The following is a 57,440-nucleotide window of genomic DNA, read 5'->3' as shown; positions in this document are numbered from 1 at the left end:
ATGTATTTGTTGTTGATGATGCGCAGATTCTTGAAGACTGGCATAAGGCCTCTGCTCGTGCCCGGGTTGAATCCCGGCTGACTGAACTACACGGAACCATGGCCGAAGGCTCAGATTTCAAGGTGGGCTCGAGTTGGTTCGCGATGTATGCGCACCCACTGCCGCCCGAGCTTGAACCCTCGATGGCAGATCGTTCGGGACTTTTCAACGCGACAATCAGCGAAAACGATGATCGTTTTGTCATTACCGAAAAATCAAACACCAAGGTTTCTCCCTTTGGGAACCTGCCGGTAGCCCTCACCCCAGACCAGCCAATCAATACAACCTCGCTACGTGAATCATTGGCCGAACTTGCCCGCACAGTTGGTGGCACTTTGCCTTCCCTACCGAAACATCCGGGCTTAGATATCCTGCGTAAGGCAGCACCGCGTTTTAGCACGCTTTCAGGTCCCCCGGTTCCACAGGAAATCAACGGGCTCAAGAACTTCGTTCCGGCAATCGTTGAGGCATTAAACGACCTTGACCATTCATATCTTGCGGTTCAGGGCCCCCCGGGCACCGGTAAAACCTTTGTCGCTTCCCATGTAATAGCCGCACTTGTTAAACAGGGTTGGAAGATTGGTGTTGTTGCCCAGTCCCACGCGGTTGTAGATAACGTGTTGGAAAAGGCAATCACCGGAGCCGGAGTGTATCCGGAGCAGGTAGCCAAAAAACAAAAGGTAGGAGATAAGACCCAGGTTCCGTGGGCTGGAACCACCGATGATGCTATCGAAAGATTGCTCAATGGTGAGGAGGGTGCACTGATTGGCGGTACCGCGTGGACCATGACCGGCAAACGGGTTCCCGAAGGTTCCCTGGATCTATTGGTCATCGATGAGGCAGGACAGTATTCGCTGGCAAACACTTTGGCCGTCTCGCGTGCAGCAAAGCGCTTGTTGTTGCTAGGCGATCCGCAACAGCTCCCGCAGGTCACCCAGGGCTCCCACCCACAGCCCGTTGATGAGTCAGCTCTTGGCTGGCTCAGCGCCGGACACCCCACGCTGCCCAAGGACCTTGGTTATTTCCTAGCCGATTCGTGGCGTATGCACCCCGAGCTGTGCCAAAAGGTCTCGGCGCTTAGCTATGAGTCGAAACTTCAATCTGCGGCAGCTGCTGCAACTCGATCACTCTCCGAGGTACCCGCGGGTGTTGAAACAGTTTTGGTTGAGCATCACGGAAACACTACCCAATCCCTTGAAGAGGCCGCCGAGATCATCAATCAGGTACGTGCTCATGTGGGCTTGATGTGGATTGCTGGTGAAGGCATTGCACAGCGCGAGTTGCGTGCCGAGGACATCTTGGTGGTCGCCGCATACAACGCCCAGGTAAATCTATTGCGCCAAGAACTCGACGCCGCGGGTCTTGAAGACGTGAGGGCCGGAACCGTTGATAAGTTCCAGGGCCAGGAAGCACCGGTGGTCTTGGTGTCAATGGCGTGTTCATCTGCAGATGATGCCGCTCGCGGTATCGAATTCTTACTCAACCGCAACCGCATTAATGTTGCGGTATCTCGTGGTCAGTGGCGTGCTGTGATCGTTCGTTCCCCACGGCTAACGCATTTCCTTCCCACAAATCCCGCAGCCTTTTCAGAACTTGGTGCGTTCCTCGCCCTCGGCTCATGATAGAAGTAAGGCTATGACTTCACGCATGTTAGCTGGCCAGAGTGTAAATCCGTTGGGTTTTGGAGCGATGAACATCGTTCATGGTTATTCAAGCTTTCCCACACCTCAGGTAGCAGGCCGGCTCTTGAACGAAGTCTTAGATTCTGGTGTCGACCACATCGACACAGCAACACTCTATGGGGCCGGGCGTAGCGAGGAACTCATCGGTGAGTATCTAAAAACCCGTCGAGACGAGTACTTCTTGGCATCCAAGGGCGGCTTATCGTTAGTTGAGGGACGAGGCAAGATCGATGGCCGCCCCGAAACGATCCATGCCCAGATCGACGCATCCTTACAACGTTTACAGACCGATCGCATCGACCTGTACTACCTACATCGACTTGACCCCGAGATTCCGGTGGAAGAATCGGTTGGCGCACTGGCCCAGGCCGTGAGCGCAGGAAAGATTGGCGGGATTGGGCTTTCGGAAATCTCCGCCAAGACCCTGAACAGGGCTCATGCCATACACCCCATTGCTGCTGTGCAAAATGAATACTCGCTAGCTACCCGCAACCCAGAAATCGCCTTGATCGATACTTGTGCGCAGCTAGGTACCGCGTTTGTCGCCTTCAGCCCGCTCTACCGTGGGTATCTCACAGGAAACTTACGCGACATTGCAGGGCTCCCAAAAACCGACATGCGTCATTTCATGCCCCGCTTCAGTAGCGAAAACTATCCCGGTAACCTCAAACTCGTTGACCAGCTCACGACTCTGGCTACAGCGTGGGGAACCACAGCCGCAGCATTGTCGTTGGCCTGGGCACTGGCTCAAGGCGAACACATTCATATCATTCCAGGAACCAAGAACTCTGCCCATCACCAAGAAAACATGGGAGCCCAAACAGTATCTTTGGACGCCGCTCAGCTCGCCAAGGTTGGTGCGCTGATCAACCAGAACACGATCCTTGGCGACAGGTACAACTCACACCAACAAAAAACGGTTGAAAGCGAAGAGTTCTAGAACTTCTTATTTGGGTCGGGCCGGGTCAATGACCTTCTTGACGTCAAAGAAGGTCTTGAGCACCGGACGATCCCCACGCTTTTCCTTGGCGAATTGTAGGCCATCGAGGTTGATGCGCGCCTGACGCAGGTAGCCATCGCCCTTTTGCATCCATGCCGTTGTGGTTCCATCAACACCGTAGAAGAAGTCGAATCCGTCCTTCTTAAGCATCTCGTACTTGGTGCCCGAGTATTTCTCTACCCGGGCAATGTCGGCACCGAAGGGGTAAATGAACTGATCGGTGTCACCAATGATGGGACGGACCTCATCGTCCCAAAGTTTCATGTCATTCTTCACGCGTGCCACCGGGCTCTTGCCCATATCAATGTGGCCCCAGGCGTGTGAGGCAAAAACCCATCCGGTGTTCTTCATGGCATCGGCTACCTCGGTTGCCGTGGCAATGTCCTTTGCCATGTTCTTGTTATCCGGGTATTGACTCTTCGAGGTGCGGTATCCAAGCACACCGTTATAACCAGTCAACGCGATGATCCCCTTGGCTCCTCGGTAGGAGAAGTCCGGGTGCTTTTCAACAAAGTCATCGATCAACGGCACCATGTCATAGGAACCCAGCATTGTCTTGCCCTTGGCATCTATGTACTGATTGGTGACCTTCCCATTCTCATCAAGCAGAAGCTTGGAGGGGAACCCATCACCATCCATGTACTCGTAGTAGCTCACGTCGTCTTCGGAGAGGACGATGGGAGTCTTGCCCTTGGGAAGATGGATCTTCTGGTAAACCATCTTGCCGTTCCTATCCAACCCGGCAATATCTGCCGGATTCACCAGAACAAAGTCACGGGCGTAGAGCTCTGCAATGATCTTGTTGAACTCATCCATGGTCACCATGTAATCCAAATACCCCTGTTGGCGGTCATCCCCATCAAAGGCACGCTTGGGATCTACCACCAAGGAGTGAAAGAACAGGTGGGAAATCTTTGAATTATCTTCCCAAACAACCGTCTTGGCTTGATCTGCTTTAATGTCTTCGCGTGCGGTTTCAACCTTCTCACCGCTTGCACCTTCCAGCACCTTCAGCGCACCAACGTAGTCATAGCTACCTGCCAACGCATTTGCCTGGGCCAGCACCTGGGTCTCATCGGGGGCAGTCGATTCCTCGGGTGCGGCAGAAGGATCGGCAGCTGAAGCGTCGGTGCTTGTTTGCAGTGAAATCGGTAGACTTCGCTCCGGTGCTGGTGAACCGGTTGCCGAGCAACCAGAAAAGACCAGGGAGCAAGCAGCAATCACTGCCGCTGCAAGATATTTACGTTTCGGCATCGGTGTTCCCCTTGTCCACGGCACGGCAGGACCACCGCGTGTTGGTCACTGGTTCGGTGCAAACGACCCTACAGTGTCGCGCTACATCAATTAAACGGCTCGCCGATGGACTAGGATTGTTTAGTTCAACCCCCGCAAAAGGACCGTGATGCGAACTACCCACCAGGCGAGCCCGTTGTGGAGTCAGACGCAACAATTTAGGTCATCCGCGGCCTGGAAGTTGCTCTCCGCAGCCCCGTGGGCTGTTGCCTTCCTGCGCGCCGAATTTACCAGCGCCAAGCCTCGCATCGGACTAGAAATTTTCCATGCCTCGCTAGAATCTTTCCTTAAGGTGGTGCGCACCGAGGATCCCTCATTCAACGATTCCACGAGCGCCGCACAATACGCCGATGTTTGGGTGAAAAACCAGTTTCTGGCCCGCCCGCTTGTCGATGGACATTTTGTGTACGAACCCACGGCACAGACCGCGCGTGTACTGAAATTTCTTGCCGACTTCTCCGGAGATCGCACCAACCTCAACTCTTCGCGGCTAAACACCCTGCTGGTGTCCCTTGAATCCTTGGCACATGAAACAGACCCGGATCCCGAGGCACGTATCCGCGCCCTGGAAGCAGAGATTGCTCAACGTGCAGAAAAGATCCAGGCATTACGTGATGGCACCTCCCCTGCCGTTTTGCCCAAGGAAGGCGCGCTTGCCGCAACCCGATCGGTGTTGGATATGGCTTCCGGGCTGCCCGCTGATTTCAAGCGCATGCGCGATGGAGTCCAGGAAATGCTCCATGCCCTTCGCGGGGAGATCATGGAATCCTCGTCGGTCAAGGGCGTTGCCGTAGGTGCGGTGCTCGAGGGCGATAAGCAATTACGCAGCACCCCACAGGGTGAAACGTTCCGTGGCTTCACCGAGTTCTTGAACTCCCCCGAGGCGCAGATTCGTTTCCGTGAGGCAGTCAATGAGGTCCTCGAACGCGACTTTGTTGATGCCTTGGACGCCCAAGAACGCCACACGCTTGCCAATCTCTTGCGCGAACTACGCCGCCAAGCCTCGGAAGTGCATCAGTCCTACGGCAGGCTTTCGGAGTCACTGCACGCCTATGTGCAATCCGAAGAGTTTAAGGAAGCCGCTGTATTGCGTGAGGCGGTGCGTGCCGCCGAGCGTGTGGTTGCTTCCTCACGAGCACTGCATTCGCGCAGCTTAGTGGCCCCACTGAAGCTTTATAGCCCACGTTTCACTTCGATTGCCGGGCTGGGTATTTATGATCCCGATGAGCATGTAGCACCACCTAAGCTTGCCGCTCCTCCAGAACTTTCGGTTGCCGATATTCGGCGCACTCCCAGCACGCCGGGACCCGATATCCCGGTGCTGGACAGCGCAATTACCGCGGCCCGTGCCGCAGTTGGCTCCGATGCATCACTGAGTGCTATCTACAACACCCTCGATGATCGTCACAAGCACCTCAATACAATCCGCTACCTGATTGAGGCGGCCCGGCTCTCCGGGGACGATCCGGATGAAACACGCTTTGAAGAAATCACGTTCACCCAGGTTGACGGCAGCACGCGTACCGCCCTGGTGCCAGCCATCAGCTTCACTAAGGACCATGCATGAGTACTCAGCTTCCCGACGGCGCTATTGCCGAACGCCGCCTCTTCGAGGGCGACACCGGATCGTTTGACCTGCAGCTACGCCAATTACTTGTCAGGCTATTGCGCGGCCCCTACCTCGACGGCGTTGCCGAGCCACGCCTCTGGCAGCTGGTGCTTGATAGGCGTGCCGAAATTGCTGCCTACGTTGCGGAGATCTTCCTGAAACTCGAGATTGATCAGACCCGGAAGATTGCTTTGCTGTCCCCGGTTTCTATTGAGGCCCCCCATACAACCGCCATTGCCCCGCGCCGGGCACTGAAGCGTGAAGAAACGTTGCTGGCATTGCGCCTACGTTTGCTGCTCGAACGTCATCAGGGTACCGGTACCGATGCGGTGATTACCCGTGAGGCGAGCCGCGAAATCCTTGTGGAACACCGTGCCCCGGGGGATACCGACGATAAGAAACTTGAAGAAACCACCGATGCTGCACTCGCCCGGTTGCTGAGCCTCAAGCTCATTCTGCCCACCGAGTTAGAGAACGAGTACAAAGTTTCCGGTGCCTTGGCTCTGGCATTGCCCTTTGCCACCATCGAAGAAATCCCCGAATACATTGCCGCAATCGAGCGCGTGGGCACCGATGACACCGAAGAACTTGAGTTGGAGACCGAAGACGTATGAGCATCGAAATGACCCTGCCGCTCTCCGATGCACTGAATGCCGGCCAGCACCGGCTCACCCAAATCCAGGTCATCAACTGGGGTACCTTCCACGGACGCCACACCCTGTATGTTGACCGCGCCGGAACCCTGCTCACCGGTCACCCCGGGGTGGGTAAGTCAACGCTCTTTGACGGTATTGGGCACATCTTTTATGCTGCCCCACGGCTTAACGAATCCGCGCACGAGGCCTCAACCCGCAAGGACCGGCGTACCACCTACTCGTATATGCGTGGGCGTCGTTTTAAGACAGAGGCTGGCACGCTCTACCAGCGTCCCGGGGCCACCTGGAGTGCCATCGCGCTGGTCTACGAAGACGGGTTGGGTTCCTCCGTATGCATTGGAGCAATCTTTGACCTGCCTGCCAACGGCCTTGAGGGGCAGGTTGGCAAGCACTATGTCATGGGCAACCGGGTACTTGATACGGCTGCCCTCGAAGACCACGGGGCCAGGCGCTTCACGCCTTCCTCGTTGCAAAAATCATTGCCCGGCTTTGAGGCATTTGATGTGCATAAGGCGTTTGCGGAGAAATTCCGTCGCCGTCTGGGCATAGATAATGACAAGGCATTCTCGCTATTGCGCACCCTGCAAAACGGTAAGGGCCTTGACCGCGGCGTCAACCAGTTCTTCCGCTACGAGGTCCTAGAAATTCCGGCCACCATGAAGGCCGCGTCCGGAGCCATCGAAGACTTCTCCCACCTGCGCGGGATTCACCGCCAGCTCGAGGAGGCCCGTGCCCAGCGTGACGCGCTTGCCAATGTTCCCGAGCAAAAAATGCGCCATGAGGAACTGAGCAAGGAACTGTCCAAACTCAATACGCTGGTGGGTACCCAGCTACCCGCCTTTGGTGCACAGCTTGCCACCCGTGCGCTGCGTAGCGAAACCGAACAGCTTTCCGCTGCAGTTGAGAAAAACGCGGCTCTCATTGAGGAATCCACTGCCCGCAAGCAGGTGTTGGATACCAAGATTGCCTCGCTGAATGAACAGCTTGAGGCCGGTGGTGGTGCCGGTCTTGCCGCCCTTGAACGCGAGGCCGAGGCCGCTCGCAAATCCCTTGCCGATCGTGAAGCGGTGCTACGCACGCTGCGCTCGGATTTTGAATCCGCCGGGCTTTCCTTTAGTTTCACGGCTTCAGGGCTCCAAGCAATGCGCCGACAGGCCGCCGTCAGTGCGGAGAACCTCTCCTCGATTGCCAAGGATGCGCGCACCATGGAGTACGAGGCCATGGCGAATGTCATGAACCTCAAGGATCGGATCTCCAAGCTCAAGCTTCAGATCGATTCCTATGCCAAGCGTGGCTCAAATATTGATGACCGTTCTATTGCGGCGCGGCGTGCCATTGCCGCGACCACGAAGCTGGACATTGAGGATTTGCCGTTTGCCGGTGAACTGATCGATCTGTCCCCCGCTCACGGTCCGTGGCGTCCGGCTGCCGAAAAGGCGCTGCGTTCCCTGGCCACCACCATTTTGGTGCGCGGTGAAGACCTGAAATCGGTAACCCACGCGATCGATACGCTTTCCGGTTTGGGAAGAATTCGCTGGAACGATATTTCAAAGACTCCACGCGAGGTAACCCCGGGTCCAGGGGATCTGGTGGGCAAGCTAGATTTCAAGCATTCGGATGCCGGTATCTGGCTGAGGGCCAAAATTTCCGCCGATTACCCGTTGGTGTGTGTTGAATCGGATGCCGGGCTGCACATTCACGACAAGGCAATCTCGCTGGCAGGAACCATCAAGACCGGTGCCGGAAGCTTTGAACGCGATACCCGCTCGGTTGCCGCCTCCGATTATCTATTGGGCTTCACCAATGCTGAAAAGATCTCCGAGCTAGAGGCAAAGCTCGAGTCTTTGGAAGCCGAGCTGACGCGCATCGAAGATGTGGCAAATGATCGTTCGGCTGCCAAGGACCAACTCTCGGCAAAGCTTGCCCTGCTGGGCACCTTGGCATCGGATGAGCGTACCTTTGCCTCCCTTGATGCTTCAGGTGCCCTTGCCACGCTGCAGGACCTTGAGGCACGTATGGCCGAGGCCCTTGCAACCTCCGGAGACCTGTCACCGGTGCGCCGTGCTTTGGAATCCGCCCGGGTTGAGCTCGAAGAATGCGTCGGAACCCTTGCGGTTGCCCGCGCCGAAGCAAAAACGCTTGCAGTTAGCCTTGAGAAAGCGACTACAGCACTGCGTGCTGCAAAGGTCCGTGATTCGGCAACCGAGGAATGGGCAAGTGAGCTCTTGGCCGCCAGCGAGCAGTTGGCCCCGCTGATCACCAGGCTCGAAGAGGGCCACCGCGTGGAAACCGCCGAACTTGAGGCGGCACTGAATGCCCTGGCCTTGACGCTTTCGGAATCCGGTGCCGAACTCAAACGCGAAACCTACACCCTTGAGGCGGCGCTGAAGGATACCTTCAAGGCTTTTGCCCGTGAGTTTGGTAATTCGGCCGCCGTCAGCTTTGGCACAGGTGTTGAGGCCGCGGAACATTATGTTGCGCTGCACCAGGGAATCATCGAGGAGGGGCTGCCGCAGCACGAAGAAGAATTCCGCGAGTATTTCTCCAACCGTTCCTACGAACGTTTCTCAGATCTCTTGCAGCTATTGGAAGAGGAACGCCGACAGATTGCCGAACGCATTTCTCCGCTGAACCAGATTCTTGCCGATGTACCTTTCGAGCATGGGTCCAAGCTTGCCCTCGAGGTCAAAACGACGGTTCCCGATGAGGCGCGTGCCTTCCGTCAGGCCCTCAAGGAGGCCTTGGCCGGGGCATATTCTTCACGCGGTGCCGGGGCGCTGAGCGAGAGCTACAAGGCACTCGAATACCTTGTGGATTCCCTCGATGATCCCTCGCGTGCCGCGTGGCGTGACACCGTGCTTGATGTGCGCCAGCACGTGACAATCAGCTGTAACGAGCACAAACCAAATGGTGAGTTGGAAACCGGTCTGGAACCCGGAACTCTCTCCGGTGGTGAGGGACAGCGTTTCACCTCGTTTATTATGGGTGCCGCGCTTGCCTACCAGTTGGGCTTTGCCTCGGCCGGTTTCACCGCCTATGGCACCGTGATGATCGATGAAGCGTTCATTCAGGCCAACTCCGAGTACGCTGCCGCAGGCATTAACGCGCTGCAGGAATTCGGGTTCCAGCTGCTGCTTGCCGCGCCGGAGGACAAGATCGATCTTGCCCGCCATTTGGGTTCGGTTACCGATATCATCAAGCACCCGGGCTCGAATGTCTCAGGTTTTGTTGAGTCGGGCCGCTCGCCTGCCGTGGCAACAACAATTATTTTGCGCTAACACCTCACAGATCGAGTCTCGGGTACGTTTACCTAGTGTGGAGATAAAAACAAACCCGCCCTTCGATCTAGTAGTGCGGGATCACGGCCCGGCAGTATTGCGCATGTGCTCGGCGCTGCTGGGTCCCGGACATGATGCCCAGGATGCTTGGAGCGAAACGTTCCTTGCCGCCCTACGGGCATATCCGCAGCTTGCCGTGGGGGCAAATCTGCAGGCTTGGCTCATCACTATTGCCAAGCGCAAGGCAATTGATGCGTTGCGCACCAAGCATCCGATTCCTGTGGAGTCCTTGCCCGAACAAGAAGCATCCGTCGATGGATTCGACGATCTTGAGCTGCTCGAATCCTTACACTCGTTGACCGAGCTACAGCGCAAGGTCATTGGGTATCACTACTTACTTGGTTTCCCGTATGCGGATATTCCCGCATTCTTGGGTGGAACTGCTACCTCATTGCGGCGTGCCGCGGCAGATGGAATCAAGACCCTACGCAAAGAACTCACCAATTCTAAGGACCTGTCATGAGTGAACTTGCCATGCATGAAATGAATCTTCTCGCACAGAAACTGGCAGAACGCGCCGCGGCAGAGGGATTGATCGATGTTTCTTACAGACTGCTCGATTCGCCGCTGGGTCAGCTGATGCTCGCAAGCACGGAACGTGGCATGGTGCGTGTTGCCTTTGCCGCGGAAGGCTTTGACGCGGTTCTTGGCGTGTTGGCTGACAAGGTGGGGGTGCGTATCTTGCATCGAGCAGCCCCGCTGGATGATGCCGCAACACAGCTCGATGAGTATTTTGCGCACTGGCGCACCCACTTTGACTTGGGCTTGGACCATCAGCTTTCCAGTGGCTATCGGCTTGAAGTGCAGCTTGCGCTACCGAAAATCGAGTATGGGCACACCATGAGCTACAAGGAAATGGCTGCACTGACCGGACGCCCGGCAGCGGTGCGTGCGGTGGGAACCGCGTGCGCCACAAACCCGCTGCCGATCATTGTTCCGTGCCACCGGGTGTTGCGCAGCGATGGATCCCTTGGTGGATATTTGGGTGGGTTAGAAGCCAAGCGGGTTCTACTGGATCTTGAAAAGGCTTCCAGCTAAATAAGGTTGCGAGCCCAGCACAGTCGATGACCTGCACATTGTCCAGGCTCGTTTGAGGTACCGTCCTGATTGAGCTTTTAAGCCCGAACTAAATACGACCGCGCCGATCGATTGGCGTGTCTCGATATGCGCGCCAGTCTGCCAAGAGTTCATCACGCGAACCATCCGGGTATTTCTTGTGCCAGCCACGTGTAAACCGGTTGTACTCGAACTGGCTATCGATACTCTTGCTGCCCTGGTTTCGGGTTGCATGGAAATGATCAAGTGCATCTTGCATCGTCGTTGTACCGTCAGACTGCACGAAAAAATCTCGCACTTCAGCATCAAAATGGAAGCTTGGCCCAAGCTTCTCAAGCATCCATGCTCGTACGACTTGGCTAGAACGCTGGCCCACGGGAATGACCGTTGTGTGCGAGAGCGGGGCCGAGAGTTGCCGTCCTTGTGCGCGACGTGTGGGCATTGGTTCTTCAAACCGTCTCCCCGCCAGAGCTGCTCCGATTCGCGCTGTAAGAAGCTCCTTGTTCCCGGTAGCACGCACGGCGATCTCACGTGCGAAGGTTTCTAGTTCGGCTTTCAGCCAATACCAGCGCAGAAACTCGTATTCCGAAATTGCAGTCGTTAGATGAGGCCGCGAGGCCGGCGTAGAAGTCACCGAACAACCTTAGCGTTCGAAAGCGCTTTTCAACTCACCACCATCCCTGATACCACGGGTAGAAATGCTCCGACCGTCCACCCAGCGGCACACGCTTATTCAAGGTCCCGCACCGCGGGCGCGATTCTCCCCCCCACGGCCATCAGCAATCAACGAGCGGGCGAAATAACCGAGCATTTTACCCACATTCATTAAACCAGCGCGGGGCAGATACCCTCTTCAAGGAAGTATCTGCCCCGCGCCGAACCATGTGTAGCTAGTACTTATTCGCTGGCTAGTCCCTGTACCGGGGCCAGCTTGGCGGCACGCCGCGCCGGAACCACCGAGGCGGCAAGCGCCGCAACCACCGATACGGCGATCACGCCGGCAAGCTGTAGCCACGGGATCGAGATGCTCATGGCACCGAAGGCACCCATAACCGATTGCGCACCCAATAGTCCGTAGACCGAGCCGAGTACTACGCCCAGCAGCGCGGCGACCCCGCCGATCAGAACTGCTTCGGTTGCAAGCATCTTCTTGAGCTGCCCGCGAGTCAGCCCAAGGGCACGCAGTAGCGAGTTCTCGCGCGTGCGTTCGAGTACCGAAAGGCTCAGCGTATTTGCGACACCAATTAGCGCGATCAATACCGCGACCGCCAGCAGACCCGAAACGATCATCAGCAGCATATCGATCACGGTGTTAAACATTTGTTTCTCCATGACACCGCCACCCACCGCGTATTCCTCAACATTTAGTGCCGAGGCAATATCCGACTGCAAGGTGCGTAGATCCGCGCTACTCAGTGAATCATCGACCTTCAACCACAGGATGGATCCTGCATTAATACCCATTTCCTTGGACACATTGGCTGGGGTGATTCCCAACTTTTGTTCGGCAGTATCCCAACCAACGACAGGCTGCAGGGAGTTGCTCTCGGAGATGAGCATTTTCAGCTCTGCCTTGGTCCCGGTCTCAGCACCATCTTCGTTGTATCCGGCACGAACGCTCATGGTCTTGCCGTCGTTGCCGCCACTGACCAAGACCTCGCCAACACCGGGAACCTGATTGGTGCTGTTGAGCACCGTCTTGAGGTTTTGCGGATCGGTAGCAAAGACTTCTTGCCCGCTCGCGGAGGAACCTACCCGGGTCAGCTCGGCGAGCGACTCAACACCCTTGAGCTGCTTGACCTTCTGCAGCTGGTCCGCGTTGTATTCCTTGGACATGCCGTAGTCAATGACCTCGACGTCCACCAGGTATTCGCTACCCAAGGCCTCGTTCAAGGAGGCCTTGGCCGTTTGTGCACCGACCATCATCATTGATACAAGCGTGACACCAATAAGCAAAGCGGTGGCAGTTGCGGTCGTACGTCCGGGGTTGCGCACCGCGTTGAGGCTTGCCAGCTTGCCCGGAACTGTGCCACCAGAGGTCAACGAACCAATCGCCGAAACTGTCTTGGGTAGGAAGAGCGATCCCAGCATCAGCACACCGGGGAAGGAAAGCATACCGCCGCCAAAGGCAATCAGGATATCTCCCTTGATTGCACCGTACGCGAGTGCCGCGGCACCGCTGAGTACCAGCAGCAAACCGAAGACGATGCGGATCTTGCCCGCCTTGTTGCTGACCGTTGCGTCATCGGCCGGACGCAGTGCCGCCAATGGCGCCACCGACATGGCCTTGCGAGCCGGAACCCACGCGGCGATCAGCGTAATAAGCGTTCCGGCAAGGATTGGAACAATAATCGCTTGTGGGCTCACGGCGAGCACGGCGAACGACATTTCCGGGACAGTCGCGGCAAGAATGGCGATCAGCCCGGCCATGATACCGGTGGCCAGCAGCACACCTGCGGCGGAGGCGATGAGTCCTACCAACAACGCCTCTATAAGTACCGAGGAGCGAATCTGTTTGCGCAGGGCACCGAGGGTACGCATGAGGGCTAGCTCGCGGGTACGTTGTGCGATCAGTACGGCGAAGGTGTTCATGACCACCAGCCCGGTGACTACCAGGGCGATCAGTGCGAAGACCAGCAGCACGATGGTGAGCTGATCTTCACCGCCAGAGAACGTCGCAATGTCCTGGGTAATCTGTTCGTCGGCGGTGTTGACGTTGAGATGCTTCAGGCCCGTGGCTTCAAGCGCTGTGGCAAGTGATCCCTTGAGCGTTTGCAGGTTGGTCCCTGCATCGGCGGCCACAATGATGTAGTCAAAGGAGGTTTCGTCGCCGCCGGAGAATGTCTGGAAGAGTGCAGGAACCACACTTAGGTTCATGACCGAACCGGTCATTGGGTCGTTGGAGGAGGCAGTGATTCCGGAGACTTTAACTTCGCGGCTAATCTCTTTGTCTTCGCTGGTGGTGCTTTGAAGATTCAGCACATCTCCGATGGAGATGTTGTATTCCTTGGCGTACGTGGCGTCAACGGTTACCTGTTCTCCGTTGCTCGGTAGCGCTCCTGTTTCAAGCACCGTGGTGTTTAACCTGGCATCCGCCGGGTTCACCTGCATCACCGCGTAGTAGGTTTTGCTACCGGTGTTAACGCTTACGCCCAGTGTTTCGCCACCGTGGCTTGCCGAAACACCTGCGGTTCCTTCGACCGTCTTGAGCGCCTTGGCGCCAAGTGCGTAGGTCGATGACTTCTCATCGTCCCCGGCTTCTGCGGCTGCCGAGTAATCACCGGAAATCACGAGGTCTGCGGTGGAGTAGTTGGAACCGATACTGTTTTTCAGTGTTTCGGTGGCCGAGGCGTTGACCATGAGCGTCGCGGCGAGGAATGCTGTACCGATCATGACAGCTAGGGTCACGGCGATGAAGCGCCGCGAATACGTTCTGAGGTTGGCTAAAGCTAGCTGTAACAAGGGTTATGCACCCAACCCGGAAAGTGCCTGGGTGACGGATTCAACGGTTGGCTCTTCAATCTGGCCCACCAGTTGGCCGTCCTTCATCAGCAGCACCGTGTCTGCGTAGGAGGCTGCAACGGCGTCGTGGGTGACCATGATGATGGTCTGGCCCATTTCACGGGTTGAGGAACGCAGCAGCGAGAGCACTTCGGCCCCGGTACGCGAATCCAGGTTGCCGGTCGGTTCGTCACCGAAAACGACCTCGGGGCGAGTAAGCAGTGCGCGAGCCACGGCGACGCGCTGCTGCTGGCCACCGGAAAGCTCGTGGGGTTTGTGGTTAAGTCGGTCCTTCAGCCCTAGGGTGGCAACGATCGTTTCCAGCCAAGCCTTATCGTGCTTCTTACCGGCCAGGGCCAACGGCAGCAGGATATTTGCTTCGGCGGTGAGCGTGGGTACCAGGTTGAAAGACTGAAAGACGAAGCCGACCTTCTCCCGGCGCATCTTAGTCAGTGCATCATCATTCAGCTGTGAGATATCGGCTCCACCAATGACGATCTGGCCGCCATTTGCTTCGTCGAGTCCTGCCAAGCAATGCATGAGCGTGGATTTGCCCGAGCCCGAGGGACCCATAATTGCTGTGAATTTTCCGCGTGCAAAGGAAACGTCTACCCCGCGTAGGGCTTCAACTCGGGTAGTTCCTTCGCCATAAATCTTGGTCAGGCCGGTGGCGTAAACAGCGATATCGGTGCTGGTATGTGGTGCAGTAATGGTCATACCTCCACGTTATTCGGTGGCTGTATGCTTTCGGATCATCCGTAGGGCCCTACTTGGTGCATGCTCGGCTCATACCCGGGTATGAGACAGCAACTTCTCAGAATAGGCAGATAGTCTCATATACCTATGTTCTATTTCCCCGTGTCAACCGTTGCGATCCTTGTCAGCTTCGGTTTGTTTGCCGCTTTACTGATTCTGGGTTGGCTGATTTATCTGCTAAAGAACGGAAACCAGCGTGCCCTTCGTAGGGCCTTAGGCCTTTTCATTCCTCTTTGGTTCTTAGGTCTATGCATTGCTGTCCTTCCGGCTTCACCACAGCCTGACCCGTCCATCCCGGGTGGAACGTTTAATTGGATTCCATTCCTTGCTCATCGCGAACGAGATTTAGGCATTGAACTTGTTGCAAACTTTGGTCTTTTCGCTCCGCTGGGACTCATGCTTGCGTTTTATTGGCGCACGTATTCGGTAGGAAAGACCATGTTATTGTCCCTGGGTATCTCGTGTTCGATCGAGATAACTCAGTTACTGCTCAATAACAACCGTGCCGCCGACATTACCGACATCATTACCAATACGGCAGGTGCCACTATCGCGGCGGTGGCAGGATGGTTCGTTGTCCGGAAGGTTTCGCGAAGCCATACCCGAGATTTAGCTTTGCTCGGCTGATTCCTGGCGCACATTCGGTTATTTCCGAGCCCCCTTTGCATACCAGCCCCACTCAAGAAGGGGCTGGCATGCAAAGGGGTGGGAATATTCAACGTTACTCACGTTGTAAGTCTTAGTCGTGGCGTTGATGCTCCGGCGTTTGATGGCTGGAAGCCTCGATTTGGAATGTCGAATGTTCGATACTCACCTCAAAGTGCTCGGCAACGCAGGATTGTAATTCGCCCAGCATCGTGGCCGCAGCCCCATTATGGAAGGCCTCATCATCCACCACTATGTGTGCAGAAAGAATCGGTAGGTTCGTGGCAATCTGGCTTGCGTGAAGATCATGCACGGCAAGCACCAATGGGTGGGCTTCCAAATGTTCTCGCACGTTTTCCAGGTCCAATCCCTTAGGCGTGGATTCCAACAAAATATGGGTGGCTTCTCCCAACAACTTCAGGGCACGTGGGATGATCATTGCAGAAATGAGCATTGCCGCAATCGAGTCCGCTTGCATCCACCCCGTGGTTGTTATGACAATTGCGGAGACTATTACAGCTACAGATCCCAAGGCATCGTTGAGTACCTCAAGGAAAGCTGCGCGCATATTGAGGTTGTCGTCTTTGCCCGAGGCCAGAATCGCCAGCGAGGCGATATTTCCCAAAAGTCCGATGATGCCAAAGATCAGCAGTCCCCCGGCGGCAACTTCAGCTGGTTGAAATAGCCTGCGCGTACCGTCAATAAACGCATAGACACCCACTGCCAATAGCAACGAGGACTGCAATGTTGCAGAGAGCACCTCCGCCCGACGGAAGCCCCAGGTGCGTTTCGCCGTGGGCTTGCGCATGATCAAGGTTGCAGCCGTCAGGGCAAGTAGGAGACCCGTTGAATCGGTGAGCATATGCGCGGCATCAATGAGCAATGCCAGCGAATTTGTAAGAATCGCGCCAACGACTTCGGCAATCAGGATGGTGAAGGTAATCCCGAATGCCCAGGCAAGTTTTTTCCTGTTAGTAACTTGGGAACCGTGGTCATGATCGTGGCCCATTAAAGCGTGGCTCCTAATGTTGATTCGTTGCCATGGATCTCTGCGAAGTCGTGGGTATCCAACTCATGGCTCGAGCTAAGCCCGATGTAATGATTTGCGTCATCCAATAAGGCAAAAAGTAGTTGAGCGTTTGCCAGTGAGTACATGCTTGCCCTGCCCGCGGGCCGTGAAACCACTAGACCACAGTCGCGAAGGCACGAAAGATGCGCACTGACCGTGCTCTGAGCCAACCCAAGGTGATCGGTAAGCTCCTTGACCTTATGTTCGCCGCTGCGTAGATGCTCAAGGATCATCAATCGAGTGGGGTCTGCCAAGCCGTGGAATAGCGCCGCTGCTGGTGCATGGACTTCGGGTGTTTCTCCCGACCGTTGTCCCTCATATTCTATCATCGCCATTTAACGATGATAGCGCCAATGGGCGATAACCGCTACACCTTTGGACACATGGCAGGATTAGACCATGGAATCAGGAATCATCATTGGTGACGATAATCTGGCGCGCCCCGCATGGGCTGCTACCGATCTCATGATGCGGCAGTACTACGACACCGAGTGGGGCATGCCCGTGCATGATGAGCATGGCGTCTTTGAACGCTTAAGTCTTGAAGCATTTCAATCGGGATTGTCGTGGGCAACCATTTTGCGCAAGCGAGAAAACTTTCGTGCGGCATTCTCCGATTTTGATCCCGAGATCATTGCCGACTTCGATGAAGCCAAAGTAGAGGAACTATTAGGCAACGCAGGAATCATTCGCAATCGAGCCAAGATTCTGGCAACTGTCAAGAACGCCAAAGCGACCCTCGAGTTACGCGAAGACGGCGGTTTAGCCAATTTCGTCTGGTCTTTCAAGCCCGAGCAAACCCCCAGGCCACATTCCTTTGCACAGATTCCCACAACAAGCCAAGAGTCAATCGCGATGTCCAAGGCATTGAAAAAGCGTGGGTTCGCTTTTGTTGGTCCCACCACGATGTTTGCACTCATGGAGGCCTTAGGGATTGTTGATACGCACTTGCTGGGCTCGCACCGGCGTGGCACGTCGGGCATCTGGCCGGCATGAGCACACGTTTTCTCGAAGCGAATGGACTCATCGATCCGCGGCACATGATGCGCACCCTTGGCATCCACTCGATACCCACCCTAGACAGTCATGAGCCAGAAGCATTTCGGCACACTCGATTGATCACTGTGGCCTCTGAAATATATGCCGTAACACTGGAATTTGACCCCCAGGGAGTCAATTTAGCTTGCCCCTCAGCAGATACCAAAGCACTGGATCGGCTTGCTAGCGCCGTGCGCGCGTGGCTAGATTTGGATACCGATCTCAGTGGCATACAAGCGTGTTTCTCCACCGATCCAATACTTGGTCCACTCGTAACTGAACGCCCATGGTTACGACTGGTGGGATACCTCAATGGTTTCGAGGCAGCAGCCACCACGATCTTGGGCCAGCAGGTAACGCTTGCAGCCGGGCGAACCTTCGGGGCACGATTCGTTACTGCTTACGGGGCTACCGGACCAGACGGGTTCCGCGTATTTCCTACCCCCGAATCTGTAGTTAAGCCGGGAGTCGAGGTGCTTCGCGAAACCATCGGCCTGACGAAGACTCGCGCGGCCACGCTCTATCTCATGGCTCAAAGTTTCTCTAAGAAAAGCTTTTCTGGAACCGCGGAGATTCCATTGGATCGCTCAGAGTTACTAGAATTACGTGGAGTCGGACCTTGGACCGCCGACTATTTGCAGATGCGCGGCCGGGGTGACCCGGACGCGTTTGTACCCGGAGATCTCGTAGCCCGCCGGGCACTGAACAGAATGAGTGAACGAGAAGCATCCAATCTCGCAAAAGCCTGGACACCCTTTCGCTCCTATGCGATGGTTCAGTTGTGGGCATCAGATGACCGTCTCGAAAGCTTGAAAAAATCAAGGGTGGGATCACGAAGCGTTACCAGACTCCGTGATTCCACCCCTTGAATCACCGGCGAAACTGGAATTCACCGGTGACTCTTATGCCGACAGCAACGCCGACTGCTGTGATTGGGTGAGCAAATCCCTAAACAGCGCCTTATTAAGCACGAATCCCTTCGCAGCCTCTTCGAGCAGGGCATCAGCCCGACCCGAGGTCACTGCATAGTCATTGAGCTTCCCGCGGTACTCATCCTTATATGGCTTGTACTTATCAATGCCCTCGAAACGCCACATACTCAATGCATCTTGCGATACCGCATAGTGTCGCTCCACGAGGCGCCCAATGATCTGACCTCCTGAAAGATCACCTAAGTAGCGCAGGTAGTGGTGTGCTACGAGCCGCGCCGGGTCTTTGGCTGCTTCATGAATCTGCCTCACATACTCGAGAGTTCCATTAAGTGCCCTAGGAATCTCCGTAAATCCGTGGAGAGGCAACAACAGTGCAAGGTCATCCTGAATTCGCTTCGATCGTTCCAATCGAAGATCAAAAATTGGTGCCAGCTCCGGGTCCGTGACCAAGGCACGTACTTCGGCCTCAAGCGCACTATAAATATAGGTGTACTGCGAAAGAAGCAGAACGTAATCCCGCGACGTTCGCGAACCATTCATCAGGGTTGTGATGAACTCACTATTTTCTGCCTCACTATGGTCTGTCTGTGTTACTTCTTTGAGCTGCGTAGAAAAAAGCTTCTCTTCTGCTGACATCATTTCCCCTGAGCTTGAGCGATTTATCTAAAGTTACCCTAACCTTACCAATATAAATAACGACAGGTACTAAGTGCCTAATAAATCTCGATCACCCGCACCACTGCTCATCCAGCACCCGGAGCCTTCGAAAGTCTCATTAAAATACTTAAAGAGCTGGTCAAACGCACCTCTATCCAGACTTTAGCGGGTGAAAGTGGTCAAAAGGGCGTCCGCATGTGAGGGCACATTCGGCTTAACTCAGAAAGCTTCCAAGGTAAATCAGGACACTCCCCTCCCCAGAACCTCCACTCAAGGCTCAATAATTTGCACATGCTTGCCTTCGTTAAGTTAGACTCCTGAAGTTAGGCTACCTTTACCTTACTGTTTGTCGCGGGCGCTCTACTGCTCGCAAGGCGTTTTGGAATACCTGGCCATCTTGATCTAAAGCTCTCTCGAAGGAAGAAATTGCGCGCCACCATGTTTCGACACCGGACTCACCGAGCACTAGCGGTGGCCACGCTGCTGGCAACAATGTTGGTGGGCTGCTCATCTTCGTTAGAAGCCGAAGCCACAGGCCAAGGCAAAGCCCTGAGTAGTGCAACACTTATTGATAATCCTAAGAACTATGAGGGCCCCTCAACAGCGTTGTTAGCTTCCGCAGTGCTAGACCCCGTGGCAAATAATCCCGAAGTAAAGCTGCCGGTCACCGTGACGGACGCTCAGGGCACCAACGTGACAATCACTGATGTTTCCCGCATCCTACCCATCGACCTATATGGGACTTCATCGCGCATCGTTTTCGATTTGGGTCTGGGCAAAAATGTTGTGGGGCGCGATGTTTCCTCAGATTTTGAAGAGATCAAGGACCTCCCGCTCGTTACGCACAACGGTCACGAATTAAATGCCGAATCCATCCTCGAGTTGGCTCCCTCGGTGATAATCACCGACTCCTCACTCGGGCCATGGGACGTGGTCTTGCAGATGCGCGAGGCCGGCATCCCGGTATTCGTGGTGGACTCGCACCGCAGCCTCGAGAACTCGGATGAGATGATCACTCAGATCGCTGATGCACTCGGCGTTCCCGAACAGGGAGCGAAACTTGCCGAACGAACCACCAACCAGGTCACGGCCATCACCGAGCAAATCTCGGAGATTACTCCCCAAGGTAACGATCGCCTTCGCATGATTTTCCTTTACGCTCGCGGGCAATCAGGGGTTTACTACCTTTTTGGTGAGGGCTCCGGAGCAGACTCACTCATCACCTCAATCGGTGGCATAGATGTAGCTAGTGACATCGGTTGGAAAGGCATGCGCCCGATGACAGACGAGGCACTAGTAGAGGCAGCTCCCGATCTGGTCATCATGATGTCCAGCGGCCTCGAATCTGCCGGCGGTGTAGAAGGAATCAAAACGAGCGTTCCGGCTCTAGCTCATACTCCGGCAGGTGCCAAGAATCGCATCGTGGACATGGCAGACTCCGATGTTCTAAGCTTTGGTCCCAACTCCGCGGGTATCCTCGAAGCGCTATCCGTGGCCGTGTATGCACCAGCTGAAACAACCACCGACGGAGCTCAGTAGTAGTGGCTACCGAGGAACTCAAACCCCTGCCACTTGTGCGCTGGGAAACCCCCGAATTGACCGGCACACTCCCGGTTCATCTCTGCTCAGAGTCCGATGGTCCACGTAACACACGCCGAAAACTGACCGCAGGGATTTTACTTACGGCGTTGGCGATTTCATTGCTGGGCATGATGCTGGCCTCTGCCGGCATAGGGCAAATGCAACTAACTCCCTCCGAAGTCTTTGCCAGCGTAATGCACCGGCTGGGTCTCGAGTGGGGAACGTTACCGGCCCAACAGCACGCCGAATCGGCTTTGTGGGCCATCAGATTTCCACGGGTAGTCATGGCTATCACCATTGGTGCCGCGCTTGCCTGCTCCGGTGTACTCATGCAGGGAGTCTTTGGAAATCCACTAGCAGAACCCGGCGTCGTAGGTGTCTCTTCTGGAGCCGCGGCATTCGCCTGCATCGTCATTGTGTTCGGGCTGAACTTTTTTGGCACTTGGACCGTGGCCTTTGGAGCATTCGTCGGTGGGCTCGTGGCCACTGCATTGGTCTATGCAACCGCACGTTCCGGTGGCCGAACCGAAGTTGTCACGTTGGTTCTCACCGGCGTTGCAATCAATGCCGTGGGCGGTGCAGTCATTGCGCTCATGACGTTTCTGGGTGATAGCTCCTCACGTGAGGAAATAATCTTCTGGCAGTTGGGATCGTTAAATGGAACCCGTTGGGACAACGTCTGGGTGGCCGGACCAATCACGGTTGTCGGTATTGGAATCGCTTTCTTTTTCACTCGAAAACTTGACCTTTTGGCCCTGGGCGAGCGCCCGGCCCGGCATCTTGGGGTCGATGTGGAAAAGCTACGTCGTCAGGTGATCGTGCTTGTAGCGATACTGACCAGTGCTGCCGTGGCTTTTGCGGGAATCATAGGTTTTGTGGGCTTGGTGGTTCCGCACATCCTTCGCATGGCGTTAGGCCCGGGGCACCGGGTACTACTACCGGCTAGCGCACTGGGTGGTGCACTACTCTTGCTGATCGCAGATACTGCTGCACGCACTATGGTTCCAAACGCTGATCTACCCATCGGCATGCTCACCGCCCTCGTTGGTGGACCTTTCTTCTTCTGGTTGATTCGTCGCACACGCAAGGGCGCTGGTGGTTGGTCATGAGCCGTCGAGTAGTCATGCAAGCCCATCAGGCCCGCCTGGAATTGGGCGGGCGAGAGATTCTCAGCGGAGTCGAGTTAGAGCTCTATGCCGGTGAAGTTGTGGCTCTGGTGGGCCCAAATGGAGCCGGAAAATCCACTTTGCTTTCGGCCCTTTGCGGAGACACCCGCTTGGACTCGGGAAACATTACGCTTCACGGCGTCACTCTTTCTGGTTGGAAGGTCAAAGATCTTGCGCGATTGCGTGCCGTTCAAATGCAGGAATCCAATGTATCGTTCTCATTCGACGCGCAGGACGTGGTTCGCATGGGACGAGCTCCTTGGGCGGGTACTAGCTTTGAGGATCACGATGACGAAGTGATCGCTGCGGCCATGCAGGCCAGCGAATCCACGACGCTAGCGCCACGGCTTTTCCCAGCGCTTTCGGGTGGAGAAAAAGCTCGTGTCGCCTTTGCACGCGCACTCGCTCAGGAAACCGAGTTAATCATGCTCGATGAGCCAACGGCCGCGATGGACATTCGCTATCAAGAATTACTGCTGACGCGCACTCGAGAGCGCGCATCCATGGGTGCGACCGCGGTAGTGGTGTTACACGATCTGTCGTTGGCCGCGGCCTATGCGGATCGCATCGTCCTCTTGGATGCCGGGAAAATCCGTATAGCTGGAACTCCCCGCCAGGTTCTGCAGCCACACATTATCGAAGAGGTCTACCGGCACAAAGTTGCGGTTATTGAGCATCCGGAATCGGGCGGATTAGCGGTTGTTCCGCTTCGCCCCCATCTGAACACACGCCACGGTCTCCGGGAGGAATTCGTATGATGAAGCAGCACAAACACCGACCCGCGAAACGGCTCTGGATCGGGTTGCTAAGCTTGATGCTTGTCGCCAGCCCATTGGCGCATCTCGCCACTGCAGTACCCGCCGAGGCTGCACCTCGCATCAGCGTAGTTTCTTCCTTGGGCCAGGCAAAGGCCTCGGCCAGCGGGCCGACGAGTGTCACGGTGTCGGGATCCGGATTACAGTCCATTCCGAAGGCATTCGGTGGAATCTACGTGACTTTTGGGTATCTGAAGAACAGCGGCGGATGGCGCCCTAGCCAGGGCGGAAAAGCCGGAGAAGACTTCTTCTATATTGCCGATGCACAGTCAAAGAACAACCAGGGATACCAGCGATTTGTTGCCTTTCCCGGTTCTAGCACCTCGGACTCCGCCAATGGTGGGACTATCTCGGCATCGGGTTCTTTTAAACTAAAAATGGTCATCCCCGGTCCCACCTTCAATGCCGAATCAAGCACCGGGTCCAAGACGAATATTGATTGCCGCCAGGTGCAATGCGGCATCATCACCTTTGGTGCGCATGGCGTAGCAAACGGCAACAATGAATCATTCACTCCGCTTAGCTTCGGTGCGGCCAAGCCCGCTGCAGCGACAACCAAATCCGAAGCCAAGGGAACGGCCACTCAGCAGACTCAAGCTACCCAGCAGCCCGCAATAGGGAACTCCGGCGCTACCACGCAGCAGACCCAGCAAGGTCAGGGAAGCGTCGCAGGAACCGAGCATGGAACCACTGAACAGGTTCCTACAACCGGCGAACCACAATCGAGCGGTACCATTCCACAGGCAGTTACAAGCGGAAACCCCGTGCTGGGCATCGAACAAAAAACCGTTGTTGCCGGGCGCACCCTCGGTTTCACCGGCCGCGGCTTCGCCCCGGGTGAACAGGTGGTTGGAACTCTAGCGGCTGGAATCACCGCGGCCGGACCAATCACTGCAGGAACCTTTGGCGAAGTTGCCGGAGTCGTCCAGATCCCTTCGGATATGGCCGCGGGTACCCACAAACTCAAACTAGCCGGGGCTGGTTCTGGTGCCTCCGTCGAGGCAGAATTCAGCGTCATGGCCAATCCCGCAGCTCTCGCTTCCACTGCAGCCGAGGGCGCCGATGGAGTTTGGTGGGCACTGGTCGCGGTAATAATTGCCGGTTCCATACTGTTGCTTGTTTTTCTGGTTTCATTCATCACCGCTTTAGCTAGGCGCCGGAGTGAAACTAAAACACGTCCGGTACGTCGCAAAAAACTCCGCCCGGCAGCCCGTAAACGTAACAACACTGCGCCGCGTCCAACAGTTCCTCGCCGGCAACCACAGTCCATTTCCAACGACGAAGGTTTCGGCGCCTCATTTGACTCACTTTATTCGTCAGATCAAGGTTCGTCCTCAGTAGCGCCACCGACAACCACTATCGACGAAATTCAAAAGACTCATGCAGGGCAAGGTGTATGAAACTCACTCAGAGCCGGTTCCGGCTACTAGCCGCGTCCGCTTTGCTGGTTCCCTTGACGTTCTCCTCCTTGGGTATAGCCGTTGCTGCGGATAAAGGGGGCATCGACGTTAGCGTTACGATCCCCGAAACAAGCACTTCCAAGCAGGAGTTCAAGGTTACCGACGCACAATTTCGATGGGGACTAAATAAGGAGTCAACCTCGGGCGCCTTTGCGCCGGGGACCTGCAACTTCCTCTCTGCCGGTGTCGCTGGAGATGCCAAGTTTTCGCGAGAATGGGCTAAAAAAGACGGATTCTATGCCCAAAAATCTGGGCAAGTGCGGATCGAAAAACCAAATGCTGCCGGTAAATGGGTCGTTGATTCCTGGGAAAACAAATGCCTCGACAAAGATGGCCGAAAGGTTGGAACTAGTTTCAACGAACCTGGAACTGGCGCTCAGATTGTCATAGAGGGCGGAACCGGGGTTATTAATTCGGGCAAGAAAACCGCGAGTATCAAGTGGAAAGGTTCCTTCACCTCTGCTTTGTATAACGGCATGACGTACTGGAGTGCAACAGATCCAGAACTCACGGTTGCCAATGGCAAGGGAAGCTTGACCGCCACACTCAGTGGTTACGGCACTGACCGAGAAGACACCAGTAGGTGGTCCCCACTTGCGCCACAACGAGTAGTCATAGCCACCTTGCCATCGGTTAACCTCGGCGACAAGGGCATCGTTACTGACCCCGCATATAAGGAAGTTCCTGTCGAGGATACTGGATCCCCGCAGGTTCGAACCGGGAATACTTGGGGCGCATTCCCGCAAGCGTTCGTGGACTTTCAAGAAAAATCCGGGCAAGGCTCATATTGGTACTCGACGGGCGGATCTAGAGACATTGCCAAGATCTCCTCAACGCTCTACATCAGTTACACACCTGAGAACCCCGTCCTAGCGGTTCCGCCCCCGGGCGAGAGCATTTCCGATTCGGGTTTAACGGGTAGCGACAGTGGAAGCTTCATAGATCCGCCCACCGACGAAGAAAATAGTGTTCTAGACAAATTTGGAACATCGGTTGGCGATCGATCAGTTTTGGACAGTGGATTGACCCCGGGGGTATTGGAGCCCGAAGAGACAGCCCTGTCGAGCGATCCGCTCAGCACCTTGCTCGCCTCAGCCACCACCTCCGCGGTGGGCGCTGCCAACTGGTTAGGTGGATCGTTAATCCCCGAGGCGATAGAGCTAGCGCGAGACTACCAAGACTGGCTTTTGTGGTCCGTAGCAGGACTTCTGGGCCTAACCGCGCTCAGTTGGGTCGGGTTCCGCAAAGGCTGGCTTGCACTGCCATTCAAACTACAAAAAACCAACAAGTAAGCCGAACCTTACTTGTATTTTAAAATATTATATACGCATACTTTGCGTAATTTGAGACAGTTAAGTTAGCCTTACCTCACAAACAATCACTCGGAGGAAAAATGTTCGCACGCCGTTGGGCAACGCCCACGACTCGCAAAACTCTCGCAGCCGCCACTGTCGCCGGTCTCGCACTTACGCTCGGCGCTTTGGCAGCACCTGCGCAAGCAGCGGAGCAAAACGTTTCAGATGTCACGTTGAGCTGGGGCCTCAACCTTGAATCCGGTGCCGGCGCTTTCCAGCCAGGTGCCTGCAACTTCATTTCAGCCGGCAAAGCAGGAAACTCCGGTGCTAGCCGAGCGTGGACCGAGGGCGACGGATTTTACAAGCAAGCTGAAGGCAATGTAGCGATCGTCAAGGATGGACCCGACGGAAGCACCATCAACACCAGCTGGGCCAACAAATGCCAGACCGGCGCAGGCGGCCCAGTCGCCGCGGTCGGACTGGATAAGGTCAGCAACAACAAGGTTGTCCTTTCCAAGGGAACCGGCACCGTGGATACAGCGGCCAAGACCGCAAACATCAAGTGGACCGGCTCATTCACCTCGGTGTTCTACTCCGGGTTGACCTACTGGTCTGCCACTAATCCTGAGTTGACGGTCAAGGCCGATGGAACCGCAACACTCACCGCAACTGCAAGCGGATATGGCGCTTCCATGGACGACCCCGACGCATGGGAAGCCCTCGCACCGCAGAAAATCACTCTGGCCAACCTCAAGGGTGTAGAAGTGGACTCCGATGGCTTCATCCAGGCGCCTGAATACAAGGAAGTAACCACACCTTCAAGTGTCACGAACCAGATAACGACTGGCGCAAACTGGGGAGCTTTCCCCCAGGACTTCATTGAATTCCAGGGCAAGACCGGCGCCCAGCCCTACTGGTACTCCTCTGGTGGTGGTGCCGATCCACGCAAGGTAGCAACCGATCTGGCCGTCAACTGGGATGCCAAGCCACCTGTGGTAGCTCCCCCGGCCGACACTGATACCGAGAAGTCCGTGGATGTAGCTGTCAAGGTACCGACCAAAACGGTAACACCGGGCGCATTCTCTTGGACGCTCGGTGGGAGTTCTATATCGCTCGGCAACGCTGAACAGAACGCTGCCGGCTTTAGCGCTAGCGGTGCACTTCCAGAAATCACGGTCACCGATTCCCGGGAGAACTCAACCGGTTGGTCACTGACCGGAAAGTCATCCGCGTTCGAGTCCGGATCCAATAGTTTCACGGCATCGGCCCTCGGGTGGGTTCCGGGCGGCAGCGGAACCACCGGCGTTGTGAATGCGGGCGACACAGTTACCCCGGGCACGGGTCTGGCAGAAGCGCGGAACCTAGTGACCTCAACAGGAAAATCGACCGCTACCGTCGAGGCAGTTCTGAACTTGATTGCTCCGGCGGGCACCCCGGCAGGTAACTACACGTCGAGATTGACGATTACGGCAATTAGCGACTAACTATCGTCTCTAGTGGGGTGCTGCTTCTCTGCTTCACTGCAGTGAAACAGCATCCCACTTTTGCGCGTTCCGGCCAGCTCGGCTCGCATTCACACCCAATCATGCGTTTTCCCTCCAAATTCGCCCACGATTCAGTTTCTAGGACATCATGAGCTTGAAGCTTTCAATACTTTCACCGAACCTTTCCCGTTGGGGCGCGGCGCTGATCGCTGCGGCGCTGATCGCTGCATTACCGCTCTTGGGCGCACCGGCACAAGCGGCACCTTCGGACGAACTTTCTTGGAGCATCCGGCCAGGAGGTGATGATTCGCGCACCAACTTCAGCTACGATCTCGAAGCGGGGGCGAAGAAGAAAGACGCATTCGAGGTGACGAATTTAGGCTCCAATGAAGTTTCACTAACCATTTACGCGGCCGATGGAATCACGTCAAGTTCGGGAGCACTGGACCTACTTCCCGCAAATGATCCCTCAACGGTCGTTGGCTCATGGGTCAAGGTCAGTGAACCTAAAATCACATTATCTCCCGGCGAAACCGAATCAGTAGATTTCACCCTTGAAGTCCCGAAAAATACCGCCCCGGGTGATTATGTTGGCGGTCTGATTTCCTCCTACCTTGATACCGCCAGCGGCGGTACCGTTGTGGTGGATCAGCGTCTGGCAAACCGCGTGAATGTGCGCGTTGGCGGTGAAGGTACTGTTTTCTTGGAAACACAGGATTTGAATGTTCTCACCCCACTTGCTTGGAATCCGTTTGCGCCCACCACGGCCACTGTAACTTTCACGCTGAACAATTCCGGAACGGTACGAGCGCGCGGTAATTATTCGATTACAACCAGCGGGCTCTTCGGTTGGGGAGAGTCGACTAAGACCTTCTCCACGGAGGAATTGATTCCCGGGTCCAGTGTCAACGTTATTCAAGAGTTCGGAGGGATCTGGCCGATTTTCTCCCTGACGACAAAAGTCACAACTATTCCCGAGGGTATTGACGGCGCCTCGGGTACCGAACATGTTTCCAGCATCTCAAGCTGGAATATCCCGTGGGGACAGATTGGACTTCTGCTCATCCTGATAGCCGTAGCTCTGATCATTGGCCTACGCCAAGGACGATACTACGAGGATGAACTGGAGGATGGTCTCGAAGATTCCTTAGCGGAACGTTCCACAAACCGCACCTAAATTTATGTCATGCCTAGAGCATTTCGTTTCTCTGAAAACGGTGAGGGGCTTCCACGATTAAGAATTGTGGAAGCCCCTCACTATTTATTGGAGGCAGTACCCGGCAGGCAACCGGTAAGTTTAGGCGTTAGCTACCTCTGGAAAAATCTGCCCGATGGGGCTCTTCTTTTCCGCCTGGAATTCATCTTCTGCTCGACCGAAGGCCCAGTATGCCGAAAGCGACATCGCCTTGCGGTCGACCTTACGTTCACCATGCAGATACGCGCGCAGTGTCTTCATCGTTTCACGCTCACCGTGGGCAAAAACTTGCACGCTATCATCGGACCAAGGTGCCGCACGAACCACGGATTCGAGTCGGGTGTTCTCCGGGGTAAAGGGCCCACCTCGATGTAACCAATGAACAGTGATCCCCTCGGGCACATCGAGCGTGACGTGATCTTCCGGGCCACCAACCTCGAGATAAATATCGCCGACCATCTCCGGAGTCATATCCAGCACGGCCGCCGAAATCGCCGGCAGGGCGGTCTCATCACCGATCAGTAGGTGTCGAGCAAACTCTGGGTTTGGGGTGTACAACCCGCCGGGACTATTGAAGCAAATCTGATCCCCAATTTTTGCGTTCAACGCCCACGGGCCAGCAATGCCTTCATCGCCGTGAACCACAAAGTCGATTTGTACGGTCCCTGCTTCTAAGTCAACATGATGCAACGTGTAGGTACGCCGCACCGGAAAATCTTCCGGTGCCAGCTGCTCGCGCAAAGCATCTAGGTCATACGGTGGAATGAGGCCTAGTTCCGGCTTGGCAAACAAAATCTTCACATAGCGATCCGAAACGGGCTTGTCTTGAAAGTTCTCGAAACCCGGGCCACCAAAAGTTAGCCGAATCATGTGCTCGGAAAGCATCTCTGTAGCGAGAACTTCAAGAACAATCTGAGGACGAACCGGACGCGCCAATCGCTGTGTGGTCACCGAACACCGCTTTCTTGAATTAGGGAAGGTAAACCTATCCTAATCGATTTTTTTGTGTTCTGCAGTAACGTACGACTCAAACGGGTACCCTTCACCACATATTCGTACGAGCATCACGAGCAGTTCTCAGAGCTTTTGCCCCTGCCAGCTTTCGATATTCCACCGATCGCCGAGCCCAGATTCGAGAACCGCAACACCGGTATTTTGCATCGGAGCGTCACGCAATAGCGAAAGATCAAAGTTTGATTTTCGACTTGCCACCCAGGTCATCAGCATGGCCCCATGACTGACCACCGCCAAGGATTCAACACCATCATGCTGTGCCTGTTCAACTACCGCACCGAAGCGATCAAGTGCCGTCCTGCCATCTTCACCACCGGGAATTTTGGCGCTTAGATCGCCTTGCAACCACTTAAAAAATACGTCTCGGTAGGCCAGTTGGGCGTCAAGATCCGTGCGCATTTCTAGCTCGCCGGCAGATATCTCGCTTAGCCCGGAATGCTCGGCAAGGATCAGACCACGTGGCACCACGAGAGGCGTCGCTGTCATCTTTGCCCGGATCAGGGGTGACGAATAGACCGCATCAAGTTTTTCCTCGCCCAGGCTCAGGGCAAGCTTTTCGGCCTGAGCCACGCCCACTTCATTCAAGGGTGCCCCGGGGGCCGCAGTATCCAGCGCCTGGATCACGTTCGAAGCTGTTTCACCATGTCGGATCAGTAAGAGTCTCACACCTTCACTCTAAAGTGTCGGAATGCGATTCCACTGCTTGCACCAACTTTGTTGGTCACTTTGTCGTAGCAAATGCCGTTGAAAACTAGCTATTTACTTGAAAATGGGATCGGCTGAGAAAGCACCCAACGATTCCTTGTGTTCGGCGCTTAGGCGCAGCAGACGTTGTGTTTCAACGGAAAAGAACGCGAGTGTAGTTGCTGCTCGCACACACACTCCACCGTCCACTGGATCATGGAATTCGTAACAAATGTCAAAGCTTGCGCCCTTGATATTGCTAATCCACAGATCCACGTGAGCAGGTACATTGCGGTAATCAAGCGGCTTGATATAGCGCACACGATGCTCGACCACCAGAATTTGGGTGTTGGGTGGAACAGTTGAAAACAAGTCAATCTGAGGTTCGATGCCCGGTTTACCGGTGCCTCCTGGAACCCCAAAACCCGCGATACGCGCTTCTTCCATCATGCGTACTAGATTCACATTGTTAATGTGTCCATACGCATCCATATCACCCCAACGCATGGGTACTTCAACACGAATTTTATGTCCGTCAGTCATTACTTCCCCGGGAGTGGATCGGCTTCTAGGAAGCCAAGTTCGGTCAGCTGTTCGGCAATACGCGCACCATCTGGTTCATAAACCCACGGCACCCCGGGTGTCGAATTCAGGATCCCATGGCTGCGCCCACCGGCGAGAACTGCCTCGGAAGGGGTGAGCTGTCGAATCACGATTGCTGCAACATGCTCCGGGTAACGGCGCGCAAACTCGGCATACAAATACGGGTCATGCTGGCCATCATCCCCAATCAGCAACCACTTCATGTGCGGGAATTCGGTAGCGATGCGACGTAGCTGGTCGGCTTTGTGTTGCATACCGGAACGGAACCAGCGTCGTTCGGTGGGACCCCAGTCGGTCAGCAACAGCGGACCCTGCGGATATAGATTTCGTGAGAGAAAACGGGTCAGCGTTTGCGCCACATTCCAGGCGCCAGTTGAAAGATAGAAGGTGGGAGCGCCGGGCTTATTACGCAGCAGTCGTTCCATCATTACTGCCATGCCCGGTGTTGCGAGCCGCGCGTGCTCGGAGAGGACAAATGAGTTCCAGGCCGCCAAGAGTGGGCGTGGCAGCGCGGTGACAACTACCGTGTCATCCACATCGGAAAGTACACCAAATTCTTGGGCAGCATCCACCATCAGGACCGGAGCATTGACGGGGCTCCCACCCTCGATTGTCAAGGTTATTTCATGCCATCCGGGGCTCAGAGTTGCTGCGACTTTGGCATCGATCACGCCTCCACGATCCGCCCGCATCTCAAAGTCTTCACCATTAATACGCACCAGGACATGCCCATTGGGGACGATGGGTGAGATGAAGTTACGCCAGCCACGCACCCCGTCGGCAACGACCTTGGCACGGTGACGTCCGGCATCGAAGGCGCCCGGCTTGGCCAGCACCGCGCGAGCAAAAATTCGTACCCAGCCGGTGTCGGGATCGGCAAGCCCATAGCCCGTGTACGGGAGGATGGTGGGAATCAGACCGCGTTCGCGGGCACGCTTGGCGCGCAATTCGTAGACGCGATCTTCGAAACGTGCGGCAATGTGCCTGGCATGTTCCACACTCAAATCCTTGACCATGCTCTTAGTCTTTCACGGGTCGGTGAACACCGATCGATCCAAAGGATGATTCGAGTGTCATAGGGGTGCGAAACTACGCGACACAAACCAACACACCTAGCTCTTTTCTACGGAAAGTAGAATACTGGGATCATGATGTTTGTACACGGAGATGATCAGCCAGTACTCGTGCTAGATGACGACCAATCATGGCGTTTACTCGAGCACACCAACCATGGCCGACTTGCCACAACAGTTGGTGGAATCGTCGATATTTTTCCACTCAATTATGCGGTCATGGATCGAACCATTTACATCCGTACCTCACCCGGCGAAAAACTTGCGGCCCTCACGGTCAATGACCATGTGGCTTTCGAGGCAGATGGAATTCTCTCCGATGAGGCGTGGTCGGTGGTTGTTCATGGCGTCGCCCACCAGTTACAAACTCAGGCAGAAATTGAAGCCGCCCGCGCCTCCGGTGTTTCTCCGTGGATTCCCACCCACAAGGAAGCTTGGGTGAAAATCGAAGTTTCCAAGATCACCGGACGGCATTTCCGCCTCGGTGCACAGCCCGAGGCGGATACCGGAAACTAGTTGTAGTTGTAGAATCCGGCCCCGGTCTTCCGGCCAAGTTTGCCTTCGGCAACCAACGCCGCAATGCCGGGGTTTGGCGCATCTTCTTCCAAGCCGGTTTCCGCGTAAGTTGCCTGCGCGATGAAGTCGATGACATCGAGGCCCACCATATCCATGAGCGCAAATGGTCCCATCGGGTGGCCCAACGCGGTACGCGCGGTGGTATCAATATCATCAATGCTTGCGATTCCAGCATCGGCTAGGTACAGGGCTTCCTTCTGGATGGCGCCCATCAGCCGGTTTGCGATGAAGCCCGGAATTTCTCTGTTGATCAACACAGGTTCTTTGCCCAATCGACGGGCAAGTTCCATAGTGATCTCAACTGTCGCATCGCTTGTAGATTCGTGACGAACCACCTCAACACATTTCATGACAAGTGCCGGGTTGAAGAAATGCATATTGCATACCTGAGCCGGACGTCCGGTGACCTGGGCAACCTTTGAAGAGCCAAGGGTTGATGAGTTGGTGGCAAGGATCGCGTGAGCAGGAGCCAGCACACCAAGCTTTTCAAAGATCGCCGTCTTAATATCGAGTCGCTCGGTGGCGGCCTCAATGATGTAATCCGCATGTGCCGCTGCGGTATCAAGATCGGTGCTGTAGCTAAGTGCTGCAAGCGCTGACGTTGCAGCGCTCTGCTCAAGCTTGCCCTTTCCAACGCGTCCGGCTGCCCATTCTTCGAGCTCGGTGCGGGCAGCTTCCAGCCCGTCCTCGGAGATGTCCTGAATAATTGTTGAATACCCGGCCAAAGCCGCGGTCATGGCAATCTGGCGTCCCATGGTGCCGGCACCAATGACCAGAATCGTTGAAATATTCTCAATGCTTGGTTGTGTGCTCATCGTCGAATCCACTCTCTTCTCAAATGTCCTAGTTTGCTGGCTCGGCGACCCAGCGCCGGAAGGGGTTTTCAATTTTCATCCTAGACATCAGTGGGGCGTCGGTTCTCATCCGTCCCACTGGATGACGACCGACGCCCCGACTAGATATTTGGTGGTCAGGAGTTGAATTATGCCCCGCGCAGGTACACCGTGGTGGTGTGCGTGAAAAACTCCTTGGCCGCGGCGCCCTGTTCTTTGGGTCCGTAACCGGACTTTTTGGCCCCGCCAAATGGCACATGTGGATCGGCACCCGCCGATTCGGAATTCACGTGCAAGATTCCCACATCAATGCTCTCCATGGCAGCCAGTGCCTTGGTGAGATCTTGGGTGAAGACCGCACAGCTCAGGCCGTATTCCGAATCGTTGGCCAATGCGAAGGCTTCGGCCACCGTTGCCGCGCGGCGTACCGCCAGTACCGGGCCGAAGAATTCATCACGCCAGGAGATATTTTCTTCACCCGCAGGGATTTCTAGCACCGTGGGAGCTACGAAGGCATCCCCGAGGCCGGAAACATCCCCACTGAAGCGAAGCTGTGCACCCTGGGCGATGGAGGCCTCGATGCTTGCACGAATTTCGGCTGCAGCGGAGCCGGAGACCACAGGTCCCATCTGGACCGATGGGTCGGTAGGATCCCCGGTTTTCCAATCGTTCAGGCGCTCGGTGAGCCGCGCCAGGAAGGCATCGGCAATATCCTCTTGAAGTACAAGTCGCGAAGTCGCCGTGCATTTCTGCCCGGTGGAGCGGAAGGCACCGAAGAGCACCTGTTCGGTGGCTAGTTCCAGGTCCGCATCATTAAGAACCACCGAGGCATTCTTGCCGCCCATCTCCGCCTGAATCGGCACACCATTTCCGGCCGCTGCAGCAGCCAACATGCGTCCGACACCCGTGGAACCGGTGAAGGTCAGCCCGTCCAGATCAGGGTGGTTCACGATTGCATCCCCCAGCGAACCGGAGCCAATGATCAGGTTCAGCACGCCTACCGGTAGGCCAGCTTCTACCAGGGCCTGGGCTAGCCGAAGGGCCAGCAGCGGTACCGTGGATGCTGGCTTCCAAATAACTGTATTGCCGAAGATCAGCGCCGGGGCGATCTTCCAGGCCGGGATGGCAATCGGGAAGTTGAACGGGGTGATGACCCCGATAACACCCAATGGTTTGCGGGTGACAAGAATCTGCTCCCCGCGACGCGGGGAGGAAAAGACTTCCCCGGCCAAGCGGTCGGATTCTGCCGAATAGTAGGTGAAGATTTGGGCCGCACGCAACACCTCGCCACGGCCTTCGGCGAAGGTCTTGCCTTCTTCCTGGGCCAACTCGGTGCCCCAGGCATCGGCGTTGGCGGTGATGATGGCAGCGGCGCGAGTGAGGTATCCCCCGCGTTCGGCCATGGGTGTTGCTGCCCAGCCTGGGGCCGCCGCACGGGCGGCAGCCATTGCACCCTGGACCTGGTCCACCGTTGCGGTAGCACCGGTGGCAAGTACTTGATCCGGGTTGGTGGGTGAGCTGGAGGCAAGCTCCGGGCCCTCGCCGGTGACCCAGACTCCGTTGATGAGCAGGTTTAGTTCAACAACGCCTGTGCGTGTGATTGTTTCGGTCATGGTTCTCGTCTGTTGTGTGAGTCGGGAGGTTTAGCGGAAGGCCGGGACGCCGGTGAGTTTGTTGCCCAGGATCAGTGTGTGGACCTCGTCGGTACCCTCGTAGGTGCGCACCGATTCGAGGTTGTTGGCGTGGCGCAGCGGCGAGTATTCAAGGGTGATGCCGTTGCCGCCCAGGATGGTGCGCGCCTCGCGGGCAATCTTGATGGCCTCGCGGCAGTTATTCAGCTTGCCCACCGAGATCTGGTGCAGGTCAAGGGTTCCGGCATCCTTCTGGCGGCCAATGTGTAGGGCCAGCAGATAGCCCTTGTTGATTTCCAAGGCCATATCCACGAGCTTGAGCTGGGTCAGCTGGTACCCGGCCAATGGCTTGTCGAATTGCATGCGGGTCTTGGAATAGGCAAGTGCGTCCTCGAAGGAATCACGTGCGGCGCCCATGGCACCCCAGATAATGCCGTAGCGCGCCTCATTCAGGCAGGAGAACGGGCCCTTGAGTCCCACGACGTTGGGCAGTACCGCGGTAGCCGGCAGACGCACGTCGGTCAGTTCGATCTCGCACTGGATTGAAGCACGCATTGAAAGCTTGGGTTCAATGACGGTGGCCTTGTAACCGGCGGTGCGCGTGGGGACCACGAAGCCGCGGATGCCCGTATCGGTCTGCGCCCAGATGATGGCAACCTGTGCCACATTGGCCAGACCGATCCAGCGCTTGGTGCCGTTGATGACCCAGTCATCGCCGTCGCGGCGGGCAAAGGTCTTCATCGCGGAAGGATCCGAGCCGGCGGTGGGTTCGGTCAGCCCGAAGCAACCAATGGCCTCGCCCTTGGCCATCTTGGGCAACCATTCGTTCTTCTGCTCCTCGGAGCCGTGCTTGTGAATGGCGCTCATGGCCAGCGAACCTTGGACCGAGACAAAGGTACGCAGCCCGGAGTCTCCGGCTTCGAGCTCAGAGCCGGCAATACCGTATTCAACGGCGGTGCCGCCGCCGCAGCCATAGCCCTCAAGGTGCATGCCCAGCAGACCCAGCTTGCCCATTTCCGGAACGATTTCCAGAGGGAAGACGGCGTCGGCGTACCACGAGGCGATGTTTGGCTTGATAGTTTCCTGGACGAATCCGCGGACCTTGGAGCGCAATGCGAGCTCCGTGGCGGAAAGCAGCGAATCGAAGTTGATTAGATCGGCCGGGTCAAGCAGGTGGGTTTCGGGTGCCGTGAGGGGCATGGTGTACTCCTAAAATTTTTTGATGAGCGGGAGGTAAGTTTTGTGGGCTGGTTACTTGGCGGCGTTGGTGATGGCTTCGGTCAGCACGTTCAGGCCGTCACGCAGCAGTTCTTCGCCAATGACAAGTGGTGGCAGCAGGCGCACGACGTTGCCGTGGGTACCGCAGGTCAGGGTGATGACACCGGCGCGGTGGCAGGCCGCGGAGATTTCTTTGGCAAGGTCAGCGCGTGGTTCAAGGGTGCCGGCGTCGGCAAGTTCGATGGCGAGCATGGCACCGCGACCACGGATTTCGGCGACGATAGAGGTGGAGGCAAGCAGCGGCTCGAGGACTCCTCGGGCGATTTCCTCGATACGGCGAGCATTCTCCAGCAGCGTGCCGTCCTCGAACTGTTCAAAGACAGCAAGTGCTGCCTCACACGCCAGCGGGTTTCCGGCGTAGGTACCACCTAGACCACCGGCATGCGGTGCGTTCATTAGATCTACGCGCCCGGTGACGGCAGATAGCGGAACGCCGTTGGCAAGGGCCTTGGCGGTGAGGATTAAGTCTCCGGCGACGCCCTCGTGTTCGGAGGCAAAAAGCTTTCCGGTGCGACCCATTCCGGCCTGGATCTCGTCGATGACCAGCACGATGCCGTACTTATCTGCCAGTTTGCGCAGGCCCGGGATGAAACCGGCAGCCGGGACGATGAAGCCGCCCTCGCCCTGGATCGGTTCGATGACCATTGCGGCAAAGGTGTCTGCACCGTGTTCAAGGATGGTTGCTTCAACGGATTCCAGCGCGGCCGCAGCTCCGGCAGCCAGACCCTGAGCCGGGCGCAGTGGGTTAGCGGAGGCCGCACGGATAATCTCGGTTGGTAGCGGGCCGAAGTTCAGCTTGTACGGGTTGATTTTGGCGGTCATCGCCATGGTGAGCAGCGAGCGGCCGTGGTAGGCCTCGTCGAAGACCAGCACGTTGGGTCGTCCGGTGGCGGCGCGGGCGATCTTGATGGCATTTTCCACGGCTTCGGCGCCGGTGGAGAACAAGCCGGTGCGCTTTTCGAAGTCGCCGGGGGTGTTTTCGTTAAGCCATTTACAGACCTGGGTAAATGATTCGTATTCGGTGACCATGAAGCAGGTGTGAGTGAACGCTTCGAGCTGAGCAGCGACGCGCTGGGCCACACGCTTGTTGCCGGCACCCAGCGAGGTCACCGCGATGCCGGAGGCAAAGTCGATCAGTCGGTTACCGTCAACGTCTTCGATGATGCCGCCGTCGGCGCGGGTCACGAAGACCGGCAGGGTAATGCCAAACCCGTTGGTGACCTGGGCCGTGCGTTCGGCATGCAACGCGATGGAGCGTGGGCCGGGGATCGCTGTGGCGAGGTTGCGGGTTTGTTCTACTGTGCTGGCATTCACTGCCGTGAGTGTTTCGGTCATGAGCTCAACCATATTTGAGGACGTGACACGCGTCATTGGATGATCTGCCTAAAGCGGTGGTTAGTATTGGATAATTTAGCCCATGATCTCTCTTTTGCAATTGGGTGCCGAGCTGGGCAGCGACCTTACTTCCTGTGATGGCTCGGGATTTAGTGCAAAACCCGTCACCGGTGTCCATGTCTCGGAACTCGAGGATCCGACACCCTATCTTGAGGGCGGGGAATTGTTACTGACCACCGGCATGCCATTTGCCACTTCAGCCTCGTTGAGTCAAAAATATATGGCAAGACTGGGGGCCAAGAATGTGCGCGCGGTGGGTCTGGGACTCGGTCCTTGGCTCAGCCGCGTTCCCGAACATGTAGTGGCGGCAAGCCGGACATCCGGCATCGAATTGGCAATAGTTCCCGACGGGGTACCCTTCCAAAATGTCACCCGTGCTTATTGGAAGCTTTCCACAAGGGATGACACAACTAATCTGATGGACTCCTTGGGCACCCAGACGGCCCTGGCTCGCGCGGCAATGCGCCCGGATGCCACACATGCGGTGGTGCGGGGGCTGGCGCAGGCACTTGGTGGTTGGGCGGCGTATCTTCCGGCAGATGCAAGTGTTGAGACAGTATGGCCGACCTCCACCACAGCACTAATACCCGCACTGCGAGCCGAGTCGATCCGTTTCAATAAGGCCGGGGTCCCCTCGGCTGCAACCTTTGAAATCAACGGGCAACCAGTGGTGCTCTACCCAATTCTGCTGGGCACCAGAATTCATGGGTTTTTATGCATTGGTTCCGGGCGCACCTTAACTCGTGCCGATCGCCAGATCATTATGACCGTATCCACGCTGCTGGCCCTGCGCGCCAGACAACGCGAGGTCATGGTGGGGACCACGAATGCGTTGGGTGCGGCAACCACCAAACTACTTTTGCACGGGCAAAGCGAGGCGGCCCATATGGTTGCCGAGGACGTGGGCTTGGGTGAGTTACCTAGCCGCGTCAGGCTGCTGGGTATCAGGCTTTCACCAGGAGATGATCCTGGACTCGCGGCACGCGCTGCCGTGCGCCTAGTTGCCGAACCCGGACTGCCAAATCTTGGTGCCGCTGTCGATCAATGCGTTTTGCGCTATGTGCAGGACTCAATCCTGTACTTGGTGCTTTCTGCTTCCGGGCTGGGCGATAGATCAAACGCTCTTGAGCCCGAATCCTTTGAAGAAAATGCGCTACTTGGTGTCTCAGCAATCATTGAACAAGAAGTTTCGGGCTCCTTAGCAGCGGCGCTAGGAGATCCGGTAAGTCTTGGCGAAATCCCCGGGAATCTTGCAGTCTTAAGGCAAGCAACGCTTGCGGCGCCCGAGGGACATCTGGTGGCGGTGAGCGCCAGCGAGGATGCCCGGGCCAGCGGGTGGGTGAAAGTGCTTGCCGATTACCCGCGAGCAGATTTGCTGGCAACGGTGCGTGAATACCTGAGGGCGCGTGGCACCTGGGAAGATGCGGCACGCGCCCTAGGTATTCACCGCAATTCGCTGCGGCACCGGATCTCGGTGGCCGGTGGATTACTCGATGTTAATCTTGATGATCCTGATGTCGCGGCGCACCTATGGTTAGCATTGCGCCGTGAAGAATCTTCACCGCAGTCACTAGGACGTGCTTAGAACCTGCGGTTGTTGCGGGATGGGGGTTTGTGTTTCGGTGTTGGAAAGCCAGTCGCGAATCGCCTCGGTGTGCTCACCAAGATGAGGCGGGGCGTGAGTCGGGGCATCCAGGGCCGGGGTCCAGGTAATGGGATGGCGCACCTGTTTCCCAACAACGACGCCGTGCGCATCGCGCACCTCAATGATCGGGTCAAGTCCCAGCGACTGGGCATAGTCAAGGCCCTCATCGATGCCCGCTACCTTGCCAGCCGGAACCCCAATACCGCTGAAGCGATCCTGCCAGCCCGCACCCTGATCGGACTGCAAGGCCGCTTCAAGGAGCGGGATCAGCACCTCACGGTTGGCAACACGCGCCGAGTTGGTGGCAAAGCGTGCATCCTGTGCCAGCGCCGGTTCTCCAATCTCGGTACAGAGTTTCACAAATTGGGCATCGTTACCGCAGGCCACGGCCACCGAGCCATCGGCACACCTCAGTAGCTGGTAAGGAACTATTGAGGGGTGCGCATTACCCATACGGGTTGCCACCTTTCCGGCTCCTAAATAGGCTTGCCCCTGGTTAGCCAACGCGCCTTGCAAGCTAGAAAGCAGATTGACCTCAATGTGGGCACCGCGCCCGGTTGTCGCACGCGCGTTCAGCGCACCAAGCACACCGATTGTTGCATCCTTTGCGGTGAGCACATCTACAAGCGCCACCCCGGCCTTCATTGGATCTGCATCCGGTTCACCGGTAATTGACATCAGTCCACCCAAAGCCTGAACCATGAAGTCGTAGCCGGGTAGGTGCGCTCCCCCGGTGGACCCAAAGCCCGAGATCGAGGCATAAATGAGCCTGGGGTTCAGTTCCGCGAGTTGTTCGTATCCCAATCCCATGATGTCCATGCCACCGGGTTTGAAATTTTCTACCAAAACATCTGCACGCAACGCCAGTTCTTTGGCTAGTTCTTTATCCGTTGGATGGCTCAGATCAAGGGTTACCGATTGCTTATTCCTATTGACCGATTCGAAGTAGGTGGAACCGGTGGCGGAGAAGGGTGGACCCCAGCTGCGGGTGTCATCCCCGGACCCGGGGCGCTCAACCTTGATCACCGTCGCGCCCATGTCAGCAAGTGTCATGGTGCATAAGGGACCGGCAAGAACCCGCGAAAAATCCGCTACTACTATTCCCTCAAGCGGGCGAATAGAGCTCATAGGTGATTACCTTCTTTTACCTTTTCGTTCGGCATGCTCCCGGATACCGGCGAGGCGCCAAGAACCGTTGATATTTTTGAGTTTTTGCGCATAGCGAGGCGTGCCAAGAGTTCTTCTTCGGCATTAATTCCTGGTTCGATGCCACGTGGGATACGGGCCAAGAAAACGAAGCCCAGAATCCACCAAGCGCCAAAGAGCATCCATGGTTCCACGGCGATGGCTGCCGGCATCCCGGGCAGGTACAAGGAGATTAATCCGGCACAGAAGAGCACCGAGGTCACACCGATTGCTTGACCAAAGTTGCCCTTGCCACCAATGCGTAGGGGGCGGTCCATAGTGGGTTCACGCTTGCGCAAGATGACAAAGGCGATGCCAACAAGCAGGTAAGCGACAACAATTGATGGTGAACCCGAATCAACAAGCCAACCCAGCATTGCCGATCCGAAGAATGGGGCAAGCACCGAGAGCCCACCAATGAAGAGCAGCGCGTTAACCGGGGTGCGGTATTTGGGGTGAAGTTTGGCGAACCATGCCGGGAGCATCCCCGAGGCAGCCATGGCGTAAAGCAGGCGTGAGGCCCCCATGAGCAGCGAGTTCCAGGAGGTTAAAATCCCTGCAATGCCACCACAGATCAACACCTTGGCCATCAGCTCCGAGTTGAACAAGGCACCCATGGCATCTGCTGTGGCAAGATCCGAGTTTGCAAGTGCCGCCGGACCCATTCCGGAGGAGGTTGCAAGGATGACCATAACGTACCAGGCGGTGGCGATGAGTACCGAGATGATCACGTATTTGCCGATGCGTCGCGGTGGAATATCGCACTCTTCTGCCGATTGCGGGATCACATCGAAGCCAACAAACATGAATGGGACGATGATCATCACCCCGAAGAACCCTGCAACACCGTTAGAGAAGAATGGTTCCATCGTGGCAGTTGAACCACCGGTAAAGGAACCAAAGAGCAAGACAGCCCCGATGGCAAAGAGGAAGAGGACAACAAAGGTTTGGACTACACCCGCCGTCTTGATGCCGCGAATATTGATTGCCGTGATGACCACCGCGCCCAGCACACCAACTAGCGCCCAGGTTAGGTACACCTCGGAGCCAGCAATATCCCAGAGTTTAACTTGATTTAGGTTGGGGAAAAGATAAAGCGCCGTTTTGGGAAGGGCTACTGCCTCAAAGGCAACAATGGTGATGTAACCGCCGGCGATGGCCCAAGAACCAACAAATGACCAGCGAGCGCCCATGGCCCGCAGCAGATAGTTGTGCTCTCCTCCAGCCTTGGGCATTGCCGCCACAAGTTCGGCGTACGTGAGGCCAACAACCACCATGATCCCGCCACCGACAACCATGGCTAGGGCCGCGCCAAACGGTCCAGCGGTGGTGATCCAATCGCCGGTGAGGACAACCCAGCCAAAGCCGATCATTGCACCTACGCCAATGGCGAGGGTGTCCCATCGACCCAAAACCTTTTTCAGTGCGGGCTGAGCGCCCTGCACCCGTGGTGAAGCTTTAGTCATCGCGGTTCCTTCCGTATGTACGACTAGATCACAGTACGAAGAAAAGTGATCAGAATCTCGGATAGATCATCTAAGCTTTTGGTCGATTCATCCGTAACGACTGGTCCAATCCGCACAAACCCGCACCCCAGAGCAGCAAAGAGGGTGATGGGTTGATATCCAATGTTTTTGAATACCAGCCCATCACCCTCTTCCAGCAGTGCGTATTAGATGGTTTTACGTAGTGGGACTTCCTTGATGAACAAGATACACACCAGGGCAACCACGGCAACGATCGCCGAGGTCATGAAGATAATGCCGGTTGCATCACCAAACGCCGTCTCATACAGGGCTCGTACCGCCGGTGGCATTGACGAAAGCTCTAGCGAGGCACCTCCACCTGCGACGCCTCCCGAACCATCGGGTGAAATCAGGTGGGCGGCGGTGAGCGCATCGATCACTAGCAAAGAGACCTTATCCGAAAGCATGGCACCAAGCACCGCAACGCCCGCGGCACCACCGACGGACCTGAAGAAGGCAACCGTGGAACTCGCGGTACCAATATCGGTGACCTTGACGGTGTTCTGGACCGCGAGTACCAAGTTTTGCACCATGAAACCCATGCCAATGCCGTTAAAGAACATTCCCGTGGCAATGATCCAATAGTTGGTGTCATGACTCATGGTGCCCAGCAGGGCCAGTGCGCCAATATTCACTATTGCGCCGATGACCAGGAAAATCTTCCAGCGCCCCAAACGCGAGATGAGTTGTCCGGAGAATACCGAACCAAAGAGGTTACCTACGATCATCGGCAGGGTCATGACCCCGGCCATGGTTGGGGTTGCTTCGCGCGCTACCTGGAAGTATTGGCCTAGGAAGGCGCCGGAGCCAAACATTGCCACGCCAATAGAAATTGAGGCAATGATTGAAAGTGCAGTGGTACGCGTGGCAATAATGCGCAGTGGGATGACTGGCTCGGGAACGCGTCCCTCGATCCAGATCAATAGGGCGATAAGCACCAATGATCCACCAACCATTGCGTAGGTTTGCCAGGAGTTGAATTCGAAGAACCCTTCCTTGCCCACGTAGGAAACCCAGATCAGCAGCACCGAGACGGAGATGGTGACGAGCACGGCTCCGGCCCAGTCAATATATACCTTGCGAGCAATATGTTTGATATGCAGGGTTTTGTGGATCATGAACATGGAAATCAGGGCAATGGGAATACCGATGAAAAATGTCCATCGCCAACCCAACGGCGAGTCAACGATAACCCCGCCCAGTAGCGGCCCACCGGCCGTAGCAACCGCCATGACACCACCGAAGTAACCCGAGTAACGGCCTCGTTCACGCGGCGGTATGACGGTGCCAATGACCGCCATGCCCATTGCGGTTAACCCGCCCATGCCGACGCCCTGCACCACGCGGGCACTCATAAGCATCGGTATATTGATGGCAAAACCGGCAAGCATGGATCCGGCAATGAAGATGATAATGCCAAGTTGCAGCAGCTTTTTCTTGTCAAAAAGATCTGCCAACTTACCCCAGATGGGGGTGGTTGCCGCGTTGGCCAAAAGAGCCGCGGTAATGACCCAGTTAAAATCGGTTTGCGTTCCATTGAGCGCATCCATGATGGTGGGTAGAGCGATTGAAACAATGGTTGTAGCAAGCATTGCGGCAAAGAACGCGGCGAGCACACCGGTGATGGAGCGCACCACCTCTTTTTGACCCATCTGAGGCGTATCGCCACGAATTTCACGCGTCTGCGCCGCGGCTTTCTGTTGCTCGCTCATACTTGTCCTTTCGGTGCGACGGTGGCCGCAGGGGTGGTTTTGCCGTGCATTTTTTCGATGCCGGCGCGCAGCACCTGCTGGATTCGGTTGACGGTGGAAGTCGCTTGTGAGATTTCGTCCTCATCCCAATCCGCGAGTAGGTCCGCGAAGAGATCGGTGCGACGTTGACGGGAACTTTCAACCTCAGCCCGTCCCTCGGCCGTGAGGGAAATTAGCTGAACCCTGGCATCCAGCGTGCATGGGGTACGTCGCAGCAAACCCTGCGCCTCAAGGTCGGCAACCTGTCGACTCATGGCAGCGGGGCCAATCCCATGCCAATGGGCAATATCCGTGGCCCTCGCCGGTTCCTGACGGTAGACATAGCCCAGGATGCTGATACCCGCAAAACCAGTTTTTTGATCAAGTTCACCCACATGAGCAAGCTGACGCAGGGCACGGTTAAGCAATCCGACGCTTTCAAAGAGTTCGAGCGTTTGTGAGGAACCGTGCGGCACGAGCTTCACTCTCCAATAAAATTAGTTGACCTAGGCAATTGTTGCCCTATGAAACTATATGAGTGAATTAGTTGCCTCGTCAAACTAAATTTTGGTGTTTCTACCGACTACGCTTGAACTCGTGACTACCGAAAACTTCAGCCAAGCCGATATTGATCTTGCCTATCGATTGCGTTTAGTGGCACTCGAAGCGGCGCGCAAGGCGGCCCCGCTGCTACGCGAGGCTTTCCGCAACTCGGTGCAGCGCGAAAATAAGACAAACGCTCACGATTTGGTCACGGCCTTCGATAAACGCAGCGAACAGATCATTAGCGAGCACCTTCTAGCCGCCGAAGAAGACTCCTGGGTTCTGGGTGAAGAAGGCGGAGCCATCGGCACCGGAAGCATCCAATGGATTGTTGACCCCATCGATGGAACCAGCAACTTTACTCACGGCATCGCATTCTTCTGCATTTCCATTGCCGCGGCACGCGATGGCCAACTACTTGCCGGTGTGGTGTTAGATCCGATGGCCGAGCTTGAATTTTCTGCCGATGCACAGCATGCCTACCTGAACTCCGAAATACTTACCCCCGAAAACCGCCCCGATCAGGCCCATGCAAACCTCATGACAGATTACCCCTCGGCAGAGGCGCTAGAGGTTGATGGCGCCTTGGGTCTCACGGAGTTTGGCTCGTGGGTCACTGCCTTTGCCACGGTACGGCGCAAGGTCTCGGCGGCCCTTGCGCTTGCTCATGTTGCAGCCGGTTGGTGCGATGTGACGCTGGGGATGGATACCAAACCATGGGATATTGCCGCCGGGGCGTTGTTGGTCCGTCGTTCCGGTGGCACTTACCTGCCCTACCGCTACGACGATCTTGAGCTACCGGATTTTGAAGCCCCCTGTTTTATTGCCTTGGGCCCGGGCGCACACTACCCGGCTGCCTTACAGTCGGCCGAGCGCATTATTAGCGCTCGGCGCGCACAGGGGTTTGGAAGTTAGTTAGCCGGTACGCCGCTGAGCATTCGGGCATCAAGCACGTCGCTGACGTCGAAATCGTAGTTACTTCCCATCCAAGGTGCCCCAATCATGCAGACTGCTTCGGCCCCTAGGCCCGTTGCAGCGTCTTCGGCAAGCAGTGTCCCATCGGAACTGAAGATTTTGCAGCCAACGTTTCCGTCGTTATCCCCTACATTTGTTGCAACAACCCCACCAAAGAAACTTGAAGCAGTTAATCGCTCGGTATAGGTGCCACGCTGGTTATTCGAGATCTCGGGGATGGAATCGGTGGTGGTGATCGCTAAGTGATATTCGCCGACCGAGCGGGTAACGAATTCATAGGTGTCGGTTTTATCCATGTATTGCATCATGGTGGAAAAGAGCAATGCATATAGTATCGAGACGAGCACACCAAAGGCACCGGTGACCAGCCCCGCAACAGCGAATCCACGACGGTTTAGACGCCTCACGATGCCGATGATGCCAAAAATCATCGCCAATGGTCCAAGTACGAAGGCTATAAATCCAAAGAACGGCACCAAAGAAATGACCGCGGCAATAATGCCTAAGACCAGCGCAGCGGTGGTAATTCCGTGGGTGCGTGGCGGTAAGTTCCACACCGGGTACTGATACCCGGTAAAGGGCGGATAGTTACCCTGGTTATATCCGGGATGTTGCCCTGGGTATTGTCCCTGATTCTGCCCGCTACCGTACCCTGGCTGGTTCCATGAATCATGGTTTGAACCACCATTAGTTGAGGCGTACGGGTCAGACAATGGGAGGCTCCTTGGAGGATACAGAGAGGCAATACAACGGGGAGAACTCAATAATGTTCATGAATGAAATTACCCCCTTTAGCGATAGTTGGCACATCGATTATTAGTCAGAGCCATCAGCCAAGCGATAAATGGAGCCATCGGGGCGGCGAATCACCACACCATAGTCGACCAAATAGCGCCGCAACAGCACTGCATCGTCGGAAATTTCTTCAAGGCGGAGGGTCAAATCTGTTTCAGTAAGCTCTTCACCATGCTTCAGGATCTGGGACCCCACGTGACGCAGCAGCCCAACACGCTCACCGTAAGCCTTGGGATAACGCTCAATTCGCCCATCGGCATCGAGGAACCGTTGCACTCCCTCTTTCGGTGTTGTGCTGGCGATTTGGGCCAAGGCACGGGTAAAAACCCCTTCGTCGGGTTTACCGTCTTCGTCTAAAAGTCCTGCGGACCGCAGGTTTTTCAGTGCCTTGGCTTGTTTTATCGAGCTGCCATCCGTTTCAATCCCAAGGATGGCTTGGGCATATGCGCGTCGAGTGTCTTCATTGGCAAGAGCCCCGAAGATTCTGCGCCAATCCGTCGGATTATTGGTCAATGATTCTTTCATTTTGCAACCCTCGTTTTTCCATTTCTTTAGGCATACCCTGAGGGCATGGCTACTCTATTTCATAAAAATGCACAGGAGGCAGCCGTACACCATCATGGTGGCGGCGCCATCGTTCTTGGCGGAGTCCTCGCAGCCTTGCTGTTTGTTGTCTTCGCACTCTTCGTTGCCAGCTACGGCGGCACGTGGCTACCGATGATGATCGGCATGTCCTTTGGAATTTCGGCGGCTCTCTTTGGAACCGTTTACCATTTCACACACTAATCACACCAATAGACCACACCGACCCTCAAGCAGTACTTGCTCGGTGTGGTTTTTTATTGCCGTTTGACCCGCAACACGTTGCTCTGCGTCGCAGCTGCCGCTCCGGCGGCTCGACCGCTAAATAAACACCCACCCAAGAAGGTTCCCTCAAGAGCCCGGTATCCGTGATAGCCTCCTCCGCCAAAACCTGCGGCCTCCCCTGCAGCGTATAAACCAGGCACAGGCTGACCGCTCGCATCCAAGACGCGAGAGCTTAGATCCGTGTTGAGTCCACCTAAGGATTTGCGCGTCAGAATGTTGAGGCGCACAGCAATGAGCGGACCGTCCTTGGCGTCGGTCAGCGCGCGGGGCTTCACCGTACGAATCAGCTTGTCTCCCAGATAATGCCGAGCACCATGAATCGCAGCGATCTGCCCATCTTTTCCGAAGCTATTTTGCACTGCGGCGTCACGCGCATTTACTACTTCCGTTATTTCTTGGGCATCGAGCAATGATTCACCGGTGAGCTCGTTCATCTTGTGCACTAGTTCTTCAAGAGTCTCTGCCTGCACAAAATCTTCACCGTGATCCAAGAATGCTTGTACCGGTTCGGGAACATCGGCTCTTGCCCGGGCCAAGACTCCCTTGATGTCTTTGCCTGTTAGATCCGGGTTTTTTTCGCTGCCCGAAAGCGCAAATTCCTTGCCGATAATGCGCCTATTAAGAATGAACCAGCTGTAGTCGTGCCCGGTGCCACGCAAGTATTCAAGGGTGCCCAAGGTATCAAACCCCGGCCATAGTGGATCGGGAAGACGTTTGCCTGTTGCATCTAGCCACAGCGAACTGGGACCCGGCAGGATACGGATTCCATGGTTGGCCCAGACCGGGTTCCAGTTACCGATGCCTTCTGTGTAGTGCCACATCCTGTCCCCATTGATGAGTCTTCCACCGGCGGCATGAGCAATATCAAGTCCGCGCCCATCAACATGTGCTGGGACCCCGGAAACCATGCGGGTAGGTGGGGTGCCTAGCCGCTGTGGCCAGGCGTCACGCACCTTGGCAACATTTCCGCCAATGCCGCCGGTGGCAATGATAACCGCCGGGGCAAAGTATTCGAACTCGGCTAGCTCGGTACGGTTTGTTGCAACACCACGTTCCGCGGCATCCGGTTCAAGGATGTGCCCGCGTACCCCGGCGATTTCCTGCCCCTCAACGATCAGTTCATCGAGCCGGTGCCGCCATAAGATCTTAAGCATTCCCTTGGCTTGTGCCGTGTGGGCTGCCTGGGCAAATGGTTCAACGAGACCAGGACCAGTACCCCACGTGATATGAAACCGGGGAACCGAGTTTCCGGGGCCTTGGGCCCCTGCCCCGCCGCGTTCGGCCCATCCGACCACGGGAAAGAATCTCACTCCATGTTCGTGGAGCCATTCGCGTTTTCCGTTCGCCGCCCAATGCACATAGGCCTTGGCCCATTCTCGTGGCCAATAATCTTCTTCTCGGTCAAATCCGGCAGTGCTGAACCAGTCGCGTAGGGCTAATTCTTCGGAGTCTTTAACTCCAAGCCTGCGCTGTTCGGGGGAATTGACAAGAAAAATTCCACCGAAACTCCAGTGCGCTTGTGCCCCAAGGTTTGCCGAAGATTCTTGATCGATCAACAGCACTCGAGACCCGGCGCTGACCGCTTCGGTCGCTGCTACGAGTCCGGCCAGACCCGCGCCGACAACTATGACATCAAAGTTTTGTGAAAATGGTGTTTGCCCCATAAACCCACACTACCGGGAAGTGCCCCCAGTCACACGGAGGGCATGCTCGGGACCTGACTCCGGTACCGGGGAATCTATGTTTCTTTGGTTCGCGCCAGCATTGAGGCAGCAAAAGAACCAAAGCCAGAAAAATCCTTGCCACCGGGCCTGCCCCAAACCACCAGCAGGCGCAGCACACCGTTCCCCGTATTTTGGACATCATGTGGCACTCCAGCCTGCGCCAATACGCTATCGCCGGCACCCAATTCATGGTGTTGTTCACCAACACGCATTGTGGCGGTGCCTTCAAGAACTAGATAAAACTCTTCGAGTGCGCTCTGCCCGGGCTCATGTACATGCATGCCCTCAAAGCCGCCCGGTGCTAGTTCCCAAGTTTGGATGGCCACCGGCATGCCCATCGAGTCCGCAAAATGGAACTGTATGCGAGTTAATGTTCCCTCATGTAGCGGATAATCGAAGCCGTGAGCTCCGCGTTTTTCAATCATGTACTCACGACCTATTGGTTCACTGGTGCACCAAGACGGACGCTGATCTGCTTGGCTGCACGCATACAGGCGGTACCCAACTGATGCAGCTGTTTCTCGGTGACTCTGTAGTACGGAGCGGCAATCATGGCACTGGCAACAACCGTGCCACGGTGGTCAAAGATTGGAGCGGCAACCCCTACCTCATCTGGTGAGGTTTCCCCGTGGTTTGCCGCGTAGCCACGCGTTCGCACCGCTTCCAATCGCTTGAGATAGGCATCCCTTTCGCGCTGGGAATTTTCTACCAGGCGTACGGATCCTGTGTCGAGCAATTCCACGGCACGGCTCAATTCTTCATGCGCCATAAATACTTGTACCGAGGCACTGAGTGCGGTGTTGTAACGACTACCCATGGCAGAAGTGTGTTTGACCTGATGGATACTTGGAATTTGCTCAACGGAAATCGATTCTTGCCCATCCCAGATGGTGAGCACCGCAGTTTCCTCGGTAACCAGAGCCAATTCGTTGAGGAACGGGAACGACACCCTACGCACATCAAGGTTTGCCAGCAAAGGACCGGCCACGGCAATGAGGCCCAACCCGAGAGAATACTTACGGGTTGTTTCATCCCTAGCAACAATGCGCTCTTGTTCCAGCGTTGTCAGGATTCTTGAGACGCTGGATTTGTGTAGTCCAACCTGTACCGCAATCTCGGTGACCCCGAGTACCGGATGTTCAATGGTAAAGCAGCGCAGAACATCAATAACGTTGACAATAACCGAAGCGCCGCGGGGTTCAACGGCTGGGGTTTCGGTAGTTTGGGCAACCATGAGGGTTCTCTCCAATAATGTTGGTACAAGATCGTGCGTCTATGCAAAACCGTACCCCGGTTTGCTGTGCTTCCGAGGTATCACGGCGATTCAATGCCGATGTCTTCATGCCAAAGTTGCGAGTTTTGCGTGATGAAATTTTTCATCAGGGCAGTGGCCTCCGGGTCATCGATGAGCACGACTTCGATGCCACGATCCTTGAGTAATTGAAGTTCCCCGGCAAAGTTTTCACTCTCCCCAACCACAACCCGTTGAATACCACATTGGATCGCGGCGCCGGCACAAAGGGCACAGGGAGCCAGCGTCGAATACAGGGTGGCCCCTGCATAGCTGGAACGCCGTCCGACATTGCGAAGTGCATCAATTTTCAGCATGTGCCGTCGGATCACCATTTTGAACTCTGCGGTTGCGTCCCTCGCCCAGCAAGAGTCCCGATGCGAAAATACTTGAGCCAAGGGGTACTCCACTTTCGGCAGCGCCTTGGCGGGCTTGCGCCAGTGCCGCGGCATAACCTTTGTGGTCTTGTTCGCTTAGTTTCATGGCTCCAGTACTCTCAATAATCCTAGAATTTATGCTCTGGGGCGGTGGATCACCCATGAGGTAATCCACCGCCCCAGGCTACGGGGATCAGTTAGGCGTCGATGATGTTGTTTTCCGGGCCGAAGCCGAACTTGGTGATGTTCTCCACGCCGCCGTCCTCGCCGATGACCAGGATGTCGTGCTCGCGGTAGCCGCCGGCACCCGGCTCGCCGTCCAGGACGGTGACCATTGGTTCCATGGAGACAACCATGCCCGGCTCCAGCACCGTGTCGATGTCCTCGCGCAGTTCCAGGCCCGCCTCGCGGCCGTAGTAGTGCGAGAGGACGCCGAAGGAGTGGCCGTAGCCGAAGGTGCGGTTGGGCAGCAGGCCGTGGCCGATGAAGATCTCGTTGAGCTCGGCGGCAATGTCCTTGCAGACGGCGCCGGGCTTGATGAGTTCCAGTCCGCGCTTGTGCACCTCGACGTTGGCGTTCCACACCTGCAGGGAGCGCTCGTCCGGCTCTCCGAGGAACAAGGTGCGCTCCAGGGCGGTGTAGTAGCCCGAAGTCATCGGGAAGCAATTCAGCGAGAGGATGTCCCCGCGCTCAAGCTTGCGGGTGGTGGCCCAGTTGTGCGCGCCGTCGGTGTTGATGCCGGACTGGAACCAGACCCAGGTGTCGCGCACCTCGCGGTGCGGGAAGGTCTTGGCGATTTCGTGCACCATGGCCTCGGTGCCGATCAGTGCGACCTCGTACTCGGTGATGCCCTCGCGGATGGCTGCCTTGATGGCTTCGCCACCGATGTCACCGATGCGTGCACCGTGCTTGATGACCTCGATTTCCTCGGCGGACTTGATCATGCGCTGGCGCATGGCATCCTGCGAGACATCCACCAGGGTGGCACCCTCGAAGGTGGCAGAGATGGATTGGCGGGTCAGCAGCGGCAGGGCGTCGTCTTCGACGCCGAGGCGGGCTGCCTTGACGCCGTTGCGCTTCAGTGCTTCCTGCAGTCCGTAGTAGAAGTTGTCGCGCTTCCAGTCGGTGTAAACGATGTTATCGCCGTAGCTGGTACGCCACGGCATGCCCGCATCGATGTTCGCGGTGATCGTTGTCGAGCTGTCTGCTGTGACAACCAGCGCGTAGTTGCGGCCGAAGGTGGTGTAGAGGAAATCGGAGTAGTACTTGATCCCGTGATAGCTGGTCAGGATGACCGCATCGAGGTCTTTGGCGGCCATGATCTGGCGTAGTCCCGCAAGACGGCGCTCAAACTCGGCGTCGGAGAAGGTGAGCTGCTGCTTGGCTCCGTTGTGTAGGGTCTTCAGGCGCTCTAGCTCGGAAACATTGGTTGCGTTGGCCGGTGCAATGGTCATGGTGACTCCTAATATTGTTGATCGAATGGTGTTGCTGTGTTGGAAGAAAGAAATGGGGTGGTCCTAGGCCAGCGGTTTCTTGCTGGTTTCCACCGAGCAAGCGACGGCCACCAGTGAGATGACTGCTGCGGCCATGAGGTACCAGCCGGGCGCAATCACGTTGCCGGAGGTGGCAATCAGCACTGTGGCCACAAACGGGGCGGTGCCGCCGAAGAGCGCGTTGGAGAGATTGAAAGAGACGGCGAATCCTGAGTAGCGGACCCGGGTGGGGAACATTTCGGCCAGGTAGCTGGGCAAGGTTCCGTCATTGAGTGCCAGCATTCCGCCAAGCAATATCTGGACCAAGATCACGACGGCGAACGTGCCCGATTCCAGAAGCATGAATGCCGGAACCGTAAAGAGGACAAATGCAATGGATGCGGTCATCAGGACCTTTTTGCGTCCGATCCGGTCCGAAAGCATCCCCGTCAGGAAGATGAAACCGATGTACGTGGTCAAAGCGACGGTCGTGGCAACGTATGAAGCGGTTTCCTCGAGCCCCAACTCTTGGGACAGATAGGTCGGCATGTAGCTGAGGATGACATAGAAGCCCACAGCATTGAGCAAAACTGCGCCCACGGCTTGGACAAGCTGGCGCCAGTGGTTCTTGAACAGCGAGCTAACCGGTGCCTTGACAGCTTCGTCTTCCTGGGCCAGCTCCTTGAAGACCGGGGAATCTTCAAGTTTGGTTCTGATGTAGCGGCCAATCAGGCCCATGGGTGCTGCCAGCAGGAAGGGGAGGCGCCAGCCCCACGAGTGCATATCCTCGGTGGCCAACACTCCCGTAAGTAGAGCCGCCAACAGTGAACCAAGCAGCAAACCTGTGGCCGTGCTAGCCGGAACCACTGCTGCATAGAGTCCACGGCGGTTGGCCGGCGCGTATTCCACCAGGAAGGCCGAGGCTCCTGCATATTCACCGGAAGCGGAGAAGCCCTGAACCACGCGAATGATCAACAGGAGGATTGGTGCCCAGATTCCAATGGTGTCGTATGACGGGATCAGTGCGATGCAGAAGGTTGCTGCGGACATAATCAAGATCGACCAAGATAGCGCTTCGCGACGCCCGACACGGTCTCCGATGTGGCCCCAGACGAAGCCTCCCAGTGGGCGAACGAAGAATGAAACCGCGAAGAGAGCGAAGGTCAGCATCAGCCCCGTGGTCGGATCGGAATCCGGGAAGAAAACCGCTGTGATGGTGACCGCAAGGTAGCCGTAGACAGCATAGTCAAACCATTCCACAAAGTTACCGATAAAGCTTGCGGCAACAACCTTTCGCCGGGTCTTCTTGCCAATGCCCGCCGGGTCGGGACGTTCCTGGCCGCTAAGCGTTGGGCCAAGGTCGATGGATGGATCTGTGGTGAAAGCTTTCGAGGCAGAACTTGCGGCAGTGCTTTGGCGTGCCGAGATGTTATTGCTCTGAGTCATTGTGGATACCACCAGAATATTTGGGAGTTGCAATGAATGCAACGCTGTTGCATTGACTGTATTTGTGTCCCGAGTCACTGTCAAGGGGTTTTGTGGGTGAAGCATGGTGAGGCACTCATTGGCCCTGCCCCTCGCGGAGCAGTCGGAAACCACCGTGGTGCCACAGGGGCAAGAAAGGCACCGACTTCCCGGGTTGAACACCGCGTCTCCGGAAGAAGTAACGCCTGGACCCCAACTGCTCTTGCCAATGTCCGATAGAACGGGATTGTTCGGGCTTCTGCGGGGGGGCAGCAGCATGGTCGAGACTTCAATGCGAGCCCGCGCTCGATACCCGCCCGGGTGCATATCAGCCCAAGCCCTCGCCGCAACGACTCATTACCGATCGATTCACATCCCGGACCGGCCCGTGAAAGTATGTCTTGGAGTTTCATCACCCATAGCCAAAAGGAATATTGTCCCGTGAAAAAGCCATTAGCCATCGTCGGCGCGGTCCTACTTGCCGTCTTGGCAAGTCCATTGCTAGACCCATTGACCAGGGCACGGGTTTTCACCGGCTTCTTTTTTGGCGGCGGCCTGGCCCTCACTTTGCTGGTTGCCGGGATTCTCGTCGCAGTGATTGGCTTCTTCGCCAGCAAGCGTCGGATCGCAGGCCTCGGGGTGTTGGCTGCCATCATCGCCGTGCCGTTGGCGTTGGCTGCCAGTTGGAACGCCAACGTGCACCTGCGCGACACCGTTGCGGTGGTTTCCGCCGAGGAAGAGCTTCTTCCGGAAACCGGGCTGCGCGCACCCTACCTGGTCGCCGAACGGCAGGCATCATCCAACAGCTCGGGCACCGTGGGAGATATCGCCGGCACCACCTACCTGGCCGGGAAGAATGTGTACTCGACCCTGGTAGAGCGCCGCGGCTGGCTGGGCCCGGGCTACGAGACCATGATCGTGCAGAAACTGGCGCTGACCGGCCAGGCAACCGGCGAGCGTTGCGATTTCGCACCGCACGCCAACAAGCGGATGAACGGGATCTTCGGCAACAGCCTAACCAGGGCCATTGCCCGCATCGACACCGGCTTAATCGCCAAGGATGTGGACACCTGGGGCTACTGCGACAACGGCATCCCGAAAATCGTTGTCCCGGTGACAAAGCTCGAAAACTGGTTGGCGCCAAGCGACGTTCCGGCCGGCGTCATCATCTACGACGGAAGCACCGACCAACTGGAGTACAGGCCCGAGGTCGCTTCCGGCCAGCTTCCCGGCCCGGCCGTATCCATTTCCCAGTCGCGCCGCATCAATGCCTCGCTGGCCACGCTGAACGGCGGCTGGTGGAGCACCAACATCCTGAAGTCCACCGGCATCACCGATGAGCCCAAGGACGAAGACGACACGAACCTTGGAAGCCATTCGAATTTCAGTCTGAACCACGGAGAGGCGAAGTTCGGGTTCTTCTCGCCGTTCACCTCGCGGGCTTCCTCGCGCACCATCGACCACGTGGCGGTGCTCGACAGCTCGCAGGTGACGGCGGGAACGAGTGCCTCCGCGAAACTGTACTCTCTGCGCAGCCCGCGCCAGTCGAATGCAGCCACTGCGGACAAGATCAAGGCCGATTATTCTTCCCTGAGCGACTGGGCCACCGGCATGGCCGTCATGGAGATCGTGCCGGGCGGCGAAGGGGTCTGGCACGCCAGCATCGGGCAGAAGCAGAACGTGAACTACCGTGTACAGCTGAATGCCGACGGCTCGTCCTGCCTGCTCACGGCCACCGGCAACAAGCTGCGCTGCTCCACCGACGCCGAACCGGCCCCGGGCGATTTGCCCGAGGGAGGGCTCGGCAACGGGACTGTCGACCCGTCGGGCTTGACTAACGACCAGCTTAAGACCCTGCATGAGGCCATCGTCAAGGAACTCCACGAGCGCATCACGGACCAGTAGCGACCCGCGTACGGCTCCCCTTCGGCAGCCTTTCCCAGCGGTCAGCCGCTACTCACGGAGTTCTTCCCTCAACGGCTTGAGGGCCGATGGGGCAACCGCGTCAGCCAGTGACGGATACGTACAGGTGAACTCGCCGCGGTACCCAAAGAGGAATCCAAAAACAGGGTTCCGCACCTGCAACTGAATGGTGAACACTCCGCGTTCATCGTCATAGCTTTCATACAGATCAGCGGTGCCGGTGAAGATCGCAGGAACAGTGAATGCCAAGGGGCCCTCGTAGAAGCGGAGGTCGCCTGTTTGAAGATGGAGCGACCCATCGGTCAGGACCTCCAGCTTGAGGTCTGTGGCCAGGTGCTGGTGCGTTCCGAGGTAATCAACGATTCCGCGGCGCCGAGGGCTGTGCACCATGGTGGCATCGAAGCGGCTCTTCTTGGCGCGAGCCGGTCCCAAGGTCCGCACGAAGGTGACGGTCGGGCGGCCGAACCCGTCGGTGTAGGGGTGGTTCTCGATGGTGAAGGGGATGTTCCTCCCCTGCCCGGGAAACAGGATGTTGCGGTAGGTGCCCAGGTGCAGGAACGGCAGGGTCCACCATGCACCGCGCCTGACCTCGGAAAAGATGCCTCGGCCAACGCACGCATAGCCCGCCTCCACGTCCACGCCGAAGCGTTTCTGGAGCATGGGGTGCAACCGCTCGAAGTCCTGTCCCAGCGCCAGCTCAAAGATCGAAGCCATTTTCGTCTCCTTCCATTGGTCGGACTCCGGCTCCACGTTCGTCATTCGTTTTCAGCCCGGCAAGGGTTGATGGTGCACGAGCTGCTCGGGCATCGGGTGCGCGCCGCAGGCACCGGCGCGCCCTTGGAACCGTCCAATGGGACAGAACCGTGAATGCGGAAAGGGCCGCGGCCACACCGGCCAAGGCAACACCATTGCTTGACGTCATTCGGGCGCGGCGTAGCAGAAGCCAGGCAGCCAGCATGCCTCCCGTTCGCGCCCCCGCGTCCAAGGACCACCGGTTGCGCGCCGTGCGGGGATCCACACCCGATTCAGCCCAGAGCCTCAGGCGGTCAAAGCTCAGGGCGGTCGCCCACCCGAGCGCTGGGCGAAAGATGCTCGAGTCCAGGGCTTTTCCGACCAACCCCATTCCGGGGCGGTAGTTGTAGCCCGTAATGAAACGAATTCCGTCCCTTGTGGGGATGTATCGCCAATATCCGGAGCCTCGGCCGATCGGGGACAGCGGATCGGCCGTGTCGAACTTCAGCACCGAGGTTGCCTGCCCGTCCGCTCGATGCCGGTGCACCAAGGAGGTCCCGGTTCCGTGGATGGCATACAACGGAAGGTGGAACTCGTAGCGGAAGTCGACAGGACCATCCTCGCCATGGCCCAAGGGCACAATCTTGGAGAACCGCAGATCCCATCTGGGGTGCAGATCGCTGTCCTGGGTCAGCTTCCACACACGCTCCATGGGCGCCCGAACCAGAATCTCTACATAGATCGGGGCGCGCTTCGAAGAGTTGGCCGTGTCCGGTTTTTCCCGCATCCACTCATCATAGGTTCCGCTGGACTCACCCCTTGAAGGGGCTTGCGGGCCTTCCGCGATGATCACCCGGCAAGCCAAGGCTCCTCCCGGCCTTCCCTCGGCACGCTTACAGGACGGCGCGGATCGTCTGCTCGAAGCTGGTAATGTGCGCCAGGGCCATGGCCTCGGCCGATTCGGCCTCCCCCGCCACGATGGCGTCGAGCAGGTCCACGTGTTCCTCGATGTGCCCCGAGACCGAGGGTACCTTGTCCAGCACCAGGCACCAGATGCGGGTGGCCAGGTTGTCCAGGCGGATCAGGGTTTCCTCGAGGTGGGGGTTTCCCGCAGCTCGGTAGATGAGGCGGTGGACGTTGAGGTCGTACTGCATCAGCCCGCGCTTGTCGACCTTCTTCTCCCCGAGCCGCTCGATGTCGCGGGCCAGCGCGCGCAGGGCTTCGCGGTCCGCATCGGGGGCACTGAGCGCGGCCTTGCGGGCGGCCAGCGGCTCCAGCGATCGACGTAGTTCGGAGACGTCCGCGAGTTCGGTGATGTCAACGATCGTGGCAAAGGTGCCGCGGCGCGGGTATGAAACCACCAGGTGGTCGATCTCCAGGCGCTTGAGCGCCTCGCGCACCGGGGTCCGGCCCACGCCGAGCTCCAGGGCCAGTGCCCCGTCGTTGATGGGTTCCCCGGGACGGATATCGAGCATGATCAACCGGTCGCGGATGTCGCGGTAGGCCTGCTCGGCCAGGGAAATTGGCGCGTCGGCAAGCTCTACGGGCGCTGCAATATTGCTCATCTAACGACTCCTTAGCGAGGAAATTACGGGAAACATCTTAGTTGCTTCATCGTTTTGTCTTCTTTTGACCCGACCATTGACAGCATGTGATCCTCATCATAGCATTGCGTCTAGTTCTGATATATCAATCATAAACAACTTGTACTTCAAGGAGTGACCACTGGATGACGGCCCTGAACAACACACTCGTCGAGTCATCGCTGACGCAGGATATTTCCACGCTTGATCCGGAGATCGCCGAGCGTATTGACGCGGAGCTGGCTCGCCAGCAG

The 57,440-nt window shown here is 56.6% G+C and carries 52 protein-coding genes (1 of these 52 running past the window's edge); 22 read left to right on the top strand and 30 right to left on the bottom strand.

Annotated features, from left to right (window positions below; all coding sequences use genetic code 11):
• Both CQ018_RS13090 and CQ018_RS13085 read left to right on the top strand, forming a co-directional pair.
• Positions 1 to 1,661 carry the 3' end of a bifunctional RecB family nuclease/DEAD/DEAH box helicase gene (locus CQ018_RS13090; RefSeq protein WP_105550454.1) on the top strand. Its footprint begins 1,804 nt before the window's first position, so 1,661 of the gene's 3,465 nt are visible here — the last part of the coding sequence; its start codon lies beyond the left edge, outside the window; the stop codon is at positions 1,659 to 1,661.
• A 13-nt stretch (positions 1,662 to 1,674) separates the two neighbouring features.
• Positions 1,675 to 2,661, top strand: coding sequence for an aldo/keto reductase (locus CQ018_RS13085; RefSeq protein ID WP_105550453.1), 987 nt, complete (start codon positions 1,675 to 1,677; stop codon positions 2,659 to 2,661).
• Between the two features lie 6 nt (positions 2,662 to 2,667).
• Here the strand turns inward: CQ018_RS13085 and CQ018_RS13080 are convergent, their stop codons facing one another.
• A complete protein-coding gene (locus CQ018_RS13080) occupies positions 2,668 to 3,975 on the bottom strand; it encodes a polysaccharide deacetylase (protein WP_105550452.1) in 1,308 nt (435 codons plus the stop codon).
• 148 nt (positions 3,976 to 4,123) lie between these two features.
• Between CQ018_RS13080 and CQ018_RS13075 the strand changes: the two genes are divergently transcribed.
• The 5 genes from CQ018_RS13075 to CQ018_RS13055 are packed head-to-tail and all read left to right on the top strand — an operon-like array spanning position 4,124 to position 10,655.
• Entirely contained in the window at positions 4,124 to 5,581 is a 1,458-nt protein-coding gene (locus CQ018_RS13075; RefSeq protein ID WP_105550451.1) for a DUF3375 domain-containing protein, read from the top strand.
• Positions 5,578 to 6,237: a DUF4194 domain-containing protein gene (locus CQ018_RS13070; protein ID WP_105550450.1), complete on the top strand. Its 660-nt coding sequence runs from the start codon at positions 5,578 to 5,580 to the stop codon at positions 6,235 to 6,237. The genes CQ018_RS13075 and CQ018_RS13070 overlap by 4 nt, the downstream gene beginning before the upstream one ends.
• Positions 6,234 to 9,557 carry an ATP-binding protein gene (locus CQ018_RS13065; RefSeq protein ID WP_105550449.1) on the top strand — a complete coding sequence of 1,108 codons (3,324 nt, stop codon included), beginning with the start codon at positions 6,234 to 6,236 and terminating at the stop codon, positions 9,555 to 9,557. Before CQ018_RS13070 ends, CQ018_RS13065 begins: the two co-directional genes overlap by 4 nt.
• Before the next feature lie 37 nt (positions 9,558 to 9,594).
• Positions 9,595 to 10,080: an RNA polymerase sigma factor gene (locus CQ018_RS13060; RefSeq protein ID WP_258142604.1), complete on the top strand. Its 486-nt coding sequence runs from the start codon at positions 9,595 to 9,597 to the stop codon at positions 10,078 to 10,080.
• On the top strand, positions 10,077 to 10,655 hold the full coding sequence (locus CQ018_RS13055; protein WP_105550447.1) for a methylated-DNA--[protein]-cysteine S-methyltransferase: 579 nt from the start codon (positions 10,077 to 10,079) through the stop codon (positions 10,653 to 10,655). The genes CQ018_RS13060 and CQ018_RS13055 overlap by 4 nt, the downstream gene beginning before the upstream one ends.
• A gap of 88 nt (positions 10,656 to 10,743) precedes the next feature.
• Here CQ018_RS13055 and CQ018_RS13050 read toward each other — a convergent pair whose 3' ends face one another.
• From CQ018_RS13050 to CQ018_RS13040, 3 genes are all read right to left on the bottom strand, one after another.
• A complete protein-coding gene (locus CQ018_RS13050; protein ID WP_219844058.1) occupies positions 10,744 to 11,307 on the bottom strand; it encodes a DUF6434 domain-containing protein in 564 nt (187 codons plus the stop codon).
• Positions 11,308 to 11,570: 263 nt separating this feature from the next.
• A complete protein-coding gene (locus CQ018_RS13045; RefSeq protein WP_146111904.1) occupies positions 11,571 to 14,066 on the bottom strand; it encodes an ABC transporter permease in 2,496 nt (831 codons plus the stop codon).
• Between the two features lie 72 nt (positions 14,067 to 14,138).
• Entirely contained in the window at positions 14,139 to 14,891 is a 753-nt protein-coding gene (locus CQ018_RS13040; RefSeq protein ID WP_105550445.1) for an ABC transporter ATP-binding protein, read from the bottom strand.
• A 141-nt stretch (positions 14,892 to 15,032) separates the two neighbouring features.
• Between CQ018_RS13040 and CQ018_RS13035 the strand changes: the two genes are divergently transcribed.
• Entirely contained in the window at positions 15,033 to 15,557 is a 525-nt protein-coding gene (locus tag CQ018_RS13035) for a VanZ family protein (RefSeq protein ID WP_181149878.1), read from the top strand.
• A gap of 112 nt (positions 15,558 to 15,669) precedes the next feature.
• Here the strand turns inward: CQ018_RS13035 and CQ018_RS13030 are convergent, their stop codons facing one another.
• Both CQ018_RS13030 and CQ018_RS13025 read right to left on the bottom strand, forming a co-directional pair.
• Entirely contained in the window at positions 15,670 to 16,584 is a 915-nt protein-coding gene (locus tag CQ018_RS13030; RefSeq protein WP_105550443.1) for a cation diffusion facilitator family transporter, read from the bottom strand.
• On the bottom strand, positions 16,584 to 16,973 hold the full coding sequence (locus tag CQ018_RS13025; protein WP_105550574.1) for a metalloregulator ArsR/SmtB family transcription factor: 390 nt from the start codon (positions 16,971 to 16,973) through the stop codon (positions 16,584 to 16,586). The genes CQ018_RS13030 and CQ018_RS13025 overlap by 1 nt, the downstream gene beginning before the upstream one ends.
• A 70-nt stretch (positions 16,974 to 17,043) precedes the next feature.
• On the opposite strand from CQ018_RS13025, the gene CQ018_RS13020 reads away from it, so the two are divergent.
• The gene (locus CQ018_RS13020) at positions 17,044 to 17,640 is read left to right on the top strand and encodes a DNA-3-methyladenine glycosylase I (RefSeq protein ID WP_105550442.1); all 597 of its coding nucleotides are present in this window, start codon (positions 17,044 to 17,046) and stop codon (positions 17,638 to 17,640) included.
• Complete coding sequence (locus tag CQ018_RS13015; protein WP_105550441.1) at positions 17,637 to 18,551, top strand: AlkA N-terminal domain-containing protein; 915 nt, start codon at positions 17,637 to 17,639, stop codon at positions 18,549 to 18,551. Before CQ018_RS13020 ends, CQ018_RS13015 begins: the two co-directional genes overlap by 4 nt.
• Positions 18,552 to 18,584: 33 nt before the next feature.
• Here the strand turns inward: CQ018_RS13015 and CQ018_RS13010 are convergent, their stop codons facing one another.
• On the bottom strand, positions 18,585 to 19,253 hold the full coding sequence (locus CQ018_RS13010; RefSeq protein WP_105550440.1) for a heme oxygenase (biliverdin-producing): 669 nt from the start codon (positions 19,251 to 19,253) through the stop codon (positions 18,585 to 18,587).
• Between the two features lie 456 nt (positions 19,254 to 19,709).
• Here CQ018_RS13010 and CQ018_RS13005 point away from each other — a divergent pair, with 456 nt between their 5' ends.
• From CQ018_RS13005 to CQ018_RS12975, 7 genes are all read left to right on the top strand, one after another.
• Complete coding sequence (locus tag CQ018_RS13005) at positions 19,710 to 20,810, top strand: hemin ABC transporter substrate-binding protein (protein WP_105550439.1); 1,101 nt, start codon at positions 19,710 to 19,712, stop codon at positions 20,808 to 20,810.
• A gap of 2 nt (positions 20,811 to 20,812) precedes the next feature.
• Positions 20,813 to 21,961: a FecCD family ABC transporter permease gene (locus CQ018_RS13000; protein WP_374954203.1), complete on the top strand. Its 1,149-nt coding sequence runs from the start codon at positions 20,813 to 20,815 to the stop codon at positions 21,959 to 21,961.
• Positions 21,958 to 22,776 carry a heme ABC transporter ATP-binding protein gene (locus tag CQ018_RS12995; RefSeq protein ID WP_258142602.1) on the top strand — a complete coding sequence of 273 codons (819 nt, stop codon included), beginning with the start codon at positions 21,958 to 21,960 and terminating at the stop codon, positions 22,774 to 22,776. The genes CQ018_RS13000 and CQ018_RS12995 overlap by 4 nt, the downstream gene beginning before the upstream one ends.
• Positions 22,773 to 24,233 (top strand): hypothetical protein, encoded by a 1,461-nt coding sequence (locus CQ018_RS12990; RefSeq protein ID WP_105550437.1) that lies wholly within the window; start codon positions 22,773 to 22,775, stop codon positions 24,231 to 24,233. Before CQ018_RS12995 ends, CQ018_RS12990 begins: the two co-directional genes overlap by 4 nt.
• Positions 24,230 to 25,585: a hypothetical protein gene (locus tag CQ018_RS12985; protein WP_105550436.1), complete on the top strand. Its 1,356-nt coding sequence runs from the start codon at positions 24,230 to 24,232 to the stop codon at positions 25,583 to 25,585. Before CQ018_RS12990 ends, CQ018_RS12985 begins: the two co-directional genes overlap by 4 nt.
• Positions 25,586 to 25,686: 101 nt before the next feature.
• Positions 25,687 to 27,072: a hypothetical protein gene (locus CQ018_RS12980; protein WP_105550435.1), complete on the top strand. Its 1,386-nt coding sequence runs from the start codon at positions 25,687 to 25,689 to the stop codon at positions 27,070 to 27,072.
• 148 nt (positions 27,073 to 27,220) lie between these two features.
• Positions 27,221 to 28,249: a WxL protein peptidoglycan domain-containing protein gene (locus CQ018_RS12975; protein ID WP_105550434.1), complete on the top strand. Its 1,029-nt coding sequence runs from the start codon at positions 27,221 to 27,223 to the stop codon at positions 28,247 to 28,249.
• Between the two features lie 120 nt (positions 28,250 to 28,369).
• Here the strand turns inward: CQ018_RS12975 and CQ018_RS12970 are convergent, their stop codons facing one another.
• The 4 genes from CQ018_RS12970 to CQ018_RS12955 all read right to left on the bottom strand — a co-directional run bounded on the left by CQ018_RS12970 (position 28,370) and on the right by CQ018_RS12955 (position 31,584).
• Positions 28,370 to 29,218, bottom strand: a complete 849-nt coding sequence (locus CQ018_RS12970; protein ID WP_258142601.1) for a siderophore-interacting protein — start codon at positions 29,216 to 29,218, stop codon at positions 28,370 to 28,372.
• A 126-nt stretch (positions 29,219 to 29,344) separates the two neighbouring features.
• A complete protein-coding gene (locus tag CQ018_RS12965; protein ID WP_105550433.1) occupies positions 29,345 to 29,947 on the bottom strand; it encodes a histidine phosphatase family protein in 603 nt (200 codons plus the stop codon).
• 93 nt (positions 29,948 to 30,040) lie between these two features.
• Complete coding sequence (locus tag CQ018_RS12960) at positions 30,041 to 30,508, bottom strand: thioesterase family protein (protein ID WP_105550432.1); 468 nt, start codon at positions 30,506 to 30,508, stop codon at positions 30,041 to 30,043.
• Complete coding sequence (locus tag CQ018_RS12955) at positions 30,508 to 31,584, bottom strand: App1 family protein (RefSeq protein WP_105550431.1); 1,077 nt, start codon at positions 31,582 to 31,584, stop codon at positions 30,508 to 30,510. Before CQ018_RS12955 ends, CQ018_RS12960 begins: the two co-directional genes overlap by 1 nt.
• Before the next feature lie 132 nt (positions 31,585 to 31,716).
• Between CQ018_RS12955 and CQ018_RS12950 the strand changes: the two genes are divergently transcribed.
• Positions 31,717 to 32,157, top strand: coding sequence for a pyridoxamine 5'-phosphate oxidase family protein (locus tag CQ018_RS12950; protein ID WP_105550430.1), 441 nt, complete (start codon positions 31,717 to 31,719; stop codon positions 32,155 to 32,157).
• Here CQ018_RS12950 and CQ018_RS12945 read toward each other — a convergent pair.
• The 4 genes from CQ018_RS12945 to CQ018_RS12930 form a co-directional block, all read right to left on the bottom strand.
• Complete coding sequence (locus CQ018_RS12945) at positions 32,154 to 33,032, bottom strand: 3-hydroxyacyl-CoA dehydrogenase family protein (RefSeq protein WP_105550429.1); 879 nt, start codon at positions 33,030 to 33,032, stop codon at positions 32,154 to 32,156. The two genes, CQ018_RS12950 and CQ018_RS12945, sit on opposite strands and share 4 nt — an antisense overlap.
• A 167-nt stretch (positions 33,033 to 33,199) precedes the next feature.
• The gene (locus tag CQ018_RS12940; RefSeq protein ID WP_105550428.1) at positions 33,200 to 34,663 is read right to left on the bottom strand and encodes an aldehyde dehydrogenase family protein; all 1,464 of its coding nucleotides are present in this window, start codon (positions 34,661 to 34,663) and stop codon (positions 33,200 to 33,202) included.
• Positions 34,664 to 34,693: 30 nt separating this feature from the next.
• Entirely contained in the window at positions 34,694 to 35,881 is a 1,188-nt protein-coding gene (locus CQ018_RS12935) for an acyl-CoA dehydrogenase family protein (protein ID WP_105550427.1), read from the bottom strand.
• A 51-nt stretch (positions 35,882 to 35,932) separates the two neighbouring features.
• Positions 35,933 to 37,294, bottom strand: a complete 1,362-nt coding sequence (locus CQ018_RS12930; protein ID WP_105550571.1) for an aminotransferase class III-fold pyridoxal phosphate-dependent enzyme — start codon at positions 37,292 to 37,294, stop codon at positions 35,933 to 35,935.
• An 82-nt stretch (positions 37,295 to 37,376) separates the two neighbouring features.
• On the opposite strand from CQ018_RS12930, the gene CQ018_RS12925 reads away from it, so the two are divergent.
• Positions 37,377 to 38,939 (top strand): PucR family transcriptional regulator, encoded by a 1,563-nt coding sequence (locus tag CQ018_RS12925; protein ID WP_105550426.1) that lies wholly within the window; start codon positions 37,377 to 37,379, stop codon positions 38,937 to 38,939.
• Here the strand turns inward: CQ018_RS12925 and CQ018_RS12920 are convergent.
• From CQ018_RS12920 to CQ018_RS12905, 4 genes are all read right to left on the bottom strand, one after another.
• Positions 38,925 to 40,127: a CaiB/BaiF CoA-transferase family protein gene (locus CQ018_RS12920; RefSeq protein ID WP_105550425.1), complete on the bottom strand. Its 1,203-nt coding sequence runs from the start codon at positions 40,125 to 40,127 to the stop codon at positions 38,925 to 38,927. The genes CQ018_RS12925 and CQ018_RS12920 overlap by 15 nt on opposite strands.
• The gene (locus CQ018_RS12915; protein ID WP_258142599.1) at positions 40,124 to 41,650 is read right to left on the bottom strand and encodes an APC family permease; all 1,527 of its coding nucleotides are present in this window, start codon (positions 41,648 to 41,650) and stop codon (positions 40,124 to 40,126) included. Before CQ018_RS12915 ends, CQ018_RS12920 begins: the two co-directional genes overlap by 4 nt.
• Before the next feature lie 206 nt (positions 41,651 to 41,856).
• The gene (locus CQ018_RS12910) at positions 41,857 to 43,422 is read right to left on the bottom strand and encodes an MFS transporter (protein ID WP_105550424.1); all 1,566 of its coding nucleotides are present in this window, start codon (positions 43,420 to 43,422) and stop codon (positions 41,857 to 41,859) included.
• Positions 43,419 to 43,916 (bottom strand): MarR family winged helix-turn-helix transcriptional regulator, encoded by a 498-nt coding sequence (locus tag CQ018_RS12905; RefSeq protein ID WP_219844057.1) that lies wholly within the window; start codon positions 43,914 to 43,916, stop codon positions 43,419 to 43,421. Before CQ018_RS12905 ends, CQ018_RS12910 begins: the two co-directional genes overlap by 4 nt.
• Before the next feature lie 121 nt (positions 43,917 to 44,037).
• Between CQ018_RS12905 and CQ018_RS12900 the strand changes: the two genes are divergently transcribed.
• Positions 44,038 to 44,898, top strand: a complete 861-nt coding sequence (locus tag CQ018_RS12900) for an inositol monophosphatase family protein (protein ID WP_105550570.1) — start codon at positions 44,038 to 44,040, stop codon at positions 44,896 to 44,898.
• Here the strand turns inward: CQ018_RS12900 and CQ018_RS12895 are convergent.
• Positions 44,895 to 45,671, bottom strand: coding sequence for a DUF4190 domain-containing protein (locus CQ018_RS12895; protein ID WP_105550422.1), 777 nt, complete (start codon positions 45,669 to 45,671; stop codon positions 44,895 to 44,897). The genes CQ018_RS12900 and CQ018_RS12895 overlap by 4 nt on opposite strands.
• A 103-nt stretch (positions 45,672 to 45,774) precedes the next feature.
• Positions 45,775 to 46,278 carry a DUF2087 domain-containing protein gene (locus CQ018_RS12890; protein WP_105550421.1) on the bottom strand — a complete coding sequence of 168 codons (504 nt, stop codon included), beginning with the start codon at positions 46,276 to 46,278 and terminating at the stop codon, positions 45,775 to 45,777.
• A gap of 45 nt (positions 46,279 to 46,323) precedes the next feature.
• Between CQ018_RS12890 and CQ018_RS12885 the strand changes: the two genes are divergently transcribed.
• Positions 46,324 to 46,539 (top strand): hypothetical protein, encoded by a 216-nt coding sequence (locus tag CQ018_RS12885; RefSeq protein ID WP_105550420.1) that lies wholly within the window; start codon positions 46,324 to 46,326, stop codon positions 46,537 to 46,539.
• A gap of 53 nt (positions 46,540 to 46,592) precedes the next feature.
• On the opposite strand, the gene CQ018_RS12880 is transcribed toward CQ018_RS12885, so the two are convergent.
• The 6 genes from CQ018_RS12880 to CQ018_RS12855 all read right to left on the bottom strand — a co-directional run bounded on the left by CQ018_RS12880 (position 46,593) and on the right by CQ018_RS12855 (position 52,930).
• Positions 46,593 to 48,284, bottom strand: coding sequence for an FAD-binding dehydrogenase (locus tag CQ018_RS12880; protein WP_105550419.1), 1,692 nt, complete (start codon positions 48,282 to 48,284; stop codon positions 46,593 to 46,595).
• Between the two features lie 74 nt (positions 48,285 to 48,358).
• A complete protein-coding gene (locus CQ018_RS12875; RefSeq protein ID WP_105550418.1) occupies positions 48,359 to 48,769 on the bottom strand; it encodes a cupin domain-containing protein in 411 nt (136 codons plus the stop codon).
• Between the two features lie 11 nt (positions 48,770 to 48,780).
• Positions 48,781 to 49,578, bottom strand: a complete 798-nt coding sequence (locus CQ018_RS12870; protein ID WP_105550417.1) for an IclR family transcriptional regulator — start codon at positions 49,576 to 49,578, stop codon at positions 48,781 to 48,783.
• Positions 49,579 to 49,658: 80 nt separating this feature from the next.
• Positions 49,659 to 50,087, bottom strand: coding sequence for a deaminase (locus tag CQ018_RS12865; RefSeq protein WP_258142598.1), 429 nt, complete (start codon positions 50,085 to 50,087; stop codon positions 49,659 to 49,661).
• 122 nt (positions 50,088 to 50,209) lie between these two features.
• Entirely contained in the window at positions 50,210 to 51,466 is a 1,257-nt protein-coding gene (locus CQ018_RS12860; protein ID WP_105550416.1) for an aminopeptidase P family protein, read from the bottom strand.
• A 63-nt stretch (positions 51,467 to 51,529) separates the two neighbouring features.
• Positions 51,530 to 52,930: an MFS transporter gene (locus CQ018_RS12855; protein WP_258142597.1), complete on the bottom strand. Its 1,401-nt coding sequence runs from the start codon at positions 52,928 to 52,930 to the stop codon at positions 51,530 to 51,532.
• A gap of 459 nt (positions 52,931 to 53,389) precedes the next feature.
• Between CQ018_RS12855 and CQ018_RS12850 the strand changes: the two genes are divergently transcribed.
• Complete coding sequence (locus CQ018_RS12850) at positions 53,390 to 54,853, top strand: hypothetical protein (protein ID WP_258142596.1); 1,464 nt, start codon at positions 53,390 to 53,392, stop codon at positions 54,851 to 54,853.
• 48 nt (positions 54,854 to 54,901) lie between these two features.
• Here the strand turns inward: CQ018_RS12850 and CQ018_RS12845 are convergent, their stop codons facing one another.
• The 3 genes from CQ018_RS12845 to CQ018_RS12835 form a co-directional block, all read right to left on the bottom strand.
• Positions 54,902 to 55,585, bottom strand: coding sequence for a DUF4166 domain-containing protein (locus tag CQ018_RS12845; RefSeq protein WP_105550414.1), 684 nt, complete (start codon positions 55,583 to 55,585; stop codon positions 54,902 to 54,904).
• Positions 55,569 to 56,390, bottom strand: coding sequence for a hypothetical protein (locus tag CQ018_RS12840; protein ID WP_146111903.1), 822 nt, complete (start codon positions 56,388 to 56,390; stop codon positions 55,569 to 55,571). Before CQ018_RS12840 ends, CQ018_RS12845 begins: the two co-directional genes overlap by 17 nt.
• 106 nt (positions 56,391 to 56,496) lie before the next feature.
• Entirely contained in the window at positions 56,497 to 57,168 is a 672-nt protein-coding gene (locus CQ018_RS12835) for a GntR family transcriptional regulator (RefSeq protein ID WP_105550412.1), read from the bottom strand.
• Between the last annotated feature and the right edge of the window lie 272 nt (positions 57,169 to 57,440).

It is taken from the genome of Arthrobacter sp. MYb227, assembly GCF_002975435.1.
GTDB lineage: Bacteria > Actinomycetota > Actinomycetes > Actinomycetales > Micrococcaceae > Paeniglutamicibacter.
The sequence above is the reverse complement of the archived record's forward strand: the minus strand, read 5'-3'. Positions and strand labels throughout refer to the sequence as shown.

What these genes read in the sequence shown, in the direction of transcription:
- CQ018_RS13065 (WP_105550449.1), top strand. Translation starts at nt 6,234, where the DNA reads ATGAGCATCGAAATGACCCTGCCGCTCTCCGATGCACTGAATGCCGGC.
- CQ018_RS13080 (WP_105550452.1), bottom strand. Translation starts at nt 3,975, where the DNA reads ATGCCGAAACGTAAATATCTTGCAGCGGCAGTGATTGCTGCTTGCTCC.
- CQ018_RS12985 (WP_105550436.1), top strand. Translation starts at nt 24,230, where the DNA reads ATGAAACTCACTCAGAGCCGGTTCCGGCTACTAGCCGCGTCCGCTTTG.
- CQ018_RS12950 (WP_105550430.1), top strand. Translation starts at nt 31,717, where the DNA reads ATGATGTTTGTACACGGAGATGATCAGCCAGTACTCGTGCTAGATGAC.
- CQ018_RS13010 (WP_105550440.1), bottom strand. Translation starts at nt 19,253, where the DNA reads ATGATGTCAGCAGAAGAGAAGCTTTTTTCTACGCAGCTCAAAGAAGTA.
- CQ018_RS12860 (WP_105550416.1), bottom strand. Translation starts at nt 51,466, where the DNA reads ATGACCATTGCACCGGCCAACGCAACCAATGTTTCCGAGCTAGAGCGC.
- CQ018_RS12995 (WP_258142602.1), top strand. Translation starts at nt 21,958, where the DNA reads ATGAGCCGTCGAGTAGTCATGCAAGCCCATCAGGCCCGCCTGGAATTG.
- CQ018_RS12835 (WP_105550412.1), bottom strand. Translation starts at nt 57,168, where the DNA reads ATGAGCAATATTGCAGCGCCCGTAGAGCTTGCCGACGCGCCAATTTCC.
- CQ018_RS12855 (WP_258142597.1), bottom strand. Translation starts at nt 52,930, where the DNA reads ATGACTCAGAGCAATAACATCTCGGCACGCCAAAGCACTGCCGCAAGT.
- CQ018_RS12955 (WP_105550431.1), bottom strand. Translation starts at nt 31,584, where the DNA reads ATGGTCAAGGATTTGAGTGTGGAACATGCCAGGCACATTGCCGCACGT.
- CQ018_RS13055 (WP_105550447.1), top strand. Translation starts at nt 10,077, where the DNA reads ATGAGTGAACTTGCCATGCATGAAATGAATCTTCTCGCACAGAAACTG.
- CQ018_RS12940 (WP_105550428.1), bottom strand. Translation starts at nt 34,663, where the DNA reads ATGACCGAAACAATCACACGCACAGGCGTTGTTGAACTAAACCTGCTC.
- CQ018_RS12840 (WP_146111903.1), bottom strand. Translation starts at nt 56,390, where the DNA reads ATGCGGGAAAAACCGGACACGGCCAACTCTTCGAAGCGCGCCCCGATC.
- CQ018_RS12915 (WP_258142599.1), bottom strand. Translation starts at nt 41,650, where the DNA reads ATGACTAAAGCTTCACCACGGGTGCAGGGCGCTCAGCCCGCACTGAAA.
- CQ018_RS13070 (WP_105550450.1), top strand. Translation starts at nt 5,578, where the DNA reads ATGAGTACTCAGCTTCCCGACGGCGCTATTGCCGAACGCCGCCTCTTC.
- CQ018_RS13075 (WP_105550451.1), top strand. Translation starts at nt 4,124, where the DNA reads ATGCGAACTACCCACCAGGCGAGCCCGTTGTGGAGTCAGACGCAACAA.
- CQ018_RS13020 (WP_105550442.1), top strand. Translation starts at nt 17,044, where the DNA reads ATGGAATCAGGAATCATCATTGGTGACGATAATCTGGCGCGCCCCGCA.
- CQ018_RS13040 (WP_105550445.1), bottom strand. Translation starts at nt 14,891, where the DNA reads ATGACCATTACTGCACCACATACCAGCACCGATATCGCTGTTTACGCC.
- CQ018_RS13030 (WP_105550443.1), bottom strand. Translation starts at nt 16,584, where the DNA reads ATGGGCCACGATCATGACCACGGTTCCCAAGTTACTAACAGGAAAAAA.
- CQ018_RS12945 (WP_105550429.1), bottom strand. Translation starts at nt 33,032, where the DNA reads ATGAGCACACAACCAAGCATTGAGAATATTTCAACGATTCTGGTCATT.
- CQ018_RS12865 (WP_258142598.1), bottom strand. Translation starts at nt 50,087, where the DNA reads ATGCCGCGGCACTGGCGCAAGCCCGCCAAGGCGCTGCCGAAAGTGGAG.
- CQ018_RS12980 (WP_105550435.1), top strand. Translation starts at nt 25,687, where the DNA reads ATGTTCGCACGCCGTTGGGCAACGCCCACGACTCGCAAAACTCTCGCA.
- CQ018_RS12975 (WP_105550434.1), top strand. Translation starts at nt 27,221, where the DNA reads ATGAGCTTGAAGCTTTCAATACTTTCACCGAACCTTTCCCGTTGGGGC.
- CQ018_RS13005 (WP_105550439.1), top strand. Translation starts at nt 19,710, where the DNA reads ATGTTTCGACACCGGACTCACCGAGCACTAGCGGTGGCCACGCTGCTG.
- CQ018_RS13085 (WP_105550453.1), top strand. Translation starts at nt 1,675, where the DNA reads ATGACTTCACGCATGTTAGCTGGCCAGAGTGTAAATCCGTTGGGTTTT.
- CQ018_RS12935 (WP_105550427.1), bottom strand. Translation starts at nt 35,881, where the DNA reads ATGCCCCTCACGGCACCCGAAACCCACCTGCTTGACCCGGCCGATCTA.
- CQ018_RS12885 (WP_105550420.1), top strand. Translation starts at nt 46,324, where the DNA reads ATGGCTACTCTATTTCATAAAAATGCACAGGAGGCAGCCGTACACCAT.
- CQ018_RS12990 (WP_105550437.1), top strand. Translation starts at nt 22,773, where the DNA reads ATGATGAAGCAGCACAAACACCGACCCGCGAAACGGCTCTGGATCGGG.
- CQ018_RS12910 (WP_105550424.1), bottom strand. Translation starts at nt 43,422, where the DNA reads ATGAGCGAGCAACAGAAAGCCGCGGCGCAGACGCGTGAAATTCGTGGC.
- CQ018_RS12930 (WP_105550571.1), bottom strand. Translation starts at nt 37,294, where the DNA reads ATGACCGAAACACTCACGGCAGTGAATGCCAGCACAGTAGAACAAACC.
- CQ018_RS12920 (WP_105550425.1), bottom strand. Translation starts at nt 40,127, where the DNA reads ATGAGCTCTATTCGCCCGCTTGAGGGAATAGTAGTAGCGGATTTTTCG.
- CQ018_RS13025 (WP_105550574.1), bottom strand. Translation starts at nt 16,973, where the DNA reads ATGATAGAATATGAGGGACAACGGTCGGGAGAAACACCCGAAGTCCAT.
- CQ018_RS12890 (WP_105550421.1), bottom strand. Translation starts at nt 46,278, where the DNA reads ATGAAAGAATCATTGACCAATAATCCGACGGATTGGCGCAGAATCTTC.
- CQ018_RS12870 (WP_105550417.1), bottom strand. Translation starts at nt 49,578, where the DNA reads ATGGTTGCCCAAACTACCGAAACCCCAGCCGTTGAACCCCGCGGCGCT.
- CQ018_RS12845 (WP_105550414.1), bottom strand. Translation starts at nt 55,585, where the DNA reads ATGGCTTCGATCTTTGAGCTGGCGCTGGGACAGGACTTCGAGCGGTTG.
- CQ018_RS13015 (WP_105550441.1), top strand. Translation starts at nt 17,637, where the DNA reads ATGAGCACACGTTTTCTCGAAGCGAATGGACTCATCGATCCGCGGCAC.
- CQ018_RS12875 (WP_105550418.1), bottom strand. Translation starts at nt 48,769, where the DNA reads ATGATTGAAAAACGCGGAGCTCACGGCTTCGATTATCCGCTACATGAG.
- CQ018_RS13045 (WP_146111904.1), bottom strand. Translation starts at nt 14,066, where the DNA reads ATGATCGGTACAGCATTCCTCGCCGCGACGCTCATGGTCAACGCCTCG.
- CQ018_RS12925 (WP_105550426.1), top strand. Translation starts at nt 37,377, where the DNA reads ATGATCTCTCTTTTGCAATTGGGTGCCGAGCTGGGCAGCGACCTTACT.
- CQ018_RS12880 (WP_105550419.1), bottom strand. Translation starts at nt 48,284, where the DNA reads ATGGGGCAAACACCATTTTCACAAAACTTTGATGTCATAGTTGTCGGC.
- CQ018_RS12960 (WP_105550432.1), bottom strand. Translation starts at nt 30,508, where the DNA reads ATGACTGACGGACATAAAATTCGTGTTGAAGTACCCATGCGTTGGGGT.